The sequence below is a fragment of the Edaphobacter paludis genome, assembly GCF_039993895.1.
Classification (GTDB): Bacteria; Acidobacteriota; Terriglobia; order Terriglobales; family Acidobacteriaceae; genus Edaphobacter; species Edaphobacter paludis.
Window position 1 is genome coordinate 1,722,982 of sequence record NZ_CP121194.1, and the last position, 57,528, is coordinate 1,780,509.

General features: G+C 58.7%; 48 protein-coding genes (2 of these 48 cut by a window edge). 16 read left to right on the plus strand and 32 right to left on the minus strand.

All coding sequences use genetic code 11. The features are described 5' to 3' along the window. A protein-coding gene (locus P4G45_RS07090) for a PEP-CTERM sorting domain-containing protein (RefSeq protein ID WP_348268972.1) crosses the window boundary here: on the minus strand, positions 1-236 show its beginning. Its footprint begins 298 nt before the window's first position; the window shows 236 of its 534 coding nt (coding positions 1-236); the start codon lies at positions 234-236; its stop codon lies off the left edge, out of view. Between the two features lie 285 nt (positions 237-521). On the opposite strand from P4G45_RS07090, the gene P4G45_RS07095 reads away from it, so the two are divergent. Then, on the plus strand, positions 522-2,636 hold the full coding sequence (locus P4G45_RS07095) for a thioredoxin domain-containing protein (RefSeq protein WP_348268973.1): 2,115 nt from the start codon (positions 522-524) through the stop codon (positions 2,634-2,636). A 16-nt stretch (positions 2,637-2,652) separates the two neighbouring features. On the opposite strand, the gene P4G45_RS07100 is transcribed toward P4G45_RS07095, so the two are convergent. Next, positions 2,653-3,582, minus strand: a complete 930-nt coding sequence (locus P4G45_RS07100) for a mechanosensitive ion channel domain-containing protein (RefSeq protein ID WP_348268974.1) — start codon at positions 3,580-3,582, stop codon at positions 2,653-2,655. Between the two features lie 97 nt (positions 3,583-3,679). Here P4G45_RS07100 and P4G45_RS07105 point away from each other — a divergent pair, with 97 nt between their 5' ends. Further along, complete coding sequence (locus P4G45_RS07105; protein WP_348268975.1) at positions 3,680-4,045, plus strand: hypothetical protein; 366 nt, start codon at positions 3,680-3,682, stop codon at positions 4,043-4,045. Between the two features lie 4 nt (positions 4,046-4,049). On the opposite strand, the gene P4G45_RS07110 is transcribed toward P4G45_RS07105, so the two are convergent. Further along, positions 4,050-5,696 carry a S8 family serine peptidase gene (locus P4G45_RS07110; protein WP_348268976.1) on the minus strand — a complete coding sequence of 549 codons (1,647 nt, stop codon included), beginning with the start codon at positions 5,694-5,696 and terminating at the stop codon, positions 4,050-4,052. 215 nt (positions 5,697-5,911) lie between these two features. Here P4G45_RS07110 and P4G45_RS07115 point away from each other — a divergent pair, with 215 nt between their 5' ends. Next, complete coding sequence (locus P4G45_RS07115) at positions 5,912-8,221, plus strand: sodium-translocating pyrophosphatase (protein ID WP_348268977.1); 2,310 nt, start codon at positions 5,912-5,914, stop codon at positions 8,219-8,221. Between the two features lie 114 nt (positions 8,222-8,335). After that, entirely contained in the window at positions 8,336-10,507 is a 2,172-nt protein-coding gene (locus P4G45_RS07120) for a dehydrogenase E1 component subunit alpha/beta (protein ID WP_348268978.1), read from the plus strand. Between the two features lie 78 nt (positions 10,508-10,585). On the opposite strand, the gene P4G45_RS07125 is transcribed toward P4G45_RS07120, so the two are convergent. Genes P4G45_RS07125 through P4G45_RS07145 form a run of 5 tightly spaced genes read right to left on the minus strand, consistent with a single transcriptional unit; the run spans position 10,586 to position 15,490 of the window. Further along, on the minus strand, positions 10,586-12,298 hold the full coding sequence (locus tag P4G45_RS07125) for a methyl-accepting chemotaxis protein (protein WP_348268979.1): 1,713 nt from the start codon (positions 12,296-12,298) through the stop codon (positions 10,586-10,588). 41 nt (positions 12,299-12,339) lie between these two features. Next, a complete protein-coding gene (locus P4G45_RS07130) occupies positions 12,340-12,675 on the minus strand; it encodes an energy transducer TonB (protein ID WP_348268980.1) in 336 nt (111 codons plus the stop codon). A 49-nt stretch (positions 12,676-12,724) separates the two neighbouring features. Beyond that, positions 12,725-13,324 (minus strand): class IV adenylate cyclase, encoded by a 600-nt coding sequence (locus tag P4G45_RS07135; RefSeq protein ID WP_348268981.1) that lies wholly within the window; start codon positions 13,322-13,324, stop codon positions 12,725-12,727. Positions 13,325-13,340: 16 nt separating this feature from the next. Then, positions 13,341-14,330 carry an L-threonylcarbamoyladenylate synthase gene (locus P4G45_RS07140; protein WP_348268982.1) on the minus strand — a complete coding sequence of 330 codons (990 nt, stop codon included), beginning with the start codon at positions 14,328-14,330 and terminating at the stop codon, positions 13,341-13,343. Further along, the gene (locus P4G45_RS07145; RefSeq protein WP_348268983.1) at positions 14,327-15,490 is read right to left on the minus strand and encodes a DNA polymerase III subunit delta'; all 1,164 of its coding nucleotides are present in this window, start codon (positions 15,488-15,490) and stop codon (positions 14,327-14,329) included. The genes P4G45_RS07140 and P4G45_RS07145 overlap by 4 nt, the downstream gene beginning before the upstream one ends. Before the next feature lie 583 nt (positions 15,491-16,073). Here P4G45_RS07145 and P4G45_RS07150 point away from each other — a divergent pair. From P4G45_RS07150 to P4G45_RS07170, 5 genes are all read left to right on the plus strand, one after another. Beyond that, positions 16,074-17,318: a hypothetical protein gene (locus P4G45_RS07150; protein ID WP_348268984.1), complete on the plus strand. Its 1,245-nt coding sequence runs from the start codon at positions 16,074-16,076 to the stop codon at positions 17,316-17,318. A gap of 344 nt (positions 17,319-17,662) precedes the next feature. Next, positions 17,663-18,007, plus strand: a complete 345-nt coding sequence (locus P4G45_RS07155; protein ID WP_348268985.1) for a metalloregulator ArsR/SmtB family transcription factor — start codon at positions 17,663-17,665, stop codon at positions 18,005-18,007. Beyond that, positions 18,004-18,456, plus strand: a complete 453-nt coding sequence (locus P4G45_RS07160) for an SRPBCC domain-containing protein (protein ID WP_348268986.1) — start codon at positions 18,004-18,006, stop codon at positions 18,454-18,456. Before P4G45_RS07155 ends, P4G45_RS07160 begins: the two co-directional genes overlap by 4 nt. Continuing rightward, on the plus strand, positions 18,453-18,872 hold the full coding sequence (locus P4G45_RS07165) for a DoxX family protein (RefSeq protein WP_348268987.1): 420 nt from the start codon (positions 18,453-18,455) through the stop codon (positions 18,870-18,872). Before P4G45_RS07160 ends, P4G45_RS07165 begins: the two co-directional genes overlap by 4 nt. Positions 18,873-18,964: 92 nt before the next feature. Next, positions 18,965-19,390: a DUF1801 domain-containing protein gene (locus P4G45_RS07170; protein WP_348268988.1), complete on the plus strand. Its 426-nt coding sequence runs from the start codon at positions 18,965-18,967 to the stop codon at positions 19,388-19,390. 52 nt (positions 19,391-19,442) lie between these two features. Here P4G45_RS07170 and P4G45_RS07175 read toward each other — a convergent pair whose 3' ends face one another. The 7 genes from P4G45_RS07175 to P4G45_RS07205 all read right to left on the minus strand — a co-directional run bounded on the left by P4G45_RS07175 (position 19,443) and on the right by P4G45_RS07205 (position 26,545). Further along, a complete protein-coding gene (locus P4G45_RS07175; protein ID WP_348268989.1) occupies positions 19,443-19,808 on the minus strand; it encodes a hypothetical protein in 366 nt (121 codons plus the stop codon). Next, the gene (locus P4G45_RS07180; RefSeq protein ID WP_348268990.1) at positions 19,805-20,374 is read right to left on the minus strand and encodes a hypothetical protein; all 570 of its coding nucleotides are present in this window, start codon (positions 20,372-20,374) and stop codon (positions 19,805-19,807) included. The genes P4G45_RS07175 and P4G45_RS07180 overlap by 4 nt, the downstream gene beginning before the upstream one ends. A 40-nt stretch (positions 20,375-20,414) precedes the next feature. After that, complete coding sequence (locus tag P4G45_RS07185; protein WP_348268991.1) at positions 20,415-22,808, minus strand: family 78 glycoside hydrolase catalytic domain; 2,394 nt, start codon at positions 22,806-22,808, stop codon at positions 20,415-20,417. Positions 22,809-23,465: 657 nt separating this feature from the next. Continuing rightward, on the minus strand, positions 23,466-24,095 hold the full coding sequence (locus tag P4G45_RS07190) for a TetR/AcrR family transcriptional regulator (RefSeq protein ID WP_348268992.1): 630 nt from the start codon (positions 24,093-24,095) through the stop codon (positions 23,466-23,468). 2 nt (positions 24,096-24,097) lie between these two features. Continuing rightward, on the minus strand, positions 24,098-24,844 hold the full coding sequence (locus tag P4G45_RS07195; protein ID WP_348268993.1) for an ABC transporter permease: 747 nt from the start codon (positions 24,842-24,844) through the stop codon (positions 24,098-24,100). Positions 24,845-24,864: 20 nt separating this feature from the next. Beyond that, on the minus strand, positions 24,865-25,650 hold the full coding sequence (locus tag P4G45_RS07200; RefSeq protein ID WP_348268994.1) for an ATP-binding cassette domain-containing protein: 786 nt from the start codon (positions 25,648-25,650) through the stop codon (positions 24,865-24,867). 172 nt (positions 25,651-25,822) lie between these two features. Then, positions 25,823-26,545, minus strand: coding sequence for an HAD family hydrolase (locus P4G45_RS07205; protein ID WP_348268995.1), 723 nt, complete (start codon positions 26,543-26,545; stop codon positions 25,823-25,825). 284 nt (positions 26,546-26,829) lie between these two features. Between P4G45_RS07205 and P4G45_RS07210 the strand changes: the two genes are divergently transcribed. Continuing rightward, a complete protein-coding gene (locus P4G45_RS07210; protein ID WP_348268996.1) occupies positions 26,830-27,876 on the plus strand; it encodes a LacI family DNA-binding transcriptional regulator in 1,047 nt (348 codons plus the stop codon). Positions 27,877-27,888: 12 nt separating this feature from the next. Here the strand turns inward: P4G45_RS07210 and P4G45_RS07215 are convergent, their stop codons facing one another. The 7 genes from P4G45_RS07215 to uvrA form a co-directional block, all read right to left on the minus strand. Beyond that, positions 27,889-29,034: a tetratricopeptide repeat protein gene (locus tag P4G45_RS07215; RefSeq protein WP_348268997.1), complete on the minus strand. Its 1,146-nt coding sequence runs from the start codon at positions 29,032-29,034 to the stop codon at positions 27,889-27,891. Positions 29,035-29,121: 87 nt separating this feature from the next. After that, complete coding sequence (locus P4G45_RS07220) at positions 29,122-32,625, minus strand: carboxypeptidase-like regulatory domain-containing protein (RefSeq protein ID WP_348268998.1); 3,504 nt, start codon at positions 32,623-32,625, stop codon at positions 29,122-29,124. Between the two features lie 332 nt (positions 32,626-32,957). Further along, the gene (locus P4G45_RS07225; RefSeq protein ID WP_348268999.1) at positions 32,958-33,851 is read right to left on the minus strand and encodes a sugar phosphate isomerase/epimerase; all 894 of its coding nucleotides are present in this window, start codon (positions 33,849-33,851) and stop codon (positions 32,958-32,960) included. Positions 33,852-33,903: 52 nt separating this feature from the next. Then, a complete protein-coding gene (locus P4G45_RS07230) occupies positions 33,904-35,475 on the minus strand; it encodes a GMC family oxidoreductase (protein ID WP_348269000.1) in 1,572 nt (523 codons plus the stop codon). 81 nt (positions 35,476-35,556) lie between these two features. After that, positions 35,557-36,231, minus strand: coding sequence for a gluconate 2-dehydrogenase subunit 3 family protein (locus tag P4G45_RS07235; RefSeq protein ID WP_348269001.1), 675 nt, complete (start codon positions 36,229-36,231; stop codon positions 35,557-35,559). A 279-nt stretch (positions 36,232-36,510) separates the two neighbouring features. Then, a complete protein-coding gene (gene ruvX / locus P4G45_RS07240; protein ID WP_348269002.1) occupies positions 36,511-36,966 on the minus strand; it encodes a Holliday junction resolvase RuvX in 456 nt (151 codons plus the stop codon). Between the two features lie 140 nt (positions 36,967-37,106). After that, positions 37,107-40,079 (minus strand): excinuclease ABC subunit UvrA, encoded by a 2,973-nt coding sequence (gene uvrA, locus P4G45_RS07245; protein ID WP_348269003.1) that lies wholly within the window; start codon positions 40,077-40,079, stop codon positions 37,107-37,109. Between the two features lie 342 nt (positions 40,080-40,421). Here uvrA and P4G45_RS07250 point away from each other — a divergent pair, with 342 nt between their 5' ends. Next, a complete protein-coding gene (locus P4G45_RS07250) occupies positions 40,422-40,946 on the plus strand; it encodes a cytochrome P460 family protein (protein WP_348269004.1) in 525 nt (174 codons plus the stop codon). A 67-nt stretch (positions 40,947-41,013) separates the two neighbouring features. Here the strand turns inward: P4G45_RS07250 and lspA are convergent, their stop codons facing one another. Further along, the gene (lspA, locus tag P4G45_RS07255; RefSeq protein ID WP_348269005.1) at positions 41,014-41,517 is read right to left on the minus strand and encodes a signal peptidase II; all 504 of its coding nucleotides are present in this window, start codon (positions 41,515-41,517) and stop codon (positions 41,014-41,016) included. After that, on the minus strand, positions 41,518-44,409 hold the full coding sequence (gene ileS / locus P4G45_RS07260) for an isoleucine--tRNA ligase (RefSeq protein ID WP_348269006.1): 2,892 nt from the start codon (positions 44,407-44,409) through the stop codon (positions 41,518-41,520). It abuts the gene before it with no gap. 314 nt (positions 44,410-44,723) lie between these two features. On the opposite strand from ileS, the gene P4G45_RS07265 reads away from it, so the two are divergent. The 3 genes from P4G45_RS07265 (at position 44,724) to P4G45_RS07275 (ending at position 49,581) form a co-directional block, all read left to right on the plus strand. Beyond that, a complete protein-coding gene (locus P4G45_RS07265; protein WP_348269007.1) occupies positions 44,724-45,803 on the plus strand; it encodes an energy transducer TonB in 1,080 nt (359 codons plus the stop codon). A gap of 197 nt (positions 45,804-46,000) precedes the next feature. Then, positions 46,001-48,115 carry a DUF1800 domain-containing protein gene (locus P4G45_RS07270; RefSeq protein WP_348269008.1) on the plus strand — a complete coding sequence of 705 codons (2,115 nt, stop codon included), beginning with the start codon at positions 46,001-46,003 and terminating at the stop codon, positions 48,113-48,115. A 221-nt stretch (positions 48,116-48,336) separates the two neighbouring features. Then, positions 48,337-49,581, plus strand: a complete 1,245-nt coding sequence (locus P4G45_RS07275) for a DUF1501 domain-containing protein (RefSeq protein ID WP_348269009.1) — start codon at positions 48,337-48,339, stop codon at positions 49,579-49,581. Between the two features lie 238 nt (positions 49,582-49,819). Here the strand turns inward: P4G45_RS07275 and P4G45_RS07280 are convergent, their stop codons facing one another. Beyond that, positions 49,820-50,218, minus strand: coding sequence for a DoxX family protein (locus P4G45_RS07280; protein WP_348269010.1), 399 nt, complete (start codon positions 50,216-50,218; stop codon positions 49,820-49,822). A 46-nt stretch (positions 50,219-50,264) separates the two neighbouring features. Beyond that, positions 50,265-51,197 carry a serine aminopeptidase domain-containing protein gene (locus tag P4G45_RS07285; RefSeq protein ID WP_348269011.1) on the minus strand — a complete coding sequence of 311 codons (933 nt, stop codon included), beginning with the start codon at positions 51,195-51,197 and terminating at the stop codon, positions 50,265-50,267. 65 nt (positions 51,198-51,262) lie between these two features. Here P4G45_RS07285 and P4G45_RS07290 point away from each other — a divergent pair, with 65 nt between their 5' ends. After that, positions 51,263-51,622 carry a Rieske 2Fe-2S domain-containing protein gene (locus P4G45_RS07290; RefSeq protein ID WP_348269012.1) on the plus strand — a complete coding sequence of 120 codons (360 nt, stop codon included), beginning with the start codon at positions 51,263-51,265 and terminating at the stop codon, positions 51,620-51,622. 98 nt (positions 51,623-51,720) lie between these two features. Here P4G45_RS07290 and P4G45_RS07295 read toward each other — a convergent pair whose 3' ends face one another. The 4 genes from P4G45_RS07295 to P4G45_RS07310 all read right to left on the minus strand — a co-directional run bounded on the left by P4G45_RS07295 (position 51,721) and on the right by P4G45_RS07310 (position 55,234). Next, positions 51,721-52,470, minus strand: coding sequence for a class II aldolase/adducin family protein (locus P4G45_RS07295; protein ID WP_348269013.1), 750 nt, complete (start codon positions 52,468-52,470; stop codon positions 51,721-51,723). Positions 52,471-52,624: 154 nt separating this feature from the next. Next, on the minus strand, positions 52,625-53,632 hold the full coding sequence (yiaK, locus tag P4G45_RS07300; protein WP_348269014.1) for a 3-dehydro-L-gulonate 2-dehydrogenase: 1,008 nt from the start codon (positions 53,630-53,632) through the stop codon (positions 52,625-52,627). Between the two features lie 38 nt (positions 53,633-53,670). Further along, positions 53,671-54,462, minus strand: a complete 792-nt coding sequence (locus P4G45_RS07305) for an SDR family oxidoreductase (protein ID WP_348269015.1) — start codon at positions 54,460-54,462, stop codon at positions 53,671-53,673. Positions 54,463-54,475: 13 nt separating this feature from the next. Next, complete coding sequence (locus P4G45_RS07310) at positions 54,476-55,234, minus strand: hypothetical protein (RefSeq protein WP_348269016.1); 759 nt, start codon at positions 55,232-55,234, stop codon at positions 54,476-54,478. Between the two features lie 112 nt (positions 55,235-55,346). On the opposite strand from P4G45_RS07310, the gene P4G45_RS07315 reads away from it, so the two are divergent. Next, positions 55,347-56,435, plus strand: a complete 1,089-nt coding sequence (locus P4G45_RS07315) for a Gfo/Idh/MocA family oxidoreductase (RefSeq protein WP_348269017.1) — start codon at positions 55,347-55,349, stop codon at positions 56,433-56,435. Between the two features lie 43 nt (positions 56,436-56,478). On the opposite strand, the gene P4G45_RS07320 is transcribed toward P4G45_RS07315, so the two are convergent. Then, entirely contained in the window at positions 56,479-56,694 is a 216-nt protein-coding gene (locus P4G45_RS07320) for a hypothetical protein (protein ID WP_348269018.1), read from the minus strand. 59 nt (positions 56,695-56,753) lie between these two features. Beyond that, positions 56,754-57,528, minus strand: partial view of a glucose 1-dehydrogenase gene (locus P4G45_RS07325; protein ID WP_348269230.1) — the 3' portion only. It continues 17 nt past the right edge of the window; only the last 775 of its 792 coding nucleotides appear in the window; the start codon falls outside the window, past its right edge; it ends in the stop codon at positions 56,754-56,756.

Here is a 57,528-nt window from a genome sequence, read left to right on the forward strand (position 1 = left end):
AGGTTGTCATTTCCATTAAAGCCGCCCGGCGCGATGAGTCCTGTGACGCCGGTGCCTGTAATGTCGGAGATAAGGTATGCTCCGCTTCCTTGCGCTGCTGCGGTCAAGGTTCCAGATCCGCTGAAAGCTCCTGAGGAGCCATTGGCGGAAAAGTCAAAGGTGTCTGCATGGGCCGCGGCAGGAATCGCCAGAGCACTTAGAAGGGCCAGTGAGGAAAGTAGAAGGGAGTAGCGCATAAGGGGCCTCGGGGATGGGGTTGGTACTTCTTGCTGGATAAATGAGATGCCTGTAGTCCTATGCAAAACATGCGTGAATTTGAGAAGAAATATTCCATGGTTAGTGTTGGTAGATGTTCAGATAGCGAAATAAATTCCGATAAGAGGGAGTCGAGCCTACATGCTGTGGAAAACTGTGCCTCTCGCGCTAAACGGATTGCGGGAAAGGAGCCAAAGACAAATCTGAGACGATGCCTGCAAGCATGGCTTACGTCTTCCTCTTTTGGGTGCTCTAAACTTGGAGCTATGAATAAGAAGAAGAATTCCCTGGAGCGTGCGGCTTCAGCTTACCTACGGTCGGCGATGCATCAACCGGTGGACTGGCAGGAGTGGGGACCGGCGGCGTTTGCATTGGCGCAGACTGAGGACAAGCCGATCCTGTTGGATATTGGCGCGGTGTGGTGCCGCTGGTGTCATGTGATGGACCGCGAGTCGTATGAAAATGCGGAGACCGCCAAGGTTATCAATGAACATTTTGTTGCGGTGAAGGTGGATCGCGATGAGCGGCCCGATGTGGATACGCGGTATCAGGCGGCGGTGTCTTCGATCAGCGGACAAGGCGGATGGCCTTTGACGGCGTTTCTTACACCCGATGGCAAGCCGTATTTTGGAGGGACATATTTTCCGCCGCAGGATCAGCATGGACGTCCGAGTTTTCAGCGAGTGCTGCTGACCATGGCGGAGGCATTCGAAAAGCAGCGCGAAGAGGTGAATGAGTCGGCCAGCAGCGTGATTGCGGCGATCGAGCATAACGAGTCGTTCATGGGACGGGCCGGGAATCCGGGGCCGGAGCTGGTGCAGAAGCTGGTGGAGTCGATTGTGAAGCAGTTCGATTCCCGGTCGGGTGGCTTTGGATCTCAGCCTAAATTTCCACATTCGGGCGCTATCGATCTGTTGCTGGATGTAGCTCCGAGGGGGGAGGGCAACGAGGCCGCGAAGACCGCCGCCACGGTCACATTGCAAAAGATGGCGCTGGGAGGAATCTACGATCATCTTGCAGGTGGATTTCATCGCTACTCGGTCGATGAACGGTGGATCGTGCCGCACTTCGAGAAGATGGCTTACGACAATAGCGAACTGCTGAAGAACTATATCCACGCGTATCAGACCTACGTGCAGCCTGAGTCCGCGCGGGTGGCGCGGGAGATGATCCGTTGGGTGGATGAGTGGTTGAGCGACCGTGAGCATGGCGGTTTTTACGCCTCGCAGGATGCTGACTATTCGCTCGATGATGACGGCGACTACTTCACCTGGACGCGGGACGAGGCGGCGGCGGTGTTGACCGCGGAGGAGATGGCAATTGCCGCCCCGTATTACGACATTGGCGAGGTTGGCGATATGCATCACAATCCGCTGAAGAATGTGTTGCATGTTCGCGGGTCTCTGGAGGCAGTGGCGAAGTCGAATGGCGTGATGCTGGAGATTGCGGCGAAAAGGCTCGGCTCGGCGAGGAGGAAGCTCTATGCGGCTCGCTTGCAGCGGCCTACTCCGTACATCGACAAGACGGTTTACGTGGCGTGGAACGGGATGTTGATCTCGGCTTATCTGGAGGCTGGAAGAGTCCTGGATATGCCGGAGGTGAAAGCGTTTGCGCTGAAGTCTCTGGATCGCGTGTTGCGAGAGGCGTGGGATGCGGGCAAGGGCATGGCGCATGTCGTAGCTTATGGCGAGGCCGGTGGAAGCGCGGCACGCGTGGCCGGTGTGCTGGATGACTATGTTTTTGTGGGGCATGCTGCTCTCGATGCATGGGAAGCGACAGGGGAGTTGCGTTACTACGCTGCGGCCGAAGAGATTGCAGCGGGTGCGGTGGCGCGGTTTTATGACAAGACCGGTCTGGCGTTCTTCGATACGGAGGCGCCCGTCGAGGGCGAGGTGCGGTTAGGTGCTTTGGTGACACGGCGAAAGCCGTTGCAGGATTCGCCTACACCTGCGGCAAATCCGGTGGCGGCGGCGTTGCTGCTGCGGCTGGCGACGTTGAATGATCGCGAAGAGTATGCCGTAATGGCGCTTGAGACCCTGGAGACGTTTGCCGGAGTGGTGGAGCACTTCGGGCTTTATGCTGCGAGTTATGGCTTGGCCTTGCAACGGCTGCTGCTGGGAACGGTGCAGGTCTGCGTGATTGGGGATGATGACGAGGCGCAGCGGCTGGAGGCTGTGGCGCTAGCCCGGTATGCCGTAAACAAGAGCGTGGTCCGGCTGCGGAAGGAGCAGTTGAGCGCGCTGCCGCCCGCTCTGGCGGAGACGCTGCCTCATCTGCCGGCAATAAGTGGAAGTGTTGCGATCATCTGCACAGGCAGGGGTTGTCTGCCGCCAGTCCGTACGGTCCATGAGTTGATTGCGGCGATGAATAAAGTGCTTTAGCGAAGCCCGGATCCCTTCAGGCACCGACAGTGGGAGCGGCAGGCGGTGCGGTTGGGTCCGATTTCTGCTGCATGATGAGCATGTTGGATGAGACGCCGAGCGGGATACCGTCTTTCTCGAAGGCCAGGATGATGCGGCGGCGCAGCTCGCGAAGGACAGGGTCACGCTGGTTGGCGCGGACGCGAAGGTTGACGGGGTAGATAACCTCGCGCCCATTGATCTTATCGACACCGAGGATGTCCGGATCGGCGATGATGACCTGCTTGAACGCGGAGTCGCTGCGCACGTCAGCGGCAACTTTGCGCAGCAACGCCATAACCCGGTCGGGGTTGGCGCTGGCGTCCACGCTGACCGGAAGAGAGGCGATGGAAAAGTCGCGGGAGAGATTGGAAACGGTGGCGATCTGGCTGTTGGGAATAATGTAGAGGGTGCCGTCGCCGTCGCGGACTCTGGTCAGGCGCAGGGTGAGATCTTCGACGGTGCCTTGAAGTCCCGCGATCTTAACGACCTCACCTACGTTGTACTGGTCCTCGACGAGGATGAAGATGCCATTGAGCATGTCCTTGAAGATGGACTGAGCGCCGAGGCCGATGCCGATGCCGACGACTCCGGCAGATGCGAGCAAAGGCGTTAGATTGACGCCCATGGTGTGCAGTACATAGAGAAACGTGAAGAAACCGATGAGGCTGTAAGCCGTGGCGCGGACGATAGCGGCCATCGTTCGAAGCTGTGCTGCCCGTTGTGAATTGCCGACCTGCTTATCCGCGCCCTTGCGCAACTTCTTGACGAAGAGATCGACGATACGCTGCAGAACAAAGGCGATCAGCAGGATGATGGCAATCCGAGGAAGGTCCCGCCCGACAAACTCCACGATATAGTTGTGCCAATCGTGTTTGAAGATGTTCGAGAGGTGTTCTTCTTGCAGGTCCGGGGCCAGGAAGAGCATGATTGTGGCATCTCGCTTTCGTGAGGATTGCTTTAGACAGAATGCTTGAGTTGCCAGTAGGATGCAATTCGCAGCGAGTGCAAGCTGGAGGCGCGGTATGAGAATGCTTCGTGCAGCAATAATGGGGATGGTTTTTCTGGCAGGCGTTTCGGGAATCCCGAGCGAGGGTCAAATGGGTCAGCCGTTTCCGGAGCAGCCTCCGGCCCCGGGCCGTCCCGGTGTAGAAGTGCCTCCCATGGGACCCTCTGTGTCTCCGCAGATCCAGGCGCGCCAGGCGCAGTCGCAAAATAGCGAGCGGCAGAAACGGCTGATAGCGGATACGAATAAATTGCTGGTTTTGGCGACGGAGTTGAAACAGGATGTGGACAAGACGAACAAAGATGTTTTGTCAGTCGACGTGATTAAAAAGGCTGATGAGATCGAGAAGCTGGCCCATAGCGTCAAGGAGCGGATGAAAGGGTAGCGCTCTAATGAGCAGCCAGCGCTGCTGCGGCGTTAATCTGGGGAACAGGCAGCGTAGGCGAGACCACTGCTGTGGTACGCAGGGTGGAGATGATGGTCGCGGCGGTCCAGTCTGGGTGGGCAGCTCGTAAGAGCGCGGCTGCACCGGCTGCGAGAGGAGCCGATGCGCTGGTGCCTATGGCCTGAACATAGGGCGTGTGGCCGAAGTTGAAGCAGCCGAAGCTGTGCTCGTTGTCGGAGGGAGGGCCGTCGAGGGTGGAGGGTTTGCCGGAACTGCAGGCCCCTCGTACCCATCCGCTGATGGCCATATCGCCGCCTTCGGGATAGCTGCCGCCCGGGGCGGCGAGTGCGTTGAGCGACGCTCCGTGGTTGCTGTAGTAGGCGAGCGTGGTGGGGCCGGGAGTGCATGTGGCCCCGAAGGCGGTGTTCTCAGCGCAGGCCGGGTTGGTGGAGGCGACGATGGCGAGAACACCGCTCGATTGGGCAGGGAGCTCTATATATTGGCTGTTGCTGGGGTCAGAGAAATCGAGACCATCGTTTCCCGCGGAGGCGACAATAACAATGCCCGCCTGGGTGGCGGCGGCCGTGATCTGGTCGAAGGCCGCTTTGAGCCCGGCACCTTCGCCGGTGGTGAGATCGATGGTGGCTCCGATAGATAAGGAGATGATGTCTGCGTGGTTGGTCATGGCGTCTTCGATGCCTTGCATGACCCAGCTTAACAAGCCACTGGCCTGACCGGAGGCGCATTGGTCGGCGATGGAGGCACTGCTTCCCAGGCTCAGGTCGGGCATGCGTTGGAGCGCTTTAATATTGAGCAGGGTTGCGTCGGGGGCTACGCCGATGACCTCGCCGGTGCCGCGACCGATGGCCCCGGCGGCGAGCGAAGCGGTCCAGGTCCCGTGGCCGTCCTGATCTTGCGGTGTGCCATCGTCGCAGGGAGTGGGGTAGTCAGTCTGGTTTATTTCGCTAAGATTCAGGCCCAGATTGGGGGCAATGTCAGGATGAGCCTCATCGACGCCGCTGTCTACGATAGCGATGCGGACCCCTTGGCCCAAGGTGGTGTCCCACGGTCCGTGAGCAGGGCCCCCGGGGACGTTGTTGCCGTAGCCTCCGACCTGCTGCACCGCCCAGCCCTGTGTACCGCTGGTGTAATAAGTGTCGTAGGTGTTGGGTTGGGAGGTTGAACCAATCATCACACTAAAGGTGGCCGGGGTGACACGCTTGAGGGTAAGGCGGTCGGCGGTAACGATGCGGTCGTGGAGGACGTAGTCCACGTTGGGCAGCGCTGCGAGGCGACGCATCGTATCCGCGTCGCTTTGCGGCGAGGAGACTACGCTTTTGGGGTGAAGGGAACTGGAGTTGGCGATGGATTGCGCGGTAGCGATGCCGAAGCGCTCGTTGCGGTGGAGAAGATTTGCTCCAGCGGCGTGAATGCGGGCTTCAGCATCTCCGGGGATGGTGGCGTTGCGATAGACAACGATGAAGTGGTGAGGAACGATGGGAGCGGTTTCGACTTGTGCGTGCAGGGTTGGCGCAAGAAGAAGGAACAGGGTGATCATGATGCCGGCACTTTGCGTTATCGACCATGTCCGACAATCCGGATTGTCATCGGCGGTGCAATGAGGGGTGGAGATATTGCTGTTACGAAACACCGTTACACCTCGTTGTTGCTCTGGTGTCTACATCGGCACGTGGCATAGAAAGCAGTAGCTCTCGGTCGGATGTGCTATTACTTTGGTTTACCGCGTGGCGAAAGAAGCGATTGTTCAGCTTGCCGCACGGTGCATTGACCCTGTTCGACTGCACATGCTCTAATGGCCGCCTTTGTGAAACTGTTTACGGATTTGTGTTCTAAGGAGACCTTTGCATGGATGTGATAAGCCTTCTGGGTATGGTCGTTCAGGTGCAGGTTCCAGCTTCGCCTGCTGGTATTTCGGGCGATGGCGGGGCGGTCTGCCTTTGGATGGCGATGGGCGTCGGTGTGGTGGCACTGGTGGCAGCCTGGATGCTGGCACGACATGTGCTCTGTTGCGAAACCGGGACTCCAGAGATGCGGTCGATCTCCGATGCCATCCGCGAAGGAGCCGAGGCGTTTCTGAAACGGCAGTACAGGACAATCGGCGCGATTGCGGTGGTTTTGGCGATACTGCTGTTCGCGGGATACCACATGTCGGAACGGACGGCTCCGTTTGCCATGAAGACGGTCATCAGCTTTCTGGTGGGCGCCGTGTGCTCCGGGCTGGCGGGCTATACGGGGATGTATGTCTCGATCCGGGCGAACATCCGCACGGCCTCGGCGGCACGCGGCAGTTTGAACAAGGCGCTGCAGATCGCGCTGCGCGGTGGCGCGGTGACCGGGCTGGTAGTGGTCGCGCTTTCGCTGCTGGGTGTGGGTACGCTGTTTCTATTTTTTGGCGGCCTGACCAACCCACAAACTGTCCCCTATCAGTTGGTCGGATTTGGTTTTGGCGCTTCGCTGGTAGCGTTGTTCGCGCAGCTAGGCGGCGGAATCTATACCAAGGCCGCCGACGTGGGCGCGGACCTGGTGGGCAAGGTGGAGGCGGGAATTCCGGAGGACGATCCGCGCAACCCAGCGGTGATTGCTGACCTGGTGGGCGATAACGTTGGCGACTGCGCGGGACGCGGCGCGGACATCTTTGAATCGACGGCGGCGGAGAATGTTGGCGCGATGATTCTGGGTGCGGCGCTCTATCCGGTGTTTGGGGTGAAGGGAATTCTGTTTCCGCTGATTGTGCTGGCAATCAATTTGATTGCGAGTATCGCCGGGGTCTTCGTCGTGAGTACGAATGAGACGGAAGATCCAATGCGTGCCTTGAATCGCGGGTTCTACCTGACGTCGGCGCTGGCGCTGGTGGGATTTGCTGTCGCTGTTTACACCATGCTCGATGGGCCGACGGTGAAGCCGCTATGGCTGCTGGGTTGCGGCGTCATCGGTCTGATTACGTCGTTCCTTTTTGTGTGGATCACGGAATACTACACCGAGTCGCGGTACAGGCCGGTGCAGTCGATTGCAGCCGCTTCGTTGACGGGGCCGGCGACGAACATCATCAGCGGGCTTGCCGTCGGCATGGAGACCCCGGCGCTTCCGGTGATCGCGATTTCGGCAGCGCTGCTGCTGAGTTACTACTTCGGCGTGCAGGGGTTGTCTGATGTTGCGGGCGTTACCGATTATGCAAAGGGCATCTACGGTACGGCGCTCGCCACGATGGGCATGCTGAGTTGCGCAGCCTACATTCTGGCGATGGACACGTTTGGGCCGATTACGGACAATGCCGGTGGAATTATCGAGATGTCGAACCAGCCAGAGTCGATCCGCGAGCGCACAGACAAGCTGGATTCGGCGGGTAATACGACCAAGGCGCTGACCAAGGGGTATGCGATTGGGTCGGCTTCGCTGGCCGCGTTTCTCCTGTTCTCGGCATATCTCGAGGAGATCAAGGTCATCGTGGCAGACAAGGTTCACCTTGCCGGCGGCTACATGCCTCCGGGGTGGAGCTTCACGAATATCAATCTGGCCCAGGTGCCGGTGTTTGTAGGAGCCCTGCTGGGGGCGATGATGACCTACCTGTTTAGCTCGATGGCGATCAAGGCGGTCGGGCGGACGGCGCAGATGATCGTGAAGGATGTTCGCGACCAGTTCAAGGAGAATCCGGGAATTATGGCTGGAACTTTGAAACCGGACTACGGTCGCTGCGTTCATATTGTCACCGGCGCGGCGTTGAAGGAGATGGTGATGCCCGGGCTGCTGGTGGTTTGTATGCCGGTGGCGGTGGGGCTGATCTTCCGGCACTTCAGTGCAAGCTATCAGGCGACCTCGGAGATCTATGCTCCGGGGACGATTTTGCCTGTGCCTGCGATTGCGGGAATTCCGGTGAACCTTGCCGGTGCCGAGTCGGTTGCGGGTCTGTTGATGGTAGGTACGATCGCCGGGATTCTGCTGGCGATGCTGATGAACAACGGCGGCGGAGCCTGGGACAACGCGAAGAAGTTTATCGAGACTGGACAATATGGCGGCAAGAAGTCCGAAGCGCATAAGGCTTCGGTGGTTGGAGATACGGTCGGCGATCCGTTCAAGGACACGGCAGGGCCGAGCCTGCATGTACTGATCAAGCTGCTGGCCACGATTACGCTGGTGCTTGCCCCGCTGTTTGTTTAGGTTCAGCATACAGCTTGACATGGAAGCCGCCTTGATGAGAGGCGGCCGACGTGTGTGGGATGGAATAAAGGCCGTGCCAGACAGTACAATCACTCCTTGGCAGAGGCAATAACGATGGCTCGGAATATGGTGTCCAACTCGGTTGAAAAGAAGGTCGCTGAAGGCGAGCTTACACCGGAGAAGCTGGTGGAGTTCTACCGACTGATGTACCTGTCGCGGCGCACGGATGACCGCGAGATTGTGCTGAAACGTCAGCAGAAGATCTTCTTTCAGATATCATGCGCAGGTCATGAGGCGCTGCTCGTTGCGGCGGGAATGGCGATGCGTCCAGGGTATGACTGGTTCTATCCGTACTACCGGGACCGGGCGATTTGCCTCGCCCTGGGAAACACCGTTGAAGAGCAGTTGCTGCAGTCTGTCGGCGCGGCGGACGATCCGGCGAGCGGCGGGCGGCAGATGCCATCGCACTGGTCCAGCAGGAAGCTGAATATCGTGACGTCATCTTCTTCGACGGCGACGCAGTGCCTTCACGCCATTGGTTGCGCGGAGGCAGGCCGATATTTTGCGCGGCACCCAGAGGCTGCGGCCAAACATGCAGGCGATTACCGCGAGTTCAAGGACGTCAAGTTTCATGGCGACGAAGTGGTCTACGTCTCAATTGGCGAGGGATCGACGAGCCAGGGAGAATTCTGGGAGTCGCTGAATACGGCGAGCAATCAAAAGCTGCCCGTGCTCTATGTCGTCGAGGACAATGGGTACGCCATCTCGACGCCGGTGGAGGTGAATACTCCGGGAGGAAACATCTCGCGGCTGGTAGCGAATTTTCCAAATTTTCATTTTGCCGAGATCGATGGCACCGATCCGATTGCCAGCTACAAGGCGATGGTGGAGGCGGTCGCTTATTGCCGGGCGGGGCATGGACCGGCCTTAGTGCATGGGCATGTCATTCGGCCTTATTCGCACTCGCTCTCCGAAGATGAGCGCGATTATCGTTCGGCGGAAGAACTGGAGAGGGACTCCCTGCGAGACCCCATCTCGAAGATGCAGATGTGGCTGCTGCGCGAAGGGATTCTGGATGCCGACGCGATCAACAAGCTGGAGCGCCGGGTGGATGAAGAGGTGCAACGGGCCGCGGATAAAGCGGTGATGGCGAAGCTGCCCGCAATCGAGTCCATTACGCGGTACGTGTATTCCGAAGATCTGAGTCCGATGGATGCGAGGTTCGCTACGAAGCCCGCGGCTACGGTGGATGCGAACGAACGGACCATGGCCGACCTGATCAACGCGTGTCTGAAGGACGAGATGCGGCGGGATGAACGCATCGTTGTGTTCGGCGAAGACGTAGCCGATGCCAGCCGCGATGAGGCTTTGCTGGCAGGGAAGATCAAAGGCAAGGGCGGCGTCTTCAAACTGACCTCTGGATTGCAGACGGAGTTTGGCAGTGACCGGGTGTGGAACTCTCCCCTGGCAGAGGCCAACATCGTTGGCCGTGCGATCGGGATGGCGGAGCGTGGATTGAAGCCGGTGGTTGAGATTCAGTTCTTCGACTACATCTGGCCCGCAATGCACCAGATGCGGAATGAGCTGGCGCTGATTCGTTGGCGCTCGAACAATGGCTTCAGTTCGCCACTGGTGATGCGGGTTCCGATTGGCGGATATCTGACGGGTGGCTCGATCTATCATTCGCAGTCGGGCGAGAGCATCTTTACGCATACGCCGGGAGTGCGGGTGGTGATGCCATCGAATGCACGGGACGCGATGGGACTGCTGCGGACGGCGATCCGCTGCGATGACCCAGTGCTATTTCTGGAGCATAAGCGGTTGTACCGCGAAACCTACGGGCGCGCGGCTTATCCCGGGCCGGATTACTGCATCCCCTTTGGGAAGGCGGAAATTGTTCGTCCGGGCAAGGACGTGACGGTGATTACGTATGGCGCTGTAGTGCCACGGGCTTTGCAGGCAGCGCAGAAGCTCCATCGCGAGAAGGGCATTGATGTGGAGTTGATCGATCTGCGAAGTCTTGCTCCTTATGACTGGGAGGCCATTGCAGAGAGTGTGCGCAAGACCAATCGCGTGATCGTGGCGCACGAAGATATGTTGAGCTGGGGATACGGCGCTGAGATCGCTGCGCGAATCGGCGACGAGCTGTTCCACGATCTGGATGCACCGGTGCGCCGCGTGGCCGCGATGGATACGTTTGTGGCGTACCAGCCCGTGCTTGAGGATGCGATCCTGCCTCAGCCTGAAGATCTCTATAGGGCTATGGAAGAGCTTGCAGCTTTTTGAACGGTGCTGCGTAAACGATCATAACCAGCAAAAAAATGGGGTCCGCAGTTTTGCGGACCCCAAAGCGCATGGGATGGTTTATGCGGGTTGGAAAGAGGCTGAGGCGTGCATCTCCGACGCCTTGGATGATCGAACCAGCCGCGAATCAGCGGGCGACTGAAGTCTGAACCGGTCAACCTGCTGTTCGAGGGCAACGGCAGTCGTACGAAGCGATTCGATTCCGGCTGCGGTGGTGGCCATCTCGGTGAGATTTTCATGGCTGAGCGAGTGGATGGAGTCGAGGCTTGCGCTCGACTGGTCCGCCGCGGCAGTCTGTTGCGAAGCGGCGATGGCAATCTGGGCGATCATGCGGTCGACGCGTTCCGCCATGCCGATGATCTTTTCGAGCGCCTCGCCTGCCTGAGTGGTGGTGACGACGCCCTGCTGGACCGTCTCCGTGCCGCTCTCCATGCTGGCAATGGCGGTGCGAGTGCGGTCCTGAATGCCCTGAATCATGCTGGCGATCTCACCCGTTGCCTGCGCTGTGCTTTCGGCGAGACGGCGGACCTCCCCGGCGACCACAGCAAAGCCTCGGCCCTGGTCTCCGGCGCGTGCGGCTTCGATGGCTGCGTTGAGAGCGAGCAGGTTGGTCTTGCGTGCGATCTCATCGATGACGGTGACGATCTGGCTGATGCGTCGCGAGTCATCGCCGAGCAGCGTGACGGTGGATGAGGTATCACTGACAGCGGTGGCAATGGAGTGCATGTTGCCGAGCACCTGCTTGACGATGGTTCCTCCATCGCGTGCGGTCTCTGCTGCGTTCCGTGCGGTTTCAGCAGCAGACTGCGTGTGCCGCGAGACCTCGGCAATCGATGCCGACATCTCCTGCATTGCCGTTGCAGCCTGTTGCGTCTGCTGGCTCTGCTGATCGATGCGGCGGTGGATCTGGTCGCTGGCCGTGCGCATGGAGGCCGCGCTTCCAGTCAGGGAGCCCGACGTGTGGACGACGGTACCTATGATGCCACTGAGACTGGCCTGCATCTGCTGCATGGCCATGGCGAGGGAGCCGATCTGGTCCTGACTATGCAGATCGAGCGCTTCGCCGGTAAGGTCCCCGGCGGCGATCGCGTTTGCGCGTTCAGCGACCAGGTCAACGCCTTTGGTGATGCGGCGGGCCAGAAAAGTGGAGATAACGCCACCTACGATGGCACCGAAGATGGTTGCGAACCAGAGGGTGAGCAGCGTAGAGCGGTTGGCGCGGCGGAGTTGAACCAGTTCTTCATTGGTCTGCGACATCTGCGACTGGGCCAGGTCGGTCACAGTAGTGAATAAACCCCGCTCCAGAGGAAGTATCTGGTTCTGAAGCGTGTCGTAAGCCTGCGCTGTTCCCTGCGAGGTCTTGGTCTCGTTGAGGGCCTCGACCTTCTCTTCGAGCGGCTTGAGCTTGACCAGGCCGGACTCGATCATCTCAAGCCGGGAAGCATCGGGACCGAGATCGAAGTGTGTGCTGTCCTGGCTGAGTTTGGCTACAGCAGCTTCGGCCATCGCAAACTGTTGCTCCCGTGCTTGCCGGAACGAGGCCGACGTCGCGGGATCGAGACCGAAGAGCATGTACGATTCGAGGCTGCTGATAGTGCGGGTGAGATGAGAGTCGACATCGCGGCTACCCATGATGATGGGAAGGCGGCTGGTGGTGACGACGTCGGAGAGGTGGTTGGCTTCTTCGATGCGGACGTGCGCCGTGTAAGCGCTGAGAAGCATGGCGATGATGAGAAAGCCGGTGCTGAGGCCGAGCTTGGATTCAAGTTTCATGATGGTCCTTACCTGTGCGGTGGTCGCCCGTGGGGAAATGGCTACTGAATGTCGCTTTTGAAGTTGACTTCGACCTCGGATTCAGAGGTATCGGAGCCCGGTTCGAAGCGCCAGCGTTTGACCGCGTCCTCTGCCGCGGCGGCGAGCAGCGGATGGCCGGACTCGACCTTTGTTTTGGAGACGGCGCCATCGGGCTGAACGGTGACCATGAGAACAACCGTTCCGCCTACATGCATGCGGCGGGCGAGCTCTGGATAGCTGGGAGCGACCCGCGTAACTACGGCTCGATGAACATTGCCGGCAAAGGCGGCTCCGGCGCAGAGGAAGAGACTTCCTACGACGAGAAGGGGACGGGAAGATCGGAATGAGACTGCCAAGTAAAACCTCCGGGATATAGAGGTTGTATCGGCGGAGATGGCGGCGGCTTTAGCGGGAGGTGAGAACGGGGGTTGATATGGCGGCGAAGGTCAGATGTTCGGCGGGGCTTCCGGTGCGCTGCTTCCAGTCGAGGAAGAGCTTGCCGTAGCTGTCGGTAAGGCAGGTTGCGGGGTCGATATTCAGCTCAGCGATGGTCCGGTCGATCCATTCGGGCGGCCCTTCGAGCTCAACGTAGTTGCCGATGGGAGTTTCGTCGATGACGAGGTGGGCAGATTTTTCGGTGGTGTGGGACCATTCGGTGCGGAACTTCTCGTAGGTGAAGACGGGTACATAGCCGAGCTGCTGAAAGATCTCCGAGAGCGCGTGGCCGTCAGCTACGGTGGTTTCTGTTTCGATGCGAACCTTGTAGCGGGTCTCGCTTGGGATCTGGTCGGGCATCCGTTTATGGGTAACGGTGCAGAGGTCGCCATACTGACGGATGCGGAGCAGCTGTGTTTGGGCGCGCAGATCGCGCGTAGCCGTGTCATAGAGGGTGTTGTGCTCGAAGGTGCGGGGCGTATCGAGACGGAAGCCGAGTTGGGGAAGGCGGGCCTGAAGTGCGGCGGGATCGGAAAGGGGGAATTTGAGTTCGATCTCTGCGCTTTGCATGGGTTGAGTATACGAGTTACTTGGTGCGCGCCGCTTTTTCGAGGCGGTCGCGGATGGCGAGGCCGACTCCGCTGGCTTCGGGAAGCGGGCAGAGGATGGTCGTGACGCCGCGGGCGTCGAGCTCTCGCAGTCCGGCGAAGACACGCTGAGCCAAGGCTTCGCTGTCGTTCCATGAGGCCCAAAGGAAGACCTCGGCCGAGAGCTTTGCTGTCCATCCTTGCGGGAGCAGAACTCCGATCTTTTCTCCGGCATGGCGTTCTTCTTGTTCGCGCAACTCCTCTTCGCTGGCTACCAGGATGAGCTTCGCGCGGGGAGCATAGTGACGGATGCCTACGCCGGGGGAGGGGAGGCTGGCTGGGTTTTCTGTGGGCGTAGCGGCGGGTTGGAAGATGTGCACTGGGCCAGTAATCGGTTCGATCATCTCGGGAGTGATTGCTCCGGGACGGTAGATGAGCATGGGGCTTTGATTGGGGTCGAGGACGGTGGATTCGACTCCAACTGTTGTTGGGCCGCCGTCGAGGATGGCGTCGATGCGGCCGTCGAGGTCTTCGAGGACGTGATCCGCGGTGGTTGGACTGGTGTGTCCGAAGCGGTTGGCGCTGGGCGCGGCGATGGGAACACCAGCGGCGCGGATGAGGGCGAGCGCGAGCGGGTGCGACGGCATTCGCACGCCGATCAGAGGCCTTCCAGCGGTGATCGCATCGGGAACTTTTGAGGTTCGCGGGAGGAGCAGAGTCAGCGGACCTGGCCAGAAGTGTTGGATGAGCTTTTCTGCTTTAGGTGTTGTAATGGCTATGTTTACCAGCATTTCGTGATCGCTGACGTGGACGATCAGGGGATCCCACGACGGGCGGCCTTTAGCGGCGAAGATCTTTGCGATAGCGTTGGCGTCGAGGGCATTGGCACCGAGGCCGTAGACGGTCTCGGTGGGGAAGGCTACGGTGCCCCCTTCGCGGAGGATTTTGGCGGCGTGCTGTATCTCGGAGGGCTGGAGGCGAGCTGTCATCGGGCAGAGAGGGCTAGTTGTCCGGCGAAGGCGTCGAGGGAGAGCGAGCGGAGGAGATTGCGGCGGAGGCCGCTGTAGACCTGATCGAGGCCGCGGGATGCGCCTTCGATCCACTGGAAGGAGAGGGTCTGCGAGAGGCGGTCGAGCTCTGTACGAAGGTCGGTGTTGCGGATGAGTTCGGGCGTTCCGGCACCGAGGAGGAGAAGGTCTTCGAGAAGGAGGGAGAGGGAGCGCAGCAGTGCGGTGGTCTTTTGCTGGCCTTCGGCTCCGGCGCGATAGGTTTCGGTCATCTTGAAGAGCGCGGTGTGATCGGGCTCGCTGGCGGCGGTGCGGAGGAGCAGGAGAGCGTCGGCGCGAGCGGCTGTGTAGGCGGCGAGGTCGAAGCCGAGGGCTTTGCCTGCGGCTCCTTGAGAGAGGCGGGCGATGAGAGTGCGCTGCTTGGGCGGAACGTCGGGGCGACGGTCGGCGAGCAGCATCTCGATCTCTTCGACGGGCAGTGCTCCGAGACGAACGGTGGCGCAGCGGGAACGAATGGTAGGCAGCAGCTCGCCGGGGTTTTCGGCGAGGATGATGATGTGGACGGTTGCGGGCGGCTCTTCAAGGACTTTGAGCAGGGAATTGGCCGCTTCTTTCATGAAGCTGGCGGCGGTGAGGATGAAGATCTTCTTTGGCGCTTCCGAGGGAAGGTAGTGCGAGCGCTGGATGACGGTGCGGACCTGGCCGAGTTTGATGAGAAGCTGCGGCGGGTCGGGTGGGATGATGAGAACGTCGGGGTGCGGCTGGACGAGGACGCGGGTGTCTTTTTTGTCGGCGTCGCGGAGTTCTTCGCGGATGGCTACAGCTTTGTCGACCTCGTCTTCGAGGTTGGCGGCGGAGGCGATGCGGGTGCAGTTGTGGCAGACTCCGCAGAAGCTGGCGAGGGACTGGCCGTTTGACCCGAAGGCTGTGCTGTACGAGCGTAGCTCGCGGGGCTGGCGCTCGCACTCAACCGCCATGGCCAGCATGAGGGCGAGGGTATATTTTCCGGCCCCGCTGGGTCCGGCTAGGATGAGCGAGTGAGGCAGGCGACCGGCGGCGATGGCGGTGCGCAGGTGCTCGATGGCGCTGGAGTTGCCGAGGAAGTCGTTGAAGTTGGTGGGGAAGCTTGCGGTCTGCGTCATATTTGGTGTGGTACCCCCCTCCCCCTACTTAAGTACTAAAGTCTTCAAAAGAAAGAACCTAAGTCCGGACTTCGGTCTGGACTCGATTTTAGCCTCTGTTAAATGAAAAGTCCCGGCGATGGGCCGGGCTTGTCTCTTTCTTCTGAATTAATTCTAACAGGGGTGTCAAGAGGGCAGAGCTCAAGTTCCGGTGATCCGAGGAAGAACTGGCAGGCGCGAAATCGCATCGCACCCATTATGCTGACTTTTCGTTCCTAATTAAAGCTCGATGAGTGATTCGGCGATTGGGCATGAATCGACAGACTGGTGTTCAGGAAAGATAGGTTCTAGACCCGCCGGCTCGGCATCTAGATAAACGACCTCTGAGTTCTGGTCCTGCGGTGGAAACCATTCCAATCGGAGTGGTAAACAAAGTTGTCCCACCCAGCGTTGCTCGTTAGGCTTCCTCCCCAGATGCCGATCTGCGCGGGACCGTCTTGCATCGAATTTCCTTTGTGGCTATAATGCCGCGGAGCGCTCTTGGCATCGCTAGCCTCACCTCACTCCGGGTCCCTTGTCAACGAATCATCCTGAGGAGGAAAGCATGTACTCCGATCTTCTTTTCTATGAAGCATCCGACGGAGTGGCCGAGGTGTATCGGACCAAACATGGCTCGATCGACATCGATCGTCACGAAACTGGCTGGGGCAACAATTGGACTCATATTGTGAATGGGCAATTTGGGCTCCCGGGTCTGTGTCAGCTCATCCTTTACGACGCAGTCTCAGGGACCATTCGGATAGAGTCGGTCGTCACCACTCCAAATAACGTTGGCGGGGAGTCACTCGTTAAGGAGATTACAAACTGGCGCCCGGGCTGGACGCACGTTGTAGCCGTAAGTTTTGTGGAAGGGGCCCAGCAACTGTTCTTCTGCGATGCAGACTATCTAAAAAAAGGTCTGGGTGTCTGCGAACTTTATAACGTGTCCTCGTCCAGCCCATGGCTGTCGCTCGCGCGCCAGTACCCGAACATGGGTAGTGGTGTGACGCAGGTTGTTCCCGGTAGATTCAGCAGCAAATTTGCGTCGGGTCTGGCCTTCTATTACGCCTTCAACGGGACGGGAGTTTTCTACGAGGCGGATCAGGACACCCTGTATTTTGTGAACGGTTTTGGGGAATTGCCAACCACGGTAAAACAGGTTGTACCTGGCAACTTTAGCGGTGGTCAGCAGACCGATCTGCTCTTTTATGACCCGGTTGGCAAAGTTGGTTACTTCTACTCGGTCGACAACGGTGGCGTCATCCACATTCTTGAGGCGAATACCGGATGGCAGAGTGATTGGAATCTGATTGTGCCAGGGAATTTCAGCGACGGTACAGAGACCGACCTGCTGTTTTATAGCCAGGCGCGGGGTGTCGGACAGTTCTATCGCACCAACCACGGGGCCATCGCCCAAATTGGTCTCTACACCGATTGGCGCCATACCTGGGCGCATATTCTGGCAGGAACCTTTGCTCCGGCTGTCATCACCACGCAACCGCCGCCGCCGGCAATCGTGATCCCCTCGATCGTGCTGTCCGACCCGATGCTTGGCTTCTATTCACTGAAGCTCACAGGATCGGGCTTCGAAGCGAATGAGACCGTCTCGCTCACGCTGACCTGGCAGGATCAGAATCAGGCGCCCCAGAGCATTATTTATACGACCCAGGCCGATGGCTCCGGAGGATTTGTATATACATACGACGGAAGCGGAGGAGGGGTTTGCATTCCATTCCGGAGATGGACAGTCGTCGGAACCGGCAAGACAAGCCATCGCCAATCCAGTCCCGTCTCGGCCGGATGTCCATGAAGTAAGCGGATATCCATATCTCCGGCAAAGAACGAGCGGATGATTCAGGTGGTATCTCTTTTGCCCGGATAACACCCGGGACACGACGCTTTTTCTAAACGTCTTCAGGAAAATGAGCGCGCTCCCCTATTCCCATCAGGCAAGGCACGTTTCAAGAACTGCAACAATACGAGACGCGCTTTGGGGATTGTGCGCGCATCGAGAGAGGGATCATTTGAGGCTGTGCTAAGCCAAGCTCGTCACGACTCTGTCCTTAGCCTCTCTCTGCTGCGCAATTGAGTCGAGTCTTCGCAAAGGCTGCAATCGAAATCGTTTGTTTTTCTCTCTTGACAAACCATAACCATATGGCTATGGTTTTGCGTGTGAAGCCCTCTGATGCCAATCACGTCTTCCGTGCTCTTGCCGATCCGACTCGCAGGGCTATCTTCGAGGAGCTGAGCCGGCAAGGCGAACAGACCGTCCACGCCTTGACTCGCTATGCGGGCGTATCTCAGCCTGCTGTCTCCAAGCACCTGACGGTGCTGAAGCGAGCGAAGCTGGTACGGCATCGCCGCAAGGGACGGGAAACTCACTATTGCGTGCAGCCCGATGCGCTGGCGCCGATGGTGGATTGGCTCAATGTCTACGGCGCCTTCTGGCGTGACCGGTTTGACCAACTTGAAGCCCTTTTGGAAAGGATGAAGCCATGAGCCAAGAATCGACGAGCAATTCAGCACAGAGTCCCCGTACCCTTGTGATGGAGAGGGTATTCCCACACCCACCAGAGAAGCTGTGGCGAGCGCTTACGGAGAGCCCGCTGCTCGCGCAGTGGATGATGAACAACGACTTCGAACCGGTGGTCGGGCGGAAGTTCCAATTCCGGGCAGACCCGATGCCGAACTGGGATGGTGTTGTCGACTGCGAGGTGCTGATCGTCGACCCGTTGCAACGTCTGTCCTATAACTGGGGCGTTGGAGGAAGCGAATCCGGGCTTCAATGGGTGGTGCTCTTTACGTTGACTCCAGCGGAGGGAGGCACTCACGTTCGCATGGAGCAGTCCGGCTTCCGTCCCGATCAGCAGGCAGCGTATCAGGGTGCAAATTACGGCTGGCAGAAGTTCTTCGGTGGTCTGGAAGGTGTGCTCGGGGGGTTGGAATGAGCAGGAAGGCAAAAAACATTGCTTATTGGATTACGACCGCACTCGTAGCGTTTTTTATCGGAAGCGGGGGCGTCGCGCAGGTAGCCCGTGTGCAGGGCACTGTCGATGGATTTGTGCACATCCTCGGCTACCCGCTGTACTTTGTGACCATACTGGGCGTCTGGAAGGTGCTTGGAGCGATTGCCATCCTGGTGCCGCGTTTTCCACGGCTCAAGGAATGGGCGTATGCCGGCATCTTCTTTGACCTGACCGGCGCGGCCGCCTCCTCCGCTTCGGTCGGCATTTACGGCGCTTACGGCTTTCACATCCTCGCGCCGCTTATCATTGCTGGTCTTACTGTGGCGTCTTGGGCGCTGCGACCCCAAAGCCGGACCATCGGCGTCCTCTTTCCTGTGACAAGCGACCGGCCGGTATAAACACATGCGCAGCGCTTCCGCATCGAGCTCTGGTTGCCACTAACGCCAAGTGTCGTCCTCCCAAGGTTGCAGGTTACGCGGAGCGCAGCTAAATGAAAGGACCGTCCGTGGAATCTGCCTCTGCATTCATCGACGAGAAGATTAAGGAACTTGGAGACTGGCGGGGGAAGACGCTCGCGAGGGTGCGCGAGATCATACACAAGGCCGACCCTGAGATCGTCGAAGAGTGGAAGTGGATGGGCACTCCCGTCTTTTCGCACGGCGGCATCGTCTGCACCGGAGAGACGTACAAGAACGTCGTCAAGATAACATTTGCCAAGGGAGCTGCGCTGGAGGACCCTTCCGGTCTATTCAACTCCAGCCTCGACGGGAATGTGAGGCGCGCCATCGACATCCACGAAGGGGAGAAGATCGATGAGGCGGCCTTGAAGGAACTCATTCGCGCGGCAGTGGCGCTCAATCTCAAGGCCAAGAGCAAACCGAAGTCTCCACGAGCGAGCGGCAAGCAGGCTGAATAGCGAATGAGCGATGGCGCTGGAGTTGCCGAGGCAGTCGTTGCAGGTTCGCGGATTACTTCAGCAGCAAATGCTCGAAAGGCGGAAACGTCAGCAGCAAACCCAAGGTCAAAAATACAAACGCCGCAAGGTTCACTCTCCCGATGGCCACCGTTCTGGTCCGCCAAAATCTCGCAAGTCCAAGCCAAACCGCCAGCCACACCATGATGCCAAGCGAACTGACGCCCGACAGCGGCCCCGTAGGCCGGTAAAAAGTGAATAGTCCAGCCATCGTCCTGGACCCATCGCCAATGACGGCCAGAAGTCCGATCGCAAAACAACCGATCCCGGCACTCAGGATCGCCGCAGCGGCAGGACCATTTACGAGCTGTCCTTCTGAGTCGAGCAGGCGATCTTCCTTGTTCGATGCGGGTAAATTCATTTTGCCCCTCTCACGATTGTGATCGTTCCTCCACCCTCTACTGGCGCCGCTTTGTCGATCATTGCGCCGAAACCTCCCGCGATCCCGCCGGCCAGAAGCGCCGCCACTGTAAACGCAATTACGGCACGTTTTACGGAAGGATGCTGCTTGATAGACCCACGGTACTTCGCGAGCACATAAGCCACCATCGTCATCGCAATGGGAGCGAACCAGGCCACATGCTCCTTCCACTCCATCCCCAATGAGTGCCATTCGATGCTCGTCGCCTTCGCCATCAACAGGTGTTGCGGATATCCGGTTAAATTCGTAACGCCAGGGGGCACCGCCGCCCGATACCACGGATACACCACATAGGCTCCTGAAAGCACCGCCGCCCAGCCTAGCGCAGCCGTTACGATCAGATAACACCGTTCCAACCTGTAGCCTCGCGCTGAAAGCTCTAAAGACTCTTTTTCAAAGGCCGATCGGCATAGTTCCACCACAAGTCCAAAGATCGCCATAAGAAAAAATCCACCGAACATAAGACCATGCACGCCGGAAACAAAACTACGTACCGTAACTTCCATGAAATCTCCAAGCACTCTAGATGGTTGACGTATCCATTATTCAGGACGTTTTGTCTTTGTTGTCGGGGATGGTTAGGTTGAGGGTGCCTTGGGTGATGGGGTAGGAGCGGTTTTGCCAGCGGAAGGTTCCGTGTAGGTTGTGGGGCAGGTGGACGATGGCGTGCAGCTTGCCGTCTTCGCGGGTGTATTGCACTTCGATGGTGCCCTGCGGATGGGGGTAGCTGGCGGTGAGAGTGTGCAGCGGGCCCAGGTGCGGAGCGATGAGGACGGACTTGAAGCCGAGGCTGGCGGGTTGGATTCCGGCGACGATGTTGAGCAGGTCGAAGTTGGGGTGGGCGCTCCAGGCGTGGGAGTCGGAGCGGGTGGGCTCGGGCTGTTCGGCCCAGGTGGTGAGGCCGAGGTCGATCATGTTGCGCCAGGGCTGGAGCTGCTGGATATATTGATCGCCCATGCCTGCGTGCTGGAGAGCGCGGTTCAGGTAGAAGCGGTAGTAGTAGGACGCGGGCGAGATGGTTGAGGCGTTGGCGGGGTCGAGGATGTGGGTCATGATGCCGCGCTGGGCGGCGGCGGGTGCAACGTCGAGCCAGACGGCCATGGCGTTGGTGTGCTGGCTGTAGTGGTTGCCGTGTGGGGTGTCGGTGTAGAGATGGGTTTGCGGGTTCCAGCAGAGGGTCTGGATGGCGCTGACGGACTTGGCTGCGGTCTCGCGGTAGCGCTGTGCGAGGACGGGGTCGCCGTAGGCGGATTCAAGCTCGGCGGCCTCGCGGAGGGCTTCGATGTAATGGAGGGTGATGATGGCGGAGTCACCGTTTGCGTCCTGTGGTGGTTCGCCGCCTTTGAAGTCTTCGGTCCAGTCGATGAAGGACCACCAGGGAAGTTTGCCCATGAGGCCGTTGGGGTTCTGGTGTTGGAGGAACCAGGCGAGGACGGTGCGGGTGCCTTCGAGCTGCTGGCGGACGAAGGCGGGGTCGTCGCGGTAGAGGGCGTAGTCGTGGACCATGCCGATCCAGAGGAGAGAGAAGGGCGGGATGGACTGGAAGAGGGAGGTGGGGTAGCGGCTGAGGGTGATGCCGTCGGGCATGCGGGAGTCGTTGATGGCGTTGATGGCCTGGCGGGCGAGGCGGTCGTCGCCTGCGTTGGAGTAGGAGATGAGAGCTTGCAGGCGCGTGTCGCCGACGTACTGGAGCCGCTCCCAGTAGGGCGTGTCCATGTAGGTGTCGTGGGCGTCGAGGCGGGCGGTGCGCCAGCCGATGTTCCAGATTTTTTCTAGCGAGGGGTCGTCGCTGGTGAATTTGGCACGGTGGACGAAGGGGAAGGCGGAGAAGGTGAAGTGGAAGCGGTTGAGTTGGAGTGGCTGGTCGCCGGTGTGGATGTCGATTTGGAGATAGCGCCAGGTGCGCCAGACGAACGGGGCGAAGGTGCGGTTGTTGCTGCCGTCGGCGATGTAGTCGTCGTAGATGCCCGCGATGTGTTTGCCGGTGATGTCGTTGCGATTGCCCTTTTCGCCTTTGGCGTCGTAGAGGGCTTCGGCGTAGGTGAGGCGGATGGTGGCGGCGTTGCCTCCGCTGAGCGACAGCTCGGGATAGCCGGTGGTGAGGGTGCCGTTGTCGATGAGGATGCTGGCGGTGGTGTTGGCGGGGATGGTGATCGCGCCGTCAGGGAAGTTTGCCGCGGAGTCGAGCCCGGTGGTGCGGACGACTTTGCCGCCGGGCTGCGGGGTGTACTCCATTGGCGGGAGAAGGTCGGGGACGAGTTGCCAGTTGCTGTCGGCGTCGCGCGCGCCGCGTGAGGCTGCGCGGTCGAGTGGGACGGCGGGGGCCCAGTGGGAGGGATCGGTGATGGGCGCATCCCATGCGGCGTCGAAGTCCTTTGTGTTGATGATCTCGATGGGCTCGGCAGCGTAGTAGTTGTGAGCTATCGGCTTGGTGAGTGGCTCGATGGTCATGCCGTGGTCGATCTCGGTCTGCCAGCTTTTGTCGGTGTTGGCGGACTCGGTTTCGGGAGAGGTGCCTTCGAGCAGGAAGGCGGTGCGGTTGGTGAACTGAGCGGCGGATTTGTATTCGCCGTAGTTCCAGACGATGGCGGCGAGGATGTTGCTGCCCGAATGCAGGAAGGGTGCGAGGTCGATGGTCTCGAAGCGCCAGTGAGCGAGGTCGCCTTTGGCGGGGCCGCGGCCTACGGTCTCGCCGTTGACGTGGAGGAGGAAGGCGTTGTCGGCGCTGACGCGGACGATGAAGTGGTCGGGCTTGGCGGGGAGATCGATGGTTCGCTGAAAATGAACGAGGGCCGGTGCGTAGGGCGGCAGCGCGGGGGCGGTGATCCAGTGGGCTTGCCAATTTATTACAGGAGCGGTGGAGCTTTGGGCCGGGCTGGCGGCGCAGGATGCGATGACGATGAGGATGGTCCCGGCGAGGCGGCGCGCACGATGAGGCATGTTCTCTCCCTGATTTCAATACCGGTATATTGTGTGAAAAGTCGGCATGGAAGTTATAGCAGGATTTGGGTGGGGCTACTTTGGGGTAAGTATTATGGCCCTACGATGGGAAGGGGTTATGTCTTCGAAAAGCTGCGAATGGTGTAACACGTCCCTGAATCGCAAGCGTAATAAAATTGATATTGCTAGGATGTGCGGATGAAAAATTTATCGAATGTGCGTCGCTAACCTTGCGCCGCGAAGCTCTCTGCCGATGGCAGGAAAAGACATTCTGTAAAACACAATCTGAAAAAGCCCGTTGCATTTGTCTTTCATTGTGCGCGGATAAGGCGAGCGTATGTCAGTATTTTTGACCAGAACCGTTGCCGATATATGTGGCATGATCAGCGTCGCCATCATGGCTGCGTTCTGGTTGTGTATGCGGTACGCGCCTCCCATATCGAACGTTTATTTCAGGTTCGTCGGCATTCCGTCTTTGGTTGGTTTAGCGCTCCTTCTAGCTATATTTGCGTCTGTTCGAGCATCCAGATGGTGGATATTGGCACTTTTCATTCCAATATTTACCTTGCTGGGCCTTCTCAGTGCGGCTGGTTGATTATTGTCTTTTCAGACTCACTACCGACAGAGAATGAGTTACTTCTTGGAAAAAGCAAAAATCTAGCGTCTAACTTGTTTTCTGGTGGAGGGCTTCTGATCTTTGCGTGACTGTTTTGCGAAGGCGGCTAGGAAGGCGTCGGCTACGTGGACTTCGAGGTCTTTGGGGGCGTTCTGGCCTAAGCGTTGCGCGAAGATGTGGCGGTACATCATGGGGCCGAGGAGAAGGGCGATGCCGACTTCGGGATCGATGCCGGTCCTTAGAGCGCCTAGTTTTTCGCCGCGCTTGATGGTGGCGGCGAGGCCGATGCGTGCCGGTTCGAGCACCTTCGCTCGCCAGGCTGCGCCGAAGGCACGGTTGCGTGCGCTGTAGGCCATCAGGTGCGGCCAGATCTTGTCCTTCATCGCTTTGCGATCGGCTGCGGGCTGGTAGCGTAGCTGGCCGATGAGGTCGGTGCGAAAGTCGCCGGAGTCGAAGATGGGAGGCTTTTCGTCGAGGCCGTGGACGAAGCCGAGGACTTCGAGGCAGAGCGCGTCCTTGTCGGGCCAGTGCTTGTAGATGGTGGCTTTGCTTACGCCGGAGGATTCGGCGATGGCATCCATGCTGGTGGCATCGATGCCATGCTCGGAGAATAATTCAGCGGCTGCTTCCACAACTTTACGGTGTGCCTGAATGCTTCTGGGTCGTGCCATGACTATGCTTCGATCTTCGAGAAGAGGTAAGCGCCGCTGCCGAGGAAGACACAGGCTATTGCAGCGAGGACGGAGATATCGAGCATGGCGCTGAACTGCCATACGTTGACGAGTGCCCCACGGAGGCCGTCGACGCCGTAGGTGAGCGGGTCGATGCGGACGATGACTGCCATGGCTGTGGGCAGGTTGGAGAGGGGATAGAGCGCTCCAGAGAGAAAGAAAATGGGGAGCACAAGGAAGTTCATGACTAGCTGGAAGCCCTGCATGTCCTGCAGGATGGAGCCGATGCCGGTGCCGAGTGCGGCGAAGACGACGGCGATGAGGATGACGAAGAGGAAGGCGAAGGGAATCGCGGTCCATGACTCGGGCCGGAAGCCTGCGATGAGGCAGATGACGAGGATCAGCGTCCCTTGAATGATGGCGACGGTTGCGCCGCCGAGGGTGCGGCCGACCATGATTTGCAGGCGCGAGACGGGAGCTACGAGTGTTTCTTTGAGGAAGCCGAACTGGCGGTCCCAGAGCATGGCGATGCCGGAGAAGACGGAGCTGAAGAGCACCGTCATTCCGACGACGCCGGGGGCCATGAACTGCAGATAGCTGCCGTGGCCTGCCTGTTTGAAGACGGGGCCGAAGCCGAAGCCGAGCGCCAGCAGATAAAGGCAGGGCTGGCCCAGCGACACGACGATCTGTACGCGCGAGCGCACGTAACGCTTCAATTCACGCAGCCAAAGAATATATATCGCGCCCATTTATGATCTCCACCCTTTCTTTACCGCTTCCACATCTTTGCCATTTGGCGCAGGCGGTCGGTCGAGTTGGCGCTTTCGTCGCGCAGGGACGAGCCGGTGAGCGCAAGGAAGGCGGCTTCGAGAGAGTCGGTGTTGGTTTGTTGTTTGAGCTCCGTTGAGGTGCCTACGGCGATGATGCTGCCGTGGTCCATGATGGCGATGCGATGAGCTACGCGGTCGGCCTCGTCCATGTAGTGCGTGGTGAGAAAGACGGTGGTCTTTTCGCTCTCGTTGAGGGCTTTGACGTGTGTCCAGAGCTGGTTGCGGCTCTGGGGGTCGAGGCCAAGCGTGGGCTCGTCGAGGAAGAGAATGGCGGGCGTGTGCAGGAAGCCGCGGGCGATCTCGAGGCGACGCTTCATGCCGCCAGAGAAGGTTTTTACGTAGCTGTCCTTGCGCTCCCACAGCTCGAAGGTCTTGAGCAGACGCTCGATGCGTTCGGCACGGAGCTTGCGCGGGACGTGGTAGAGAACGCCGTGGAGGTCCATGTTTTCGTAGGCGGTTTGTTCGGCGTCGAGGCTGGGGTCTTGAAAGACGATGCCGAAGCGCTGGCGTGCCTCTTTAGTCTTGATGGTTGGGTCGAGGCCGTCGAGTTCGATGGTGCCGCTGGTGGGACGCAACAGCGTGGTCAGCATCTTGATGGTGGTGGTTTTGCCTGCGCCGTTGGGGCCGAGGAAGGCGAAGATCTCGCCCTGGCCTACGTCGAAGGAGATGTCTTTGACGGCGGTGAAGTCGCCAAAGGTCTTTACCAGGTTCTGAACGCGAATCATAAATTAGCCTCGGTCAGGTACTGAACAATACTGAACGGTATAGTTCAGTATTGTCAAGAGTAATTCAGGCAATCCTGAGTATTGGAGCGATGGGGCGGATCATGCCGTCGCAGGCAAATGAGTGATTCTTCGCTGGTCCCAGAACAATTCTTAGTTGAGGAAGGGAATGGAGCTAGAAATGGTGGGTCAGCTCTGCGAAGTGGGCCAGTTCCAGGAACTGGCGGCCAGCAGGGGGATGATTGATATTTTCGTGCTCGAGCGCCCAGGTGAGGTCGTGGGGGATAAAGATGGCATTCAGTCCGGCGGCGAAGGCGGGGTTAATGTCAGACTTGGGACTATTGCCGATCATCCACGTGATGTTGGCTTCGCAACCGTGATGCGCGGAGAGACTGCGGTAGGCGGCGTGATGCTTCTCCGGAAGGACTTCGACGGCGCTGAAGTGCGCGGCGAGACCGGAGCGGCGCAGCTTGTCGGTCTGCTCGGAAGGATCGCCCTTGGTGACGAGGATGAGGCGGTGACGGGTGGCAAGGTCGGCCAGAGTTTCGGCTACATGGGGCAGGAGTTCGATCTCCTGATCGGCGATGGATTGGGCAAAGCTGACGATGCGGGCGTGCTTGTCGTGTGTGAGGGGGCGATCGGTGAGTTGCTCGAAACAGGTGATGAGCGAGTGGCGAAAGCTGTGGAGACCGTAGCCGCGAGCGGAGATAGTGGCTCGTTCGACACTGTTGAGGCGCTCGCGGACCTGCTCGGCCGTGTAGACGCGGTGGTCGAGATAGGAGATGAAGGAGGCGATGGCGCGCTCGAAGTAGACGTTGTTTTCCCAGAGCGTGTCGTCTGCATCGATGAGCAGTGTCTGATTGGCGGGGTGACGGGTTGGGTTGCCTTTTCGGGACATAGGTGCTGATTGTAAGACCGTTTCTGTATCACGCGGTAAGTTCAGAGAGATGTTCGCAAACGAGCAGGAGTTGCATGATGCGACTGCAAATAAAATGGCTGGGTGAGGACGGAAGTGGAAATGAAAGGCAAAGGGCTTTGAGATTACCGCGGGCGTCCTTTTACACGGAGTTGTTACTTGACTATAGCTATCGCTGAATCTTTGTAAGTCCGAAAGATTGTGCTCACTATCAGGGAACCTGAACTATCCTGAAAGCGTAGTGAATTGTAAGGACTTAATACAAAATGAAAAAGGCACCTCCTCCCACCCCGAAGTTGAGTGATGTTGCCCGTCTGGCTGGGGTAGGCAATGCGACCGTTTCGAGAGTTCTAAACGGACGCATGCATGTGAGCGAAGAGACGAACCGGCGTGTGAAGCAGGCGATCCACGATCTAAGCTACAGCCCCAATCGAATCGCTCGGAGCCTTAAGGGCGCGACTTCCGGCATGATAGGGATGATCGTTCCCAGTATCTCGGACATGTTCTTTTCGCAATGCGCCGAAGCGGTTGAGAGTGTCGCCAGGGAAAATGGCTCTCTTCTTATCGTGATGGCCTCGCATGACGATCCGTCGATCGAGTTTGAGAATTTACAGCTATTGCTTATTCATCGGATTGACGGGCTGATTCTTGCCTCGGCGCAAACCCGCAACACTAAGTTACATGAGAAGCTGAGTGGTCTGACAGTCCCGGTGGTCGGGTTGGACCGCCCATTACGTGAAGCTAATATTCCTTCCGTTATCAGTGAAAACCGTAAGGGGGCGAAGGCAGCAACTGAGCACTTGCTGTTACATGGTTATGGAAAGGTGCTCTGCATTCATATCAAGCCGGAGTTATATCCAATTCAGGAGCGGTTGCATGGATATGTCGAGGCGATGCATGAGGCTGGTCTTGAACCGCTGCTATATAAGGCCGAAAACGCGGCAGATGCAGAGGCCTGCATCAAGAAGCATATCGACTCGGAAAAAGGGACGATCGCTGTCTTTGCTGCGAATAATCTAGCGGCACGTTTTACATGGGAGGCGCTGCGCATGCTTCACCTTGCAATTCCAAGTCAGGTCGCAATGCTTTGCTTCGATGACTTCGATCTTGCCGATAGCCTTACACCACCGATGAGTGTCGTCCAGCAGACCATAGACGACTTGGGACGCACGGCTGCGGAGCTATTATTTCGAAGGATGCGAGGTCAGACGGAGGGTGTTCCGCAGTCAAACAACGATCCGCTGCGCTTGCCGACGCAACTTGTGATTCGAGAGTCCTGCGGATGCCATCTGACAATGGATACTACGCATTGAGAATGTTCGGGTCTAGGGATTTGCGCGAATTACTTCAGCCGCATGGTTCTCTTTACCGGTGTGCTCAGCCTGGAGCAACTGCTTGAACTTTGCGTCGGCTGCCGCGGCGTGAGTGGGATCTCCGAGTGCCCTGTAGACCTTTGCGAGAAGAATCTGGACTGAGGGCTCGTCGGGCGCGGCTTTTTCGGCATTGAGCAACTCGGGCAGCGAGTCGGCAGGCCGGCCAAGTCGTAACAATATTCGTGCCCGCTCGACTCTACCCTGGGCAAGCGAAGGGCAGGTCGCAAGGGCTGCATCCACCTGTTTCAGTGCGTCGGGCGCGGCTGCATTCAGTTCGTCTAGGGTGTTTGCCAACTTCCAATGGGCGATGCAGTTATTGGCGTCGTGCTGAAGGATGGTGGTGAAACTATCTCGTGCCTGTTCCCATTCGCCGGCGTTCCAGTAGGCGTTTGCGAGGTGTTCCATTGCTCCCGCATCCGTGGGTGCGAGCTCAAGCGCCTTTTTGTACTCGGTAACGGCTCCGGGAATATTTTTCATGCTCTCCATGATTTCGCCGGAGAGTTCGTGCGATAGAGGCGAGTCAGGGTCGATGGAATGGACTTGCTCGAATGCCTGCTGAGAGAGTTGTAGCTGCAATTTGCCGAGCAGGTACCAGGCTTCCTGATCCTTCGGGTCGTTGTTAGTTAGACGTCGAAGCTGCTGCACTGCGTCTTCGGGCTTGTTCTGCGCGATCAAGGTGTGAGCCAGCGTGATTCTGGCAAAACGATCGTCGGGCATGGATTTCAACGCGGTTTGGAGTGCCAGCGCAGCCTTGTCGTACGATCCCGTTTGATAGTAGCTGGCACCGAGGATGATCTCGGCAGGATGCATGGAAGGATCTACACGCAGGCCGCGCACGAGAACGGGAATGGCGTCGGTATAGCGTCCCATGTTGTAGTAAAGCCGTCCAAGGTTGTTATAGGCCGCGCCTAACCCTGGGGCGAGGCGAAGAATTTTAGTGTAGTCCGCTACAGCACTGGCATTGTCATCCGCAGCCTGAGCGGTTCGCGCGTGCTGATAGAGGGTTTGCACCTCCGGCGATACGGCCTGCGCCGCCAGGAGAGCGGTTCCACCGCAAGCTAGATTACAAGATAAAAAGAGTGCGGCGAGTCGATTCATGGAGCTTTCAGTATAAGAGGCTGCGATAGCAAAAGAAACCGGGCCGCGATTGTGTCGCGGCCCGGCGGGTTGAGTAAGTGACAGGTCTTAGAAGGTGAGTCGTCCGCTAAGCTGCCCTTGGCGTGGATTGTTTTGCTGGCCGGCACTGACCAGTCCGTAGTTCGACGTGTTGTCGATGTTGTTGTTTGGGTTATTGAAGACGGTGCGATTCAAAGCATTGAAGTAGTCCATCTGGAGAACGAAGGTGACCTTTTCTCCAAGTGCAAACTTCTTGCGCGCATTGATGTCTTCGTTATAGAAGCTGGGGTTGCGCAGTTCGCTATAGTTGCGAACTGCGTTACCGAGAATGTAGCTCTGGCTGGTGCTGACGAAGGCATTTGTTGAGAACACCTGCTGGGTGCTTTGGCCATTTGCAAAGGACAGATCGCCATAGCCCTTGGTGTTACGTGCCACCGATTTGACTTCGTTCGGGCGATTGAAGCAACCGGCGCATCCGAGTGGGTTGTCGTTTTCTGAGATACCAAACGGGGTTCCCGTCTGGTAGGACAGAATGAAGCCAACCTGGAGGCCACCGAGAAGCTGTCCAGTAACTCCCCGATTGTTGACAAAGGATTTACCTGGTCCGATGGGAAGCTCGTAGGTTCCGGAAAGCTTGGTATTGTTGCGGATATCATTTCCCGCAACCGTCCACTCGGCCTTCTGGTTGTACTTGTTTTCAGGCAGGGAAGCGAAGGTTGTAAAGCCACTGTCGACGTTCGACATGGACTTCGACAAGGTGTACGAGGTAAGGAATGACAGGCCGTTCGAGAAACGCTTCTCAAGGCTGGCCTGCAGACCGTTGTAGTTCGCTGCTCCGCTCAGGTCGTAGTTGTTGTACACGTTCGAGTACTGAGGGAAGGGCGAGAGGGTATGGGCAACGGTAGCTGATCCGCCGAGATCCGTCGCATAGTTCGCATAAGGAGCCTTGATACCGGCTGCTACAGCAATAGGATCATTGATGTTTGCAGTCAGGAGGGGACCACCCAGAGCGAGGATAGACGGATTAGGCTGGCTGATTGGATTCAACTGTCCGTTGAGATGCACAGAGCGGTTTCCGAGATAAGCCACATTAAGGAACGTATTCCAAGGAAGCTGGTGCTGAACGTTGATGTTCCACTGCTGAACGTATGGCGCCAAACCATCCTTCTTGGGGTCAAAGGCGCGAATTGTGGTTCCGATACCGAGCGCAGGGTTCAGCACGCCATTGGCGGGTGCTGGGATGGGGTTTCCGTCCCACTCACCATAGCCGGGTGTGTTGGTACCTGTGCTGTTGCGGTTGAAGGAGCCCTGTAGCAGGTTGCCATAGCTGACGGCGACCTTGCTGGTGCCGTACTCATAAGCACCGCCATCCAGGAACGCCAGGCTGTAACCACCCTGAACCACCGTCTTTTCGTTGACCATGTAGGCAAAGCCAAGTCGGGGGCCAAAGTGCTTATAGTGGATAGCCGCACGGTCGACACCGGAGCAGCCTGCGCAGGAGCCAAACTGTGTGGCCTCACCTGGCAGGTTACCTGCCGCTGGGTTTTGCTCGGTCGGGTTGAGATAGACAATCTGGTTTTTGTTTTCTGTGAAGGGGCGCATGATATCCCAGCGCAGGCCGGCGTTGACGGTCAGTTTCTGTGTGACCTTGATGTCATCCTGAATGTAGGGCGAGATGGAAAGGTTGCGCAGCTTCAGTTCGTTCGCGAAGATACGCTGCGTGCTGTCGACCTCTCCCAGAAGGAAGCTGGCGAAAGAACTTCCTGTGGAAGCGAAGTCGCTGGTTCCTGCGGGGGCGGCAGTGGTTTTCTGGCTGAAGTTGATCTGAGCCGCGCACGCCTGGCACTCATTGTCGTCCTGGTAGGTGCGGCGGAACTCGCCACCGATGTTGAGCGTGTGACGGCCCTTGGACCAGAGCCAGTTATTCACAATCGCAACACCGAGCTTGCGGTTGATTGACTGAACCCAGCCACTGGAGGTGCCGTAGTTAGTCGGCTGGTATTGACCGTCGAAGGTGATGTTTGGGAAGACGTCGCTGATGGGGCTGGCAACGACGCCGGGGAAGGCGACGCCGCGCTTCACGTTGAACTGGTTGCCGATCTCTCCGATCCAGCCAATACCTGCCGTGGCCACAAGGTGAGGCGTTACAGCGTTGGTGTAGTTGAGCAGGAAGACCGAGCCGAGTGCAGGGTTGTTCTTTGCGCTCTGCAGGATGTTCGTGATCGGAACGATTGGATCATTGTCAAAGCCGGTGGTGTCGTACGAGTTACGCCACTGGGCGTAGTGAAGCGACTGAGTGGGGGTCAGGTTGTGATCGATGACGAATCCCCAAACGTGGGCTACTTCGGGAAATGAATTCGGCGTAGCGGTCTTGTTGCTGGAGAGGCCGGGACGGTCCGGATCGGGGATGGATGGCAGGATCGCCTGGGAAATCTGACTGAAGCGCGATTGAGGAATCTTGTTGCCGGGGAAGGGAGCGTGGGTCAGCGGATCATAGATGGGAATCAGCTTGCCGTTGCCATCGACGAAGTCGGAGAAGTCGCCGGTCTTTTCGAGTGCCGTCGGGACGCTTCCAATGTTGTTGTTCGATACCGCCGTTTTTCCAAAGTCGAGAGAGAAATGGAAGAAGGTGCGATCCTTGCCGTTGTAGAGGTGAGGAATAATCACTGGACCGGCAATGGTGAAGCCGTAGTTATTCTCTCTGCTGATGGGAGTGGTTTGATTGAAGTAGCCCTTGGCGTCGAAAAACTCATTGCGGTTGATGTAGAAGGCATTGCCATGGAAGGCGTTGGTTCCAGAGGCCATCTGGTATGTCACAGCGCCTTGCGCCAGACCGTACTGTGCGGAGAATGTGGAGCGCTCCACCTTGACTTGGTTGACCATGTCGAAGGGAGGATTGAAGCCGGTCTGATAGCCTTCGGTCTCTGGCTGTGGTGCAGGAATTCCGTTAAAGACAACCTCACTCTGAAAGTCGACTCCACCGTTGATGCGCTTCGAGAAGGAGCTTCCTTGGACACCGGGTGCCAGAAAGGCAACGGCATCGATCTGCCGTCCACGACCGTTGGATACCTCCTCAGGGAGGGCCTGTACTACCTCTGGTTCAATCGTGGTGCCAAGTTCGGGCTGAGTCGTATTCAATGCAATGAGGGGTGAAGTCACCTCAATGACCGTATCGGAGGCGCCGGCGTTGAGCGTCATATCGATGGTTGCGTTGGTGCTGACCTCAAGATTGACTTCGTTCTTGATTGCCTTGCTGAAGCCTGCAGCCGTGACGGTAATCGTATAGCGGCCGGGAAGCAATCCTGTTGTCGCATAGGTTCCAGCCGAACCGGTCACGGTCTTGGCGGTCTGGCCGGTGCTAACGTTCGTCACGATGACCGCAGCTCCGGGAATAAGGGCTCCGCTGCTATCAGTTACTGTACCGGTGACGCCGCTCGAAGCCTGTGCAAAGCCTGGGAGCGCTGTCGCAAACAGAAGACAAAAGGTCAGGAAGATGCCGAAAAGAGCAATTCCTAATCTTGTGCTCCGGCAGGGTCCCTCGCTTGAGCGAGGGAAGACTGTGACTTGGTGCATGATGCTGCCTCCAAAGTTAAATGAAAAATTGAGATCGATCGCACGGGGAAATCTACGCGACGGGGTCTGGAAACGATTCCAGTCGAAACCAAATGTATAACCCCCATATATTAAATGTCAATCAAAAGTTTGAGATCTAACTGCTTCTAAGGGGGTCTCTAAGCGGCCCATAATGTTGGGTATCAATGGCAGACTGGATTTTATGAGTAATGATTACAGCAACTTAGAGGGAAGTCGCGTGATCTCGTAAGCCTATTCTTACGCAAAAAGACCACCGATTTTGTATGTCGGTGGTCGTTTTTGAATCTGAAATAGGACTACAGCCGGCTGATTTAGCTCAACCCTAACTTGCGCATATAATCTGCATCGACCTTCAGGGACTGCATGGGAGGCATATCAAAGCCCTCTTGCTCGACGAAGCAATGTTTTATATGTCCAGTCTTCGCTGCCGCCTGCAGGATGGGACCGTAATCGATGAAGCCCTGCCCCAGTTCTGCGATCGCAGGTCGGTTCGTCTCGGAGAAGGGAGTCGCAGACTTCTTGAAGTCCTTCACATGCAGCATGGCGATGCGGGTGGAATACTTCCGAAGATACTCGATAGGGTTGCCGCCTCCGACAATGACCCATCCGCAATCCATCTCCATTACAACTTTGGAAGGGTCGGTGCGACTCATGAGAACGTCGTAGGGCACGACGCCATCGGTCTTATGAAACTCCGGGTAGTGGTTGTGGTATCCGAATTTCAGGCCGGCGGCGTTTACTTTTTCTCCAAATTTGTTTAATTCGTCGGCATTCCATTTCCAATCGTCGAGCGTCATGGGCGTACGGTTACCCTGCGATGGATCTTTCTTTCCGGGAGAGGAGCAGATGATGTATTTGACGCCAAGCTCTTTCTCGAACGCCAGAATCTTATCGAACTCCTTATGCAGGTCGCCCGAAGGATGATGCGAACTCACCAGGTTCAACCCGGCGTCGTTCATGGCCTGCTTGACCTCTGCGGCACTGTGATTGTAATAACCGGCAGCCTCGACCTCGCGGTAGCCCAAAGCACTTAGCTTCTTCAGCGTGCCTGCGTAGTCGGTGGGTAGCATCTCTCGGACGGAGTAGAGCTGAATTGCGAGCGGCAGATGGAGCGTCTGTGCGTGAAGCTCAGTGCTGGAAAGCAGCGAAGCGCCGATGAGGGCAGCGGAGCTGGTTTTAACAAAATCTCTTCGTGAATGGTTCAAGATATGACCTCTTTCTGTAAGTCGTGAGAGTGGTTCGTTGGTGTCAAGACCCTTAGACGTTTCCCTGACGCATCTGTTCCGCCAGATGCTCCGAAGCTCGCATCGCCAGCGACACAATCGTCATGGTTGGATTCTGCCAACCGGAGCTGACGAAGCTGGCGCCATCGACAACAATCAGATTTTTGATGTCGTGACTCTGGCTCCATTTATTCAAGACACTTGTCTTTGGGTTATCGCCCATGCGGCAGGTGCCTAGTTCGTGAATGCTGTAGCCGGGAGGATTGGGATCGTAGTTCTTCGAAAGAACTTCAAAGCCCGCGGCCTCGGCCAGCGCGATGCTCGTGTCAACCGCATCGCGAGCCATGTTGAATTCATTGTCGGTGTATTTTGTCTGGATGTGCAACGCCGGAATGTCCCATGCATCTACGACGTTCTTGTCGATGCTCACATGGTTCTCATAGCGGGCCAGCACCTCTCCCATGATTCCGGTTGCGAAGACGCTGCCATGATAACTGTCCAGCTTCTTTTGCAGGTCCTCTCCATAGGCAGCGAAGTTGCGCGGATCGATGGCACCGCCGCTGCTGTACACATTCAGCGCATAGCCACGGATAAAGTTCTTCGCTTTAGTGTTGAGGTTGCGAAAACGGGGAATGAGGGCGCTCCCGCCGATCAACTCCGGTGTGGATCGGCCGTCACGTGCCTCTGGTACCGAGCAGGTCATGCCTGCCCCATAGATCTGATCGATCAAGTAGTGGCCCATCACGCCGCTGGAGTTTGCCAGCTTGGAGTTCAAAAGCAAGCGGGTGCTCTCCAGAGTTCCAGCCGCGAGAACAACTACCCGTGCCTTCACCGACATCTCACGCCGCGAGATCCGGTCGACAAAGTGAGCCTCGTTCACCAGGCCGGTATTCTTGTCGACGGTAAGTTCTCGAACAACCACATTCGGAATAGCCTGGAGCTTGCCGGTAGCGAACGCGTCGGGCAGCAGAAGGTTCACTGAGCTCGCCAAGCCGTCCACCCCCAGTGAGCTGCGCGCCTTGCAGACAGGAATGCCAGCCTGTTTTCCTGCATTGACAAAGCGCTGCATGCATCCTGTCCACGGCGAATTGTCCTGGACAAAGTTTCCATCCGGATACTGCGGCAGTCCATAGGCACGGCCGCGCACGCGAAAGATCTTTTCGACCCGCGAGTAGTAGGGGGCCAGATCGGCGAGACTGATTGGCCAGTCGTCACCATAGCCGTCGTGGGATTTGCCCTTGAACTCATAGTCGCTGAGACGGAAGGACTGCCGCGACCAGAAGAGCGAGCGTCCACCAAACAGACGCACTCTTACCCAGTTATAAGGATGTTCGGGGTCGAAGGTGTAAGGAACCTCCTGCTCATCGACCCATGTATTCGCGTTGAACTCGTTCGACTGAAAGACGTGCGGCAAACGGCCCGGCTGGCTGAACCCGCGGAAAGGGAGAGCATAGGCAGGCTTGGACTCGGTATCTTTGTGAACATCCGCGACTGGCCCCGCATTGAGCATCAGGCAGGAAATACCTTTTTCGGTGAGTATCTTTGCGGCCATCCCGCCAGAGTGGCCCGACCCAATAATAAGAACATCAACTATTTCTTCAGCCATAATCTCTCAGTTTCCCTGTGCAGCTTGTGTCTCGGAGCAATCCTGTCTGTTGTAAAAAGGGTGCATGATCCTGCCACCCATTCAGGAGCGCATTTTGTTCGGAGTCGACCGGCGTATGGACCCGGACGCCTCGCAGTTGAGGTCAGGATCAATCGGATACCAATACAATCCCATACCCTCATTCTTTTGCCCTGCTGCAGTGGCCGCTTTGTTCCATGCCTGTGAATTGATGGTTGCAGTGCGGATGTCGCTGTGCGCGACGTTGATGAAGTGAGCGTAGGGCTCGGTCGGTGGATGGTCATTCATCCATGTCTTCAGCCAGGGGTGAAGCAGTTGGTCGGCCTGTGTCTTCTTTATCTCCGCGAACGGTACGCCAAAGTGCTGCCGCGACTCGGCGTCTAGCCGGTCCAGCCCGGATTGATACATCTGCTGCCGGTCCGCCGGTGAGACCCCAATCAGAAAATCAAGAAACTCGGGCGCTCCGGCTTCAATAGCTCCTGGATAGCCTTTGAGGGGAGGCAACAGGATGTCGCTCAATCTCCGCATCGTGGCCAATTGCTGAGAGGTGAAGAAATTTGCATTGGTCTGCGCCACTGCATCAGGGACAAGGGAGGTGATCGGCAGCGGCTTTACCGCATCGAGTCCACGCATCCACGGTACTGGCCCAGGCGCGGTCGGCACAGGAGGCTGTACTGAAGTGACCGGAGCCGCGGTCTGCTGTCCCAATACTGTCGTGGCGGTCGCCGATACCGCCATCAAAGCTTTGACAAAATCTCGTCGTCGTAAGGTTGTAATCGCTTTCCTCCTGATGAAACTTGGCAACTCACGGGCAATTGCGGCAGGCACGGCTGTGTCAGTTGCAGAAGTTCAAATCCAAGCTTCAATAATTTGGGACCGGTCGGATACCCGAATCGCGCCCGGTGGAAAGCTTAAGAGTCTCAGCCTTGAATTGCAAGCTAACACTCGTTGTGGCTTCATTGAGGGGGGATATCCTCTATCAGAAACGCTACTCTAGACGCCGAAAAGCGGGGGGCTTTATCGTGTTTCACCTGTTCCTGACTGTTCCTGGGCGTCCATCCAGCCACGCAAAATCACGACGGCCGCGACCTGGTCGATGACGTACTTGCGATCCTGCCGTCGGTGTCCCGCTTCATCGAGAATTTCGTGAGCCGCGACAGAACTCAACCGCTCGTCCCACATCTGCACCGGTAAGCCGGATCGGAGGCGCAACTCTTGGGCGAAATCCTGCACCTTCGCGGCCCACGGGCTGATATCGCCGGACATGTGCAGCGGATTTCCCACCACAATCTTGACGACCTCGTGTTTACGAATCAGCCGCAGGAGGCTGCGCAGGTCCTCACTTCTGGTCTTACGCCACAGCGTAAGCAGTGGTTGCGCCGTGTAGCCCAGCGGATCGCTCAGCGCAACGCCTACGCGCAGCTTTCCTACATCCAACGCCATTACGCGCCCTGTCACCATAGACTTAATCATCTCTCATCGACGCGGAGTCTGCATCGCGTTTCGACATTGTCATTCCTGTCCGATAGAACAATTCATGCTGTCTGGACTTTTTGAACCGGCGGCAGAGGAGAAGATGGAGGGATCTGACGGTGAGTTTCAGTTGCGGGGTCTTACTGCGCGATAGCAACCATGTTTAGGACGGGAGCGAGCCAGTGGCCGGTGTGGGAGGCTGGGTTCGCTGCGACCTCTTCGGGGGTGCCGGTGGCGACGATCTGGCCGCCTCCATTGCCGCCTTCGGGACCCATGTCGATGACCCAGTCGGCGGATTTGATGACGTCGAGATTGTGTTCGATGACGAGGAGCGAGCCTCCGCCTTCGATGAGCTTGTGGAAGGCGGCGAGCAGCTTGGCTACGTCGTCGAAGTGGAGTCCGGTCGTGGGCTCGTCGAGAATGTAGAGGGTGCGGCTGCGGGCTTTGGCGGCGGCATCGTTGGTGGAGCGACCAGTGATGCTGCGAGCGGTGGCGAGGTGCGAGGCGAGCTTGACGCGCTGGGCTTCGCCGCCGGAGAGCGTGGTGGCGGACTGGCCGAGGCGGACGTAGCCGAGGCCGACCTCGTCGAGGACGTAGAGCTTGTCGACGATCTTGGGATGTCCGGCGAAGTAGACGAGGGCCTCTTTGACGGTCATGTTGAGGACGTCGTGGATGTTCTTATTCTTGTACTTGATCTCGAGGGTGGAAGATTTGTAACGGGTGCCGTTGCATTCTTCGCAGGGAAGTTCGATGTCGGCGAGGAACTGCATCTCGACCGTGACGGTGCCATCACCTTCGCAGACGTCGCAGCGTCCGCCGGGGACGTTGAAGGAGAAGTGGCCGGGGCCGAGGCCCTTGCGCTTGGCGTCGGGTTGGGCGGCGAAGAGGGCGCGGATGTCGTCGAAGGCTTTGATGTAGGTGACGGGGTTGGAGCGCGGGGTGCGGCCAATGGGCGACTGGTCGACAAGGATGACGTCGTTAAGGTGCTGGGTACCGGAGAGTTCGCGGAAGAGATGTGCGGGGTCGCCGCCGTCCGTCTGGCCGAGCGCCTGCATGAGAGCACGGTAGAGGACTTGATGGACGATGGTGGACTTGCCGCTGCCGCTGACGCCGGTGACGACGCAGAGGAGGTTGAGCGGGATGTCGAGGTCAACGCCCCGGAGGTTGTGGATGCGGGCTCCGGTGAGCTTGAGGTGCTCGCGGCCCGGCTCGCGGCGGGCGCGGGGGATGGGGATCGTGGCGCGGCCGGAGAGGTATTTGCCGGTGATGGAGTTGGGATTGGCGGTGACTTCGGCGACGGTTCCGGAGGCGAGGAGATGGCCGCCGAGCTCGCCTGCGCCGGGGCCGAGGTCGAGGAGATGATCGGCGGCGCGGATGACATCGGGGTCGTGCTCGACGACGAGAATGGTGTTGCCAAGGTCGCGCAGGTCTTTCATGATGCGGATGAGCTTGGCGGTGTCGCGGGTGTGCAGGCCGATGCTTGGCTCATCCAGAACATAGAGTGCGCCCACCAGGCGCGAGCCTAATGATGTGGCCAACTGGATGCGTTGCGATTCGCCACCGGAGAGCGTGGAGCTGAGGCGGTCGAGGGTGAGGTAATCGAGGCCTACCTGATGCAGGAAGTGGATGCGCTGGCGCACCTCTTCGAGGATCTTTCCGGCGATCTCGGTTTGTGACGGTGACAGTTGCAAATTGTCGAAGAACTGTTGCGCGTCGATGATGGTGAGGGCGGAGGTCTCACAGATGTTGCGGTCGTTGATGAGGACGGCGCGAGCTTCGGCGCGGAGGCGCTGGCCACGGCAGTCGGGGCAGAGAGCGTAGCCGCGGTATTTAGAGAGGAAGACGCGGACGTGCAGCTTGTATTTTTTGCGCTCCAGCGCGGCGAAGAAGCCTCGGACGCCGGGGAAGCTGCCGCTGCCGTCTTCGATGAAGCGCTGCTGGTCGGGAGTGAGATCGTACCAGGGAGTGTCGGTGGGGATCTTTGCGGCTTTGGCGGCGCGGATCATCTCGCCGTGGTGGGGACGGTATTTGGTGGTCGTCCAAGGGGCGATGGCGCCTTGATTGAGCGTCTTCGACTTGTCAGGGATGATGAGGTTGGGATCGAAGTCGATGGTGTTGCCGAAGCCCTGGCAGCGCGGGCAGGCTCCGTAGGGATTGTTGAAGGAGAAAAGGCGCGGCTCGGGCTCGCGATAGGCGCGGTGGCAGGTGCTGCACTCGAAGGCTGCGGAGAAACGAAGGTGTTGTGGCTCAGCTTCGTCTTCACGAGGGACGGTGTGGAATTGGATCTCGCCGGACTCGCGGTAGCCGGTCTCGATGGCGTCGACGATGCGGGCGCGGGAGTCGGGGCTGATGGCGAGACGGTCGACGAGGACGAAGATGGGTTGGGCGAAGTCGAGCTCAAGGAGAGATTCGGGGGTGGAGAACTCCACTATTTTTCCGGATTGGTAGAGGCGGTTGTAGCCTCGGCGGCGAAGTTCGGTGAGGCGCTCTTTGAGGGCATCGGTGATGTCGATGGCTTTAGGCGCGGCGGCGGCTTTGGTGGATTTTTTTGCGACGGCCTTTTTGGGCTTGGGGGCTTCTGCTTCCGGCTCGGCGGAGGGTTGCTGCATGGGCTCGAGTTTGATCTCGGCGCGGAGGATAGGGAAGAGGGCGTAGGTGCGGGTTCCTTCGGGCAGGGCTAGGATGGAGGCGACGATTTCGTCTACAGTGTCGTGGCGAACGATGCCGCCGCAGTGCAGGCAGGTGACGGTGCCACAGCGGGCGTAGAGGAGGCGGAGGTAGTCGTAGATCTCGGTTGCGGTGGCGACGGTGGAGCGGGGATTGCGTGTCTGATTTTTTTGCTTGATGGCGATGGCGGGGGCGAGGCCGTCCATGTGATCTACGTCGGGCTTTTCGATGCGCTCGAGGAACTGGCGGGCGTAGGCGGAGAGGGATTCGACGTAGCGGCGCTGGCCCTCGGCGTAGACGGTGTCGAAGGCGAGCGAGGATTTGCCCGAGCCCGAGACGCCGCTGACGACGGTGAGGGCGTTGTGGGGAATGTCGACGTCGATGCCCTTGAGGTTGTGGGTGCGGGCTCCGCGGATGGTGATCTGATCGGGTTTTTGCTCGCTCATGGCCAAACTTCTATTTTCAGGCATTACGGGCTTGAGCGCTAATTAATGAACGGCGATGTGGACGTTCGAAGGCTGGATGATCTAAGACGGAAGGTAATTTCGCTTTCCGTAGGACGACTTCCGGGTACCAATCCGAACGCGTTGCCACTCTTGATGCCTGCTTGGTAGACTTCATGGCCTCCGAAGTTGGAGGCAGCACGGGCGGCAAACCGCGAGCAGATCGCCCCCGAAGAGAAGTAGCAGACCCCTGGCAGTCTATCCGGTTTTAAAAGGACCGATCGCTCGTTTCCCGCTTCGATCGCAGGCAAGAGAACGTGTGGACTTACGTTCTAAGGAGGAGCTATGAGACGAATTACCTTTTTTAATCTGGTTGCAGTTGCAATGCTGGTTGGCGTTATCGCCTGCGTGGTCCCCGCATTCGGCCGGGCGGATAAGAGTTCGGATCCAGTCTACCTAAACAAAATTCCGTCTGGATACCGAGATTGGAAGCTGATCTCTGTAGCCCACGAAGAAGGCAACCTTCACAGTCTCGGCGCCGTTCTGGGCAACGATGTAGCGATCAAGGCATATCGCGAAGGAACGCTACCGTTTCCCGACGGCGCAATCATCGCCGCTTTGCACTACGGCCACGTACCGTCGGAGGAGAACAACAAGGTATTTGGCCGCGCACAATCTTTCGTTCCCGGCCCGCCCACAAACATTCAGTTCATGGTGAAGGACTCGAAGCAGTATGCGGCGACGGACGGTTGGGGGTTCGGGAGCTTCACTCCAGATGGCAAACCTGGCAACGAAACAGCAATGAAAACCTGTGCTCCATGCCACGCGATGGCTTCTCATGATGCTGTCTTCACGCGTTATGCACCTTAACAATCGTTTTCTGGAAAAGCAGGCTGGACGATTGTTGGCGAATGAGAGCTGGAATCGATGGGGTATGTCAGCTTTGTGATTGGGGGCGGAAGATTTCGATCAACAGCAGACAAGCTCCGATGACGATGCAGCTGTCGGCTACGTTGAAGTCGGGCCAGTGGTAGTGGACGATGTGGACTTCGAGGAAGTCGACCACGTGGGAGAAGCGGAGGCGGTCGTAGAGATTGCCGACGGCTCCGCCGAGGATGAGGGCGAGGGCGATGCCAGTGAGCGACAGTTCGCGGCCTACGCGCCAGAGCATACCCAGCACGATGATGACGGCGAGGATGGAGAAGGCGACAAGGCTGTTGCGGACGACGATCGGCGAGAACGAGTCGAAGAGTGAAAACGCCGCGCCGGTGTTGAGGACGTGGGTCAGGCGGAAGACGCCGGGAATGACAGTGATGGCGTAGCCGGGATTGATGTGGTGGACGATCCAGAGCTTGCTGCAGCGGTCGGCCACGACGACCAGTGCGGCGAGCAGGAGGAGGGGGATTCGGCTGTCCCGTTTGTTGTGCGAGATAAGGGACATTTAGGCTTGCTGCTCCGTTGTTTGGGCTGCGTAAGGAGCGTAGTCGATGGCTTCGAGTGCTTCGGCACAGCGGAGGCAGACGGTGGGGAAGCGCGGGTCGTTGCCTACGTCGGTGGTGTAGTTCCAGCAGCGTTCGCATTTGGTGCCATCAGCTGCGACGGTGGTGACGCGCGGTTGTAGATCGGCGTGCTCGATGTGGGCGAGTTCTACCTGCGAGGTGTTGAAGAGTTCCTTGAGGCTGGGCTCGTACTTCTTCAGAAGAGTGAATAGAGGTTCGCTGGCCTCGATCTGCACCTTGGCGTCGAGACCTTTGCCGACCAGCTTGTCGCGGCGGGCGGCTTCGAGCGAGATGAGCACAGTGTCTCGGGTGGCGAGCAGCTGTTCCCAGTCCTCTTCGAGGTGCTTGACGTTGCCAGGAACGATGTCGGCGATGTCGGGGAAGAGGGCGATGTGGACGCTGGTTTCGCGGCCTTCGACCTTGGGCAGAAGCTGCCAGACCTCGTCGGCGGTGAAGCTGAGGATAGGAGCGATCAGGCGGGTGAGGGCTTCGGCGATGCGCCAGAGCGCAGTCTGTGCGCTGCGGCGTGCGGGGTGGTTCGGGGCGAAGGTGTAGAGGCGGTCCTTGAGGACGTCGAGGTAGAGCGCGCTGAGGTCGGTGTTCACGTACTCGTTGAGTGCGTGATAGGCGCGGTGGAACTCGAAGTCGTCGTAGGCTGCGCGGATCTTGGTGTCCAGCTCGGCAGTGCGGGCGAGGATGTACTGGTCTAAAGGCTCCATCGCAGAGAACGCGATGGTGTTCGTCGCGGGGTCGAAGTCGTGCAGGTTGCCGAGAAGGAAGCGGAGGGTGTTGCGCAGCTTGCGGTAGTTGTCGCTGACGCGCTGCATTAAGTTTTCGCTGGCGGCTACGTCTTCGCGGAAGTCGACGGAAGCGACCCATAGACGGATGATCTCGCCGCCGAGGCGCTTGGCGATGTCGACGGGATCGACGCCGTTGCCGAGGGACTTCGAGAAGGCACGGCCTTGTTCGTCGAGCGTCCAGCCGGAGGTGGCTACCATCTTGTAGGGGGCCCGTCCGCGCACGGCTACGGACGTAAGTAATGACGAGTGGAACCAGCCGCGGTGCTGGTCTCCGCCTTCGGTGTAGAGGTCGGCGGGCCAGTGCAGCTCGGGTTCGATGTCGAGCACGGCGTGCCAGCTTGCGCCGGACTCGAACCAGACGTCGAGGATGTCCATCTCTTTGCGGAACTCTTCGTTGCCGCAGGCGCACTTCGTTCCCTGGGGAAGCAGCGTGGCTACGTCGTGGGTGTACCAGGCGTCGGCGCCTTCTTTGTGGAAGAGCTGGACGATGCTTTTATTTATGGCCAGATCGTTCAGCGGCGTGTGGCACTTTTCGCAGAGGAAGACGGCGATAGGAACGCCCCAGATGCGCTGGCGGGAGATGCACCAGTCGGGCCGGGTGGCGATCATGTTGGAGATGCGCTCTTCGCCCCATGCCGGGTCCCAGACAACTTTCTTGATCTCGTCGAGGGCGCGCTGGCGGAAGGTGGTCTCACTTCCTTCGGGAGTGAACATCGGCGTCTCCATGCCGATGAACCACTGCTCGGTGGCGCGGACGATGACGGGATTGTGGCAGCGCCAGCAGTGCGGATAGGAGTGTTCGAAGCTGGTGGCGCTGAGGAGTGCTCCTTTTTCTTTGAGCAGCTCGATGATGACAGGGTTCGATTTGAAGACGGTGAGGCCTTCATAGGGTTCGCCGTTGGTGTTGCGCTGGCGTCCGGCGTTGTCTACATACTGGACTTCGGGCAGGTCGTAACGCTTGCCGGTGTAGAAGTCGTCGACGCCGTGGGCGGGCGCGGTGTGGACGGCTCCGGTGCCTTGCTCGGCGGTGACGTAGTCGGCGGTGACGCCGAGGACCTGGCGGTCGAGGAACGGATGCTGAAAGGTGACGCGGTCTAGCTTTGCTCCCTTGAAGCGGGCGATCTCGACGGCTTCGGTGAGGTTGCACGCGGTTTTGACCGCAGCGGCGAGAGCTTCGAGGACTATATAGACGGTGCCGTCAGTGTTTTCGAGGGCTACATAGTCGAGTTCGGGATTGAAGGCTACGGCTAGCGAGGCGGGGAGGGTCCAGGGAGTAGTCGTCCAAATGATGGTTGCGACTTTTTTTCCCGCCAGTTCGGCGTCGATGGCGGCCGGATCGCTGGTGAGGGCGTAGCGGACGTAGACGCTGGGGCTAGTGTGCTGCTCGTACTCGACTTCAGCTTCGGCGAGGGCGGTGCGGTCGTGGATGCACCAGTAGACCGGCTTGAGGCCCTTGTAGACGAAGCCTTTCTCGAAGAAATCGTAGAAGGTCTCGGCGATGCTGGCCTCGTAGGGAAAGGACATCGTGAGATAGGGCTTGTCCCAGCGGCCGAAGACGCCGATGCGCTCAAACTGGGTGCGCTGAAGGTCGACGTATTTCTGCGCGTAGTCGCGGCAGGCTTTGCGGACGGCGAGGGGGTCCATCTCCAGCTTTTTGCGGCCTAGCTGCTCGTCCACCTTGATTTCGATGGGGAGGCCATGGCAATCCCAGCCGGGGACGTAGGGGGAGTCGAAGCCGGCCATGGTCTTGGTCTTGACCACGAAGTCCTTGATGCACTTGTTGAGGGCGTGGCCGAGGTGGATGGCTCCGTTGGCGTAGGGAGGGCCATCGTGGAGGATGTACTTGGGTGAGCCGGCGCGGGCGGCGCGAATCTGGGCGTAGAGGTCCTGTTTCTGCCACTCGGCGAGGCGGATAGGCTCGTTGACGGGCAGATTAGCCTTCATGGCGAAGCTTGTCTGCGGCAGGTTCAGGGTAGACTTCAGCGGCTTGACGGTCTGGTCGGGTGTGGACTTTAAATCAGATACTTCCGGCATTCGTTCCCCTTGATCGCGGTTAGACAGATTGTGCGGTTTGCGCCAAACTCTTATTGTATCCGGGTTGTATCTTGGATTGAACCAGGGCGGTGAGTGACCGATGAGATACTGACGAGACATTCGGAGGGCGAATTGCGTCCAATATAGCGAGCGCAGGCGGGTTAATCTTTGTAGAATGTTTGTGGAGCCAGATGCCGTGCGCCGTAGCAGGGTGAAACCGGCAAGAGACCGGTAACGTAGATGAAACAGTGGCGCGCGATTTTCGAGAGGGCGGACGGAGACCAGGGTCATCCGTCACCGAGGCGAAACAGCTTATGGCTAATACAGTTTTGACACCACCGCCAGAGATCGACCCAAGCAGAGAGGGTCCGACGCTCCGTCCGGCGGATGCACCCCATCTGAATGAGGAAACTGAGGGGTCGATGTGGACCTCCCTGTTCTCGAACCTTCGGGACGCGTTCAGCACAAAAAAAGAAGCTCCGCTCGAGCTTGAGTCGAAGCCGGTCGAGAGCGACCTCATCCTTCATGAAGAGGGCACAATCGCCTCTTTGTGGAGCAGCGTGCGGGATGTGTTCTTCCCGGTGAAGCTGCCTCCACTGCAACTTGAGTCGAAGCCGATCGCTGTGGTCGACCGCATGAAGGTGAAGCGCGACCCGACATCGACGGCGATTGCGGTGGTGCTGCATGGTCTGGTAATCCTGCTGATCGCCTTTCTGCTGGCCAAGAAGATCAAGTTTGCCGCACCTGCCAAGGTTGCTGTGGTAACCGACGTTACGATTCCTCCCATGGCACCGATCAAGGCAAAAACGATGGGTGGGGGCGGCGGCCAGCATGACACGACTCCGGTGACGAAGGGAACACCGCCTAAGTTTGCGGAACGCCAGATCGTTCCACCGAAGGCACCGCCGCTGGAGCCACCGAAAATTAACATCCAGCCCACCATTGAGGTCCAGAAGGATGTTCATATGGCCAGCAGCATTCCACAGATCGGCGTGGCCAACTCGCCGCTGGTGGGGATGTCGATGGGCAATGGTCATGGGACCGGGCTTGGATCGGGCGATGGCTCGGGGCTTGGGCCGGGATCGGGCGGCAACACTGGCGGCGGACCGCGACGGATTGGCGGCGGCGTGTCGGCCCCCGTTCTGATCTATTCGGTTGAGCCGGAGTTCTCCGAAGAGGCGCGCAAGGCTAAGGTTGCGGGAAATGTTCTAGTGAACCTCTGGGTTGATACCAATGGACTTCCCAGCCATGTGCATGTGATTCGCGGCGTCGGCATGGGACTGGATGAAAAGGCCGTCGAGGCGGTGAAGCAATATAAGTTCAAGCCGGCGATGGAGAACGGGAAGCCTGTGCTGGTGGAGTTGAACGTTGAGGTGAACTTCCAGATCTTCTAGGCTGGTGTGAATCTAAGGGTGGTACTTGTTTCAACCAGGCTCAGCGTCTTCGCTGGGCCTGTTCCTTTGCTGTTTCTTCGGAAAAAGGAAATCAAACTCTAATCAATGGACATTCTGCTCTAATATGCGCAACTGACGAAGCAGGTTAGGGGTTTGAGTGAATGACGGACTGACGTTGCTGTCCGAGGAGAGCGGAGATGGGGTTTGGTCGGATTTCTGCCGGACATGTTGTGGATGCGATGCGGATTGTTGTCGTATTTGGGCTGCTTGGTTTGGTGGTGGGGATGCCTTTGGCTGCGCGAGCGCAGGCGACGAAGGTGAAGCAGATTGAAGAGCAGGAGAAGGTGCTTCATGCCTTGAACCGGTTTACGTTTGGGCCCAGGCCAGGCGATGTGGCGGCGGTCGAGGCGATGGGGCTGCAAAGGTGGTTTGAGCAGCAGTTGAATCCGCAAAGCATTGATGACTCGGCGCTGGAGCAGCGACTGGCAGTCTTTCCAGCGATGACGATCTCGCAGACAGAGTTGATGGAGCGGTATCCCACGCCGCAGCGGCTGCGGCAGATGATTCGAACGCGAATGCCGCTGCCGAGCAATCCGGTGGAACATGCGATCTATGCGGACGATATTGCACGGCTGGAGGCGCAAAAGGCGAAGCAGGCGGCAGTTCAGACAGCGAGTACCGGAAATGCGATGCAGCCAGCGGGGATGCAGGTGGCGGGTGACATGAACGCGGCTGGCGGTGGCATGGATGCAAGTGCGGCGGCGCAGGAGGAGAAGTTGTACGCCGATCTGGATGCGGTGAAAGTCGTTAACCTGCCGCCGGATGCGCGGATGCGGCGGATTGTGGGGATGTCTGCGGAGGAGTTCATGGCTTTTCGCAAGAGCTTGAGGCCGCAGGAGCTGAAGGCGGCGGAGGAAGGCTTGAGCCCGACGCAGAGGGAGACGTTCGAGGCTTTGCAGGGTGGGCCGCGGATGGTGGGTACGGAGTTGCTGCAATCGCGAATGCTGCGGGATATCTATAGCGAACGGCAGTTGCAGGCGGTGATGACAGACTTCTGGCTCAACCACTTCAATGTGTATCTGCGGAAGAACCAGAACGAGCCTTATCTGCTGCCGGCGTTCGAGAGGGACGTGATTCGGCCGAATGCTCTGGGGAAGTTTGAAGATCTGCTGGTGGCGACGGCAAAGAGTCCGGCGATGCAGGTGTATCTGGATAATTGGCAGAGCATTGGGCCGAACTCGAAGGCTGCGCAGAATTCGGCGCGTGCGGCACAGCGGGCGACGAATCCGCAGGTGAAGCAGGCGCTGAAGGATCGTGGTTTGAATGAGAACTACGGGCGCGAGCTGATGGAGCTGCACACGATTGGAGTGCAGTGCGAGGTGAGTGCGGACCGTCCAGCGAAGAACCTGGATAAGTCGTGCGGTAAGGGCTATACGCAGCAGGACGTGATTGCGGTGGCGAAGACACTGACGGGATGGACGGTTGACCGTCCGGATGAAGGATCGGAGTTCAAGTTCGACGAGCGGCGACACGAGCCGGGCACGAAGAAGGTACTGGGCAAGAAGATCAAGGAGAACGGCGAAGCGGAGGGGATGCAGGTGCTGCATATGCTGGCGACGAGTCCGGCGACGGCGAAGCTGATCTCGACGCAACTGGCGGTGCGCTTTGTAAGCGACACGCCGCCGCCGGCGCTGGTGGACAGGATGGCGAAGGCGTTTGCTAAGAGCCATGGCGACATCAAGGTGGTGCTGCGGACGATGTTCGATTCGCCGGAGTTCTGGTCTCCGGAGGTGTATCGGGCGAAGGTGAAGACTCCGGTGGAGTTCGTCGTTTCGGCGGTACGGGCGAGCGAGGCGGACGTGACGGACGCGCAGCCGCTGGTGGGCGCGCTGAACCGGCTGGGGATGCCGCTGTATGGGATGCAGACTCCGAATGGATATAGCTGGAAGGCCGATGCGTGGGTGAATACGGGAGACCTGGTTGACCGGATGAACTTTGCGCTGGCGTTGAGCAGCGGACGAATGAATGGGGTGAAGACGGATTGGCGGGGGTTGCTGGGCGATGCATCGTTGCCGGATGCGGCGGCCAAGGAGCAACGGCTGGAGGCGTTGCTCCTGGATCAGCCTGCGAGCGAGCATACGCGGGCGACAGTGCTGGGACAGTTCCAGAATACGGCGGCGCAGGATGATGCCGCGAAGCGGTTTTCGGCGGGGCGGATTTTGAATGCTTCGGCGCGACAGGGGCAGGACGATCGGGATGCCGGGATGATGGCGGGATTGTTGTTGGGGTCGCCGGAGTTTCAGCGGCGATAAGCAAGTGAGGCATACCCCAGGGGCTAAAGCCCGGTTTTGAGGCGGGGCGAGAGAGGGCCAAGGCTGAAGCCTTGGTGTACCTAGGAGCCAAATTGGATTTTGGGCGTCTATTTACCTCTAAAAGATCGATTGCTTTGCAAAACTTAGTGCCGGGAATGGAGTTAGTTATAGTAGGCCCGCAGGATGAGGTCTCAGTTTTGAAGTAGAAGGAGAGTCGCGAGATGGGAATTACCAGGCGTGGTTTTATGAAGGGTGGCGCGTTGGCGCTGGTGGGGACTTCGGCGATTCCTAGTTTTTTGACGCGGAGCGTGATGGCGGAGATGACGACCGCTGCGGCGAATAAGAAGAAGCTGGTAGTGCTGTTTCAGCGGGGCGCGGCGGATGGGTTGAATATCGTGGTGCCGTATCGCGAGCAGAATTATTATGCGATGCGTCCTACGATTGCGATCAAGCAGAACGAGGTGCTTGATCTGGATGGGTTCTTTGGGCTGCATCCTGCGATGGCTGCGTTCAAGCCGCTATATGACCAGGGGCATCTGGCGATCGTTCATGCGGCGGGTTCGCCGGATACGACGCGATCGCACTTCGATGCGCAGGATTATATGGAGAGTGGGACGCCGGGGGTGAAGTCGACTCCCGATGGTTGGCTCAATCGGGCTTTGCAGGCGGAGTTGCTGAGGGGAAAGCCTTCGGCTTTTCGCGCGGTGGCGCTGGGAGCGCAGATTCCGCGTACGCTGGAGGGTAAGGTCCCGGCGATTGCTTTGGACAACGTCCTGGACTTTTCGGTGGGAGGGCGCGGGCCACAGACTTCACCGCTGAGCAATGCGTTTCAGGCGATGTATGACCAGAGTTCGGACGCGGTGTTGCACGGGACGGGGGAGGAGACTTTTGAGGCAGTGAAGATGCTGAAGGCGACCGATCCGGCTCACTATCAGCCAGCGGCGGGAGTGGTCTATCCAAAGACGCAGTTTGGCAATAGTTTGAAGCAGGTGGCGCAGTTGATGAAGGCAAACCTTGGAGTGGAGGCTGCTTTCTCGGATATCGGCGGATGGGATACACACCAGAACCAGGGAAATGCGAATGGTCAGTTGGCGAATCGGTTGACGGATTTTTCTGAAGGGGTTGCGGCCTTCTGGCAGGATATGGGGCAGGAGGCGGAGAATGTGACGCTGGTGACGATGTCGGAGTTTGGTCGGACAGCGAGGCAGAATGGGACCGGTGGAACCGACCATGGTCATGCGAATGTGATGTTTGTGCTGGGCGGCCAGGTGAAGGGCGGCAAAGTGTATGGGAAGTGGCCCGGTTTGGATAATGACCAGTTGAATGAAGGGCGCGATCTGACTGTGACGACGGACTTTCGGCGAGTGCTGGGTGAGGCGGCTTATAAGACTCTGGGAGCGAAGAATCTGGAGCTGGTGTTTCCCGGATCGCAGGTGCAGCCGGGAGAGTTTTTGAATTTTATTTAGCGCGGAATATTGAGCCGCTATAGCTCTTCCGTTTTCGGGATATCAAAAAGGCAAATATACAAAATGGTGGAAAACGAGGACAACTTTTTGGCTGGGCAGGCGTCTTACTGAGTGTAGTCAGCAATTGCCGGACTTTCAGTTCCCTCGGTTCCGGCGTCCCTTATCCGCAAGGCAACTACCTACCGTAAACGTAAGGCCCCCACAGTATCGGGGGCCTTCACTCCTTAAGCGTGAAAGTTCAGGAGAGGCCCAGTTTGTGGTCGAGAGCGAGGGCTCCGGCGCCGTAGAAGCAGAGCATGAAAGCGATGGCGGCGAGTTCTGCGATGTAGTTGTAGTTGCCGAAGCCTTGATGGATGCCTACGGTGACGAGTGCAACGAGCATATTGATGGCGATGAAGCCGGAGGCAAGGCGAGCGAAGAGGCCGAGGACGACCAGAATGCCGCCGACAAACTCCGTGAAGGCCGAGACGTAGCCGAGCCAGTAGGGAAGTCCAAGGGTGACGACGTAGTGGACGAAGTGATGCAGCGCAGCGTGAGTCGAGACCTTTTGGTATCCGTGAAAGATCATGGCGGAGCCGAGGGCGAGGCGCAGGAGGAGAGCTCCCAAGGGTTGGAGGCTGTTCAGGAATTTGATCATAAGGATTTCTCTCTGAGGATAGCGCGGCGGCGTTGCGGTGGCTAGGCTATTTGGGGCCCGATGTACCAGGAGGTACGGGTTTTGCGGATTGAGCTATGTATTGGTCGAGGAAGCTGGCGATCGATTGAGTGTAGAGGGGATCGCTGAGAGTGCTGAATCTGGCGATGGTTCTGGGCTCGGCTGCGGTGGTGTAGGCTGCTGGCGATTGGATCGTGAAGAGAAGGAGCTTGGGTGTGTGCAGGGTTTTGAGGGGTGAGGCCAGGGGGAAGTTTTCGTGGAAGAGAAGGCCGGTGGGAATGAGGCCGGAGCGTGGGTCGCGGCGGGCGGTGGCGAGCAGATCGGTGTGTGGGGAATCGAGGATGAGGGCTGGGATGGCCGGATGCGCGGCGGCGAGATTGGCTGCGAGGGAGGCTCCGGCTCCGACGCCGTACGGAATGATGTGATTGGCGGCGATGGCTCTTGAGTCGGTGAGGTATTGCCAGGCGGAATCGACGTCGTGGGTCATCTTTTGCTGGTTGGGGTGGGTGTTGGCGCTTTGGCCATAGCCGCGGTAGTCGAACGCGAAGATGTTGAGACCGAGGGTGTGAAGGGCTGACAGGGTAGGGATGGAGTTGCTGAGGGAGCCGTCACCGGGAGGGAGAAAGAGGATGGTGATGTCGGCATAACGGGCGTTGGCGGTGGGCTGAGCGGGGATCCACCAGCCGGTGAGTTGGGGGATGGCGGAGTCGTCGGGGCCGAAGTGAAGGAGCTGGTACGGTGTGCCGTCAATGGAGGCGGCCGCGGCGGAGGTCCGAGTGGGATGCAGGACGAGCTGCCATTGTCCTTGATAGAAGAGGAGGCAGAGTGCGAGATAACCGCAGACCATAGCCACTGCTATGGTGGCGGCGATGGCCTTGATGAGCCAGATGGGATCGACTGTTTCGGGTGTGGGTGCTGGCTGTGGGCGGCGTTTGGGCGGTTTTGCTATGGGGCGGGGCATGAAGGGTTCTGTATGAACTCTAGCATTCGTGGGGCATTTAGGATGAAGGTTGGAGGGTTTTGAACGTGGCGCAGTGGGTCAGGTTGTGCGGGTTGGGTGAGGCTCCGGCGGCGGGGAAGGTGATGGAGGCTGAGGTCGACGGCGTGGGGATTTGTCTGGCAAATGTGAATGGCAAGTTGTCGGCGCTGGATAATGTTTGTCCGCACCGGCAGGGGCCGCTGGGACAGGGGTGGCTGGAGGGTGAGGCGGTGGTCTGTCCGTGGCACTCGTGGACGTTCAATTTGAAGACGGGGTTATCCGAGTATCCGGTGCATGAACGGGTGGATGTTTTTGCGGTGAGGGTTGAGGGAGAAGATGTGCTGGTGAATCTTGAGCCTGAGCCGCTGGAAGAAGTAGAGCCTGAGGCTAAAACCTCTTTGGGGTAATGTGCACCCATCATTCGCGTCTATGCTCCCATCCTTCGCGATGAGTCTGCGATGGATGGAGCAGCCGGACATTTGGGGGTGAATGGAAACCCCGGCTTTTACAGATTGCAGGGTTCGTTGGCTGCGTTTCGTTTGTAGCGCGTTCGGGCGTGGCGCAGCTTTTCGAGATCGGCTTCTTCCAAGGGGACGCCACCCCCTAGTTGATGCGCAGCCAGGCTGACCTGGGCGAAGTGCTCGACGGTTTCTGTCTTCATGAAGGCGTCGAGAAGGGTTTCGCCGTAGGTCAGCAGGCCATGGTTCGCGAGCAGGATGGCGTCGTGGTGGAGCAGGAAAGGCTGGAGGCTGGCGCTTACTTCGTCGGTACCGGTGGTTGCATAATCGGCCAGCGGGACGAGGCCTGTCGTCATCATAATTTCGGAGCAGATGGGTTGGTCGAGCGGCTTACGGCATGCGGCAAACGCAGTTGCAATGGGAGGATGCGCGTGAACGATGGCCTGCACGTCGGGACGCATGCGATAAACGGCGAGGTGCATGCCGATCTCACTGGTGACTTTACGCAGGCCAGAGAGCTTGTGGCCGTCAAGATCGACGATGACCATGTCTGAGGCTTGCAGTAGGGATTTGCTGCACCCCGTCGGCGTCGCCAGGATGCGCTGATGATCGAGGCGTACGGAGAGATTGCCTGCGGTCGCCGGAGTGTAGCCGACGCGATGCATCGCTTTGCCGATGCGGACGAGTTGGCTGCGGAGATCTGCTTCCAGGGGGCTGACCACCGCCTCCGGGTCTGAGATGGGGCCTGCACTGGCGACGTGAAAAGGAATGGGCTCTTCGGTTAGATATTGGGTCATCGCGCTATGAGGCTCTCCCTGGCCGATCTATCCTTGCTTGTCTAAAAATCCTCACACCCGGCCGATCCGGTCGGAGACCATAAATATACGACCAGCGATAAGCTTTCACGCAACTTTGTAATATCCCACGGTGCTGTTGAGGCATTGGGAGCTGTTATTGCGCAGTATTGATCTGCTGCCATAGTTCGGGTTCCACGGGAACGCCCAGGCGCAGGTTCTCTTCGCGTAGGTGGAGGGTTTGCTCGCCGGGGTATCGGAGGGGTTTTGCGGGGTCGAGAGGCGTGGTGTCGTGGAGATTGGTGATGATGTCTTCGACGATCCGGTCTAATTCGTCGGGGGTGCCGAGGCGCGTGGGGTTGATGGCGAGGAAGAGCTGAGACTGACCGGCTTCGAGTGTGGGATCGAGGGGGAGCTGATGAGTGGCGAGGCCTCCGGCGAGCATGGCGGCAATCATGTCGAGGACGAGCGCGAGGCTGGAGCCTTTCCAGTAGCCGATGGGGAGGGCGCGCTGCGATTCTTCGATGGCTGCGGCATCGGTGGTAAGGTTACCGTCCGTGTCGTAGCCGCCGGGGACGGGGAGGGGAGCGTTGCGTTTGCTGTAGGCGGCGAGGGTTCCGTAGGAAAACTGCGACATGGCCATATCCAAAACGACATGGCCTTTCGGGCGCGGAACAGCGATGACGAGCGGATTGTTGCCGACCGTGGGCGCGGCGGTCCCCCAGGCGGGGAGATTGGGGAGGGTGTTGCTCCAGCAGAGGGAGAAGAGGCCGTGCTCGGCGGCGAGCCAGCCGTAGCTTCCGCCACGCATCCAGTGATTGGTGTTGGCGAGGGCGACGGCGCCGATGCCGTTTTCTTTAGCGAGAGCGATGGTGCGCTGCATGGCTGCGTAGGCGTTGAGATTGCCGGGGCCGCGGTGGCCGTCCCAGCGCTCGATGCTGCCGAAGGCGGCGATACGCTCGGGCTCGGCGGTGACGTCGACGCTGCCATTACGGACCATGGCGGCGAAACGAGGGAAGCGGTTGAGACCGTGGGTGTAGACGCCGTCGCGTGTGGTTTCGGCGAAGAGGCGGGCGCATAGGTCGGCGCGATCCCCCTGAAGACCGAGTTGCTGCATGGCTTTTTGAAGGGCGGAGTAGAGATCGGCGTATGGAACTCTGAGCATGGAGATAGTTTACCGAGTGGTATGGATTGTGCTGCGGATTACATCCAGCCAGCGTCGATGATGTAGTTCTGGCTGGTGATGGCGGAGCTATCGTCTGCGGCGAGGAAGAGGAGGAGGCGGGAGACTTCTACTGGCAGGATGTGACGTTTCAGGAACTGGACTTCGAATAGTTTTTGTTCGTAATCGGCGGACATGTAGAGGCGTTGCTGTTTTTCGGTGAGGACTGCGCCGGGGAGCACAGCGTTGACGCGGATATTGGCAAGGCCGAGGTCTTTGGCCATGGAGCGGGTCATGCCGACGATGGCCGCCTTGGCAGTGACGTAAACGGAGAGGTGCGGTGTGGGGATCATCCAGGAGATCGAGCTCATGTTGATGATGGAGCCGCCGCCAGCGGCCTTCATGCCGGGTGCGACGGCCTGTGCGGCAAAGAACTGGTGACGAAGGTTGGCGGCCATGCCCGCGTCCCAGGAGGCGGCGGTTACATCTTCGAAACGGTGGCGGTCGTCGTTGGCGGCATTGTTGATGAGGACGCGCGGAGTGCCTAGCTGCTCGGTGATGGCGGCTATTGTGGATTGCAGTCCGTCGATGTCGGTGAGGTCGCAGTGGTGGTAGATAGGCGGGTGCTGGCAGCGTTGGCTGAGGTCATCGATCAATGCGAGGGCGGCCTTGTCGGCGAGGTCGAGGAAGGCTACGCGAGCGCCCTGCAGGGCGAACTCTTCGACGGTGGCGGCTCCGATGCCTGAGGCTCCGCCGGTGACGAGGACGACCTGATTGGCGAGGCTGGGGTAGGTGGCGTAGATCGTCGGTGTGTAGATCGGCGGTGTGCTCATAGGTTTTATGTGGTTAGCGGACGAGCGGGGGAAGCTTGTCGGAGACTCCAAGCAGGAAGATGGCTCCGATGATGAAGCTGTAGGCTGCGGTGAGCGAGGTGACGATGGTCTGGACGCGGGGGCGATGAGTCGTGCCGGCGAAGATGCCCGATGCGGAGGCGGTCATCAGAGTGTTCATCATCAACAGGCCAGTGATGAAGCTGAGCAGGCCGATGAAGCCGCGGCTGGTGCCGCCGAGGTTGGCCGCGAGCAGGAAGAGAAGGAGCTGGGATGGAGTCTCGGCGCCGAGGCCGTGGATGATGCCGACGACGAAGACGGAGCTCTGGTTGTACTGGAAGGCGAAGGGTTCGGGTTGGGGAATGGCTGGATTGAAGCGGCGGCGGACCTGCCAGCCGGTGTAGCGCGCTCCGGAGATGAGCAGGGCGATGCGGCTGCGAGGAATGTGGTGATGATGTCCGGTGCCGGGCTTGCGGCGAAGGAAGGTAACGAGGACGTAGATGGCCAGGATGATGAGCGTGGCGCCTACGAATCTTTCGCTGATGGCATCGAGATGGCGCGGCAGGGAGAGGTGAATAAAGATAACGGCGGAGCCGAGGATGGCGACGGTGAGGGCGTGGCCGAGTGCGTAGAGCAGGCCGAGCTTCATGCCTTCCCGCCAGCTGCGCTGAACGCTGGTGATGTCAGAGATAGCGGCGAGGTGATCGTAGTCGAAGCCGTGGCGCAGGCCGAGAAGAAGGCAGGAGACGAGTGCGAGCTCGAGCGTGGACGACATGCAGGTTCCAAGGTACGGTGTGGAGGCGCGGGTTGCAAGAGTGAGATCGAACGTTGAGCGAAGGATGCTCGTTAACCATAGAATTACTTTTGCTTTAGTGAATGGAGGGGGAATGGATTTCGAGAAGGCGATGCGAGAGGCAGTGGCTCCGAAGCCGAAGGTGGCGCGGCCGATTGTGCTGGTGGGAGCAGGAGGAATTGCCCACGACGCTCATCTTCCGGCCTACAGGAAGGCTGGATTTTTTGTTGTCGCGGTAGTGGACAGGGACCGTGAAAAGGCGGAGGCGCTGGCGCGGACGTTCGAGATTCCTTTTGTGGCGGCGACTATAGCCGAGGCAGTGGCTTATGCGCCGAAGGATGCGGTGTTTGATTGCGCTGTCCCGGCTCCGGCACAGCGGTCGGTGTTGCCGCAGTTGCCGGATGGAGCTGCGGTGCTGTTGCAGAAGCCGATGGGCGAGACGCTGGTGGAGGCAACGGAAATTCTGAAGATCTGCCGGAGCAAGGGGTTGACGGCTGCGGTGAACTTTCAATTGCGCTGGGCTCCGAATATGCTGGCGGCGCGGGCGCTCTATGACTCGGGTGCATTGGGCGAGCTGCATGACATGGAAGTTTCGGTGAGCTGCCATATGCCGTGGGAGCTTTGGAGCTTTCTGAATACGGCTCCGAGGCTGGAGATTCTTTATCACTCGATCCACTATGTCGATCTGGTGCGGAGCTGGTTCGGGAACCCGCTGGGAGTTTACGCGAAGACCGTGAAGAGTCCGCGGACGCCGAAACTCGCGGCGACGAAGAGTGTGATTACGTTTGATTATGGGGATGATAAGCGGGTCTTTCTTGCAGCGAACCATAGCCATGATTTCGATGCGAAGATGCAGCGGAGCTTTGTCCAGTGGGAGGGCATGGAGGGTGCGATGCGGGCGCGAATGGGCGTCAATCTGAACTATCCCGTGGGACTGCCGGACCATCTTGAGTACATTGTTCGCGGAGATGCTGGATGGAGCGAGGGCCCAGTGAGCGGGAACTGGTTTCCCGATGCGTTTATGGGATCGATGGGTTCGTTGCAAGCCTACGTGCAGGGGGAAGCGGCGACGTTGCCGACGAGCGTGGAGGATGCGATCGATACGATGCGGACAGTGGAAGCGGCGTATCGATCGAGTGAGCGGGGCGGTGTGGAACTGCCGGAGCTTGAGACTGGAAGTTGAGAACGATCCTTTCGCGCGATGGTAGCGCGCGAAAGGGTTCAGGTTATTCCTTTTCTGATTTGTCTTGAGAAGACAGTTTCTGGGAAGCCTCAAAGGCTTTGGCAGAGTGCTCATGGGCCTGGCGCGAGAGTTCGTGAGCGCTCAGATGATCTTCCTTGTTGTGGGACGCGGCGGCTGCGTTATGGGCGTGGACTGCCTGAAGATGAGCTTCTGCAGCTCGTTGGTGCATCTGGTAAGTATTCGAATTCGTTTCGCCCATGGTGGTGATCTCCTGAGAGATTGGATGCCAAGGGTGAGTGAGAGTTTTCCGGCGTGCGCTTATCGGCCCATCCAGCCACCATCCACAGTGATGACGGTTCCGGTGACGTAATCGCTGGCGTGGGAACTGAGGAAGAGAGCGGCTCCGGCAAGGTCCTGCGGCTGTCCCCAGCGGGCGGCTGGAATGCGTTCGAGGATCTGGCGGTTGCGGGTCTCGTCGGCTTGTAGGGCCTCGGTGTTGGTGGTGGCGAAGTAGCCGGGGGCGATGGCGTTGACTTGAATTCCTTTGGGCGCCCACTCGTTGGCGAGTGCCTTGGTAAGTTGCGCCACTCCTCCTTTACTGGCAGCGTAGGCAGGGACGCGAATGCCTCCCTGGAAGCTGAGCAGGGAGGCGATGTTGATTATTTTTCCTACGGTCTGACCGGGAGCGCTGCGCGAGATCATGTCGCGAGCGGCGAGTTGCGAGAGCTGGAAGACGCTGGTGAGGTTAACTTGCAGGACCTGCTGCCAATCTTCGAGCAAGGTGTCTTCGGCGGCGGCGCGGTGGATGGTGCCGGCGTTGTTGACGAGGATGTCGACGCGGCCTAATTTCTGCTTGACCTGATGGAAGAGAGTCTCGGCTCCGGTGGTGCTGGAGAGATCGGCTTGAAAGGCCTCGGCACGGCCTCCGGCTGCGGTGATGGCAGCAGCGGTGTCGTCGGCAGGACGGCGGTTGCCGTGGACAGCCACGGTGGCTCCTGCTTGCGAGAGGGCGGTGGCGATGGCTGCGCCGAGTCCGCTGGCGGCTCCGGTGATGAGGGCCACTTTATTGTCGAGGCGAAAGAGGTCGAGTGCG

Bases quoted from the DNA above. Each gene is read 5' to 3' on its own strand.
- P4G45_RS07095 (WP_348268973.1), top strand. From the start codon at position 522: ATGAATAAGAAGAAGAATTCCCTGGAGCGTGCGGCTTCAGCTTACCTA.
- P4G45_RS07100 (WP_348268974.1), bottom strand. From the start codon at position 3,582: ATGCTCTTCCTGGCCCCGGACCTGCAAGAAGAACACCTCTCGAACATC.
- P4G45_RS07105 (WP_348268975.1), top strand. From the start codon at position 3,680: ATGAGAATGCTTCGTGCAGCAATAATGGGGATGGTTTTTCTGGCAGGC.
- P4G45_RS07115 (WP_348268977.1), top strand. From the start codon at position 5,912: ATGGATGTGATAAGCCTTCTGGGTATGGTCGTTCAGGTGCAGGTTCCA.
- P4G45_RS07120 (WP_348268978.1), top strand. From the start codon at position 8,336: ATGGCTCGGAATATGGTGTCCAACTCGGTTGAAAAGAAGGTCGCTGAA.
- P4G45_RS07125 (WP_348268979.1), bottom strand. From the start codon at position 12,298: ATGAAACTTGAATCCAAGCTCGGCCTCAGCACCGGCTTTCTCATCATC.
- P4G45_RS07135 (WP_348268981.1), bottom strand. From the start codon at position 13,324: ATGCAAAGCGCAGAGATCGAACTCAAATTCCCCCTTTCCGATCCCGCC.
- P4G45_RS07140 (WP_348268982.1), bottom strand. From the start codon at position 14,330: ATGACAGCTCGCCTCCAGCCCTCCGAGATACAGCACGCCGCCAAAATC.
- P4G45_RS07145 (WP_348268983.1), bottom strand. From the start codon at position 15,490: ATGACGCAGACCGCAAGCTTCCCCACCAACTTCAACGACTTCCTCGGC.
- P4G45_RS07150 (WP_348268984.1), top strand. From the start codon at position 16,074: ATGTACTCCGATCTTCTTTTCTATGAAGCATCCGACGGAGTGGCCGAG.
- P4G45_RS07155 (WP_348268985.1), top strand. From the start codon at position 17,663: ATGGCTATGGTTTTGCGTGTGAAGCCCTCTGATGCCAATCACGTCTTC.
- P4G45_RS07160 (WP_348268986.1), top strand. From the start codon at position 18,004: ATGAGCCAAGAATCGACGAGCAATTCAGCACAGAGTCCCCGTACCCTT.
- P4G45_RS07165 (WP_348268987.1), top strand. From the start codon at position 18,453: ATGAGCAGGAAGGCAAAAAACATTGCTTATTGGATTACGACCGCACTC.
- P4G45_RS07170 (WP_348268988.1), top strand. From the start codon at position 18,965: ATGAAAGGACCGTCCGTGGAATCTGCCTCTGCATTCATCGACGAGAAG.
- P4G45_RS07175 (WP_348268989.1), bottom strand. From the start codon at position 19,808: ATGAATTTACCCGCATCGAACAAGGAAGATCGCCTGCTCGACTCAGAA.
- P4G45_RS07180 (WP_348268990.1), bottom strand. From the start codon at position 20,374: ATGGAAGTTACGGTACGTAGTTTTGTTTCCGGCGTGCATGGTCTTATG.
- P4G45_RS07185 (WP_348268991.1), bottom strand. From the start codon at position 22,808: ATGCCTCATCGTGCGCGCCGCCTCGCCGGGACCATCCTCATCGTCATC.
- P4G45_RS07190 (WP_348268992.1), bottom strand. From the start codon at position 24,095: ATGGCACGACCCAGAAGCATTCAGGCACACCGTAAAGTTGTGGAAGCA.
- P4G45_RS07195 (WP_348268993.1), bottom strand. From the start codon at position 24,844: ATGGGCGCGATATATATTCTTTGGCTGCGTGAATTGAAGCGTTACGTG.
- P4G45_RS07200 (WP_348268994.1), bottom strand. From the start codon at position 25,650: ATGATTCGCGTTCAGAACCTGGTAAAGACCTTTGGCGACTTCACCGCC.
- P4G45_RS07205 (WP_348268995.1), bottom strand. From the start codon at position 26,545: ATGTCCCGAAAAGGCAACCCAACCCGTCACCCCGCCAATCAGACACTG.
- P4G45_RS07210 (WP_348268996.1), top strand. From the start codon at position 26,830: ATGAAAAAGGCACCTCCTCCCACCCCGAAGTTGAGTGATGTTGCCCGT.
- P4G45_RS07215 (WP_348268997.1), bottom strand. From the start codon at position 29,034: ATGAATCGACTCGCCGCACTCTTTTTATCTTGTAATCTAGCTTGCGGT.
- P4G45_RS07220 (WP_348268998.1), bottom strand. From the start codon at position 32,625: ATGCACCAAGTCACAGTCTTCCCTCGCTCAAGCGAGGGACCCTGCCGG.
- P4G45_RS07230 (WP_348269000.1), bottom strand. From the start codon at position 35,475: ATGGCTGAAGAAATAGTTGATGTTCTTATTATTGGGTCGGGCCACTCT.
- P4G45_RS07235 (WP_348269001.1), bottom strand. From the start codon at position 36,231: ATGGCGGTATCGGCGACCGCCACGACAGTATTGGGACAGCAGACCGCG.
- ruvX (WP_348269002.1), bottom strand. From the start codon at position 36,966: ATGATTAAGTCTATGGTGACAGGGCGCGTAATGGCGTTGGATGTAGGA.
- uvrA (WP_348269003.1), bottom strand. From the start codon at position 40,079: ATGAGCGAGCAAAAACCCGATCAGATCACCATCCGCGGAGCCCGCACC.
- P4G45_RS07250 (WP_348269004.1), top strand. From the start codon at position 40,422: ATGAGACGAATTACCTTTTTTAATCTGGTTGCAGTTGCAATGCTGGTT.
- lspA (WP_348269005.1), bottom strand. From the start codon at position 41,517: ATGTCCCTTATCTCGCACAACAAACGGGACAGCCGAATCCCCCTCCTC.
- ileS (WP_348269006.1), bottom strand. From the start codon at position 44,409: ATGCCGGAAGTATCTGATTTAAAGTCCACACCCGACCAGACCGTCAAG.
- P4G45_RS07265 (WP_348269007.1), top strand. From the start codon at position 44,724: ATGGCTAATACAGTTTTGACACCACCGCCAGAGATCGACCCAAGCAGA.
- P4G45_RS07270 (WP_348269008.1), top strand. From the start codon at position 46,001: ATGGGGTTTGGTCGGATTTCTGCCGGACATGTTGTGGATGCGATGCGG.
- P4G45_RS07275 (WP_348269009.1), top strand. From the start codon at position 48,337: ATGGGAATTACCAGGCGTGGTTTTATGAAGGGTGGCGCGTTGGCGCTG.
- P4G45_RS07280 (WP_348269010.1), bottom strand. From the start codon at position 50,218: ATGATCAAATTCCTGAACAGCCTCCAACCCTTGGGAGCTCTCCTCCTG.
- P4G45_RS07285 (WP_348269011.1), bottom strand. From the start codon at position 51,197: ATGCCCCGCCCCATAGCAAAACCGCCCAAACGCCGCCCACAGCCAGCA.
- P4G45_RS07295 (WP_348269013.1), bottom strand. From the start codon at position 52,470: ATGACCCAATATCTAACCGAAGAGCCCATTCCTTTTCACGTCGCCAGT.
- yiaK (WP_348269014.1), bottom strand. From the start codon at position 53,632: ATGCTCAGAGTTCCATACGCCGATCTCTACTCCGCCCTTCAAAAAGCC.
- P4G45_RS07305 (WP_348269015.1), bottom strand. From the start codon at position 54,462: ATGAGCACACCGCCGATCTACACACCGACGATCTACGCCACCTACCCC.
- P4G45_RS07310 (WP_348269016.1), bottom strand. From the start codon at position 55,234: ATGTCGTCCACGCTCGAGCTCGCACTCGTCTCCTGCCTTCTTCTCGGC.
- P4G45_RS07315 (WP_348269017.1), top strand. From the start codon at position 55,347: ATGGATTTCGAGAAGGCGATGCGAGAGGCAGTGGCTCCGAAGCCGAAG.
- P4G45_RS07320 (WP_348269018.1), bottom strand. From the start codon at position 56,694: ATGGGCGAAACGAATTCGAATACTTACCAGATGCACCAACGAGCTGCA.